The organism is Streptomyces sp. NPDC055632 (assembly GCF_053618675.1).
This window is the reverse complement of record NZ_JBSHHY010000018.1, coordinates 1-56,616: the sequence shown is the minus strand read 5'-3', so window position 1 is coordinate 56,616 and position 56,616 is coordinate 1. Positions and strand designations below refer to the sequence as shown.

The window sequence follows — 56,616 nt, the reverse complement described above, 5'->3', positions numbered from 1 at the left end:
CGGTGAACGTGAGCGGGTCCGGGTTCACCACACCCTTGTCGAGCGCCTCGACACCGGCCGCCGCTACGACGTGATCGTCTCCGGCCTGCCCTTTACCAACTTCACCCCCGCCCAGGTCGAGACGATCATGGACCGGTACCTGGAACTGCTGGAGCCCGGCGGCACGCTCACCTACTTCGCCTACCGCGGCACCCGCTACGCCCGCACCCTGACCGCCTTCCCTGCCGAAGCCCGCCGCCACCGTGCCGTCGAAGACGTCCTGGCAGGCTACCAGCGCCGGTATGCCACCGGCTGCTGGAGCGTGTGGGGCAACCTGCCCCCGGCCAAGGTCTGGCAGCTGCGCCGACCCGCCCACTCGGCCGCCTCCACGGTCCCAGCGGTTTCGTCGGCCACCACGGTCGGTGCGAGCCGATGAACGCGCTGACCACTCTGATCAGCCAGGTCCCCACGCCCACCGCCTACGCACTCCTGGCCGCTGCGGTGCTCGCCGAATCCGTACTACTGATCGGCGCATTCGTCCCCACCCTGACCCTGCTGCTGACCGCCGGCGCGCTGGCCCGCGCCGGCGAGCTGAACCTCATCCTGGTCATCGCCACCACCTCGTGCGCGGTCGTGACCGGTGACGCCCTCGGCCACCGCACCGGTCACCTGCTGGGCAACCGCCTGCGCACCGGCCGCTTGGGCCGCCGCATCCCCGCCGGCGCCTGGCAGCGCGCCGATGCCCTCATGGCACGACGCGGCGGCCAGGCCGTCTTCCTCACCCGGTTCGTACCCGTCGTACGCACCCTGGCCCCGCACCTGGCAGGCGCCACCCGGATGCCCTACCGCAGCATCGCCCCCTACAGCCTGCTCGCCGCACCCCTGTGGGCCGGCGCGGAAGCCGGCGCCGGATACGCCGCGGCCACATCCATCCAGCACGCCATCGCCCTCGGCGGCCCCGCACTCGCCATCACCGCCGGTTTGACTGCCACCGCAATCCTGACCGCAGCCAAGGTCCGCCGCCGCAGGCAAACCCGCACCGCCGACCCCGACATCGGGGCGACCGCAGCGCACGCCTGACGGCACTTCCGGGAAGCACCCTCTTTACTCGGGGCAAGATCAACGGGTATGTGGGGAGCCACAGACTTGCCGTCGCCGTCCCTGCCACGGACCGTTCCGATCGCCTTGGCCAGGTGCTCGGCGTGGGCTTCGAGCAGCGGCTTGAGGTTGCCGCAGTAGGGCTGGCGGTCCGCTCTGCGCAGCCGGTGGAAGACGTTGTGCCGCTCCCGGATCCAGAGGGCGCGCAGTGCTGGTTCGGGAGCGGGATGCGGTGGCCGTGGCGAGGCCTGTCGCGAGCGGGGCAGTCCGATGGCGCTTACGGGGAAGCCGGCCTTGCCGCCCCGGCCGGCGTGAACGGTGCGCCGACCGCGGCCAGTGCCCTCACCCGGCCGGTTCTCATCCCGCTCAGCTCCGGCACCGCCGCCGATCATGGCGACCTCGTCGGCTTCGATCCCGCCCACCCCAAGGAGCTGCCGGGCGGCATGCGCCGGCTTCGCCCGCGTGCCTGTGGTCGAACCGGACGCGCTGGTGTTGGGCGAGCCGTTCCCCGCCCTCGACGTCCTCACCGCCGAACCTGCGCGGCGAGCCGGTGGGGCTGCGGGAACGGCCGTGCGAGAGCAGATGCAGCCAGGAAGCCTCTGCTGCGATGCGGGCCCGCTTCCCGGTACGCGGCTCGCCCTTCCAGCCGGGCAGGACCGCCGATGGCGGTGGACCGCTCGCGGTCTTCTGCGACCCTCATTGTAATAAGTAATTCTTTGAATGTATTGCGCGCCCCATCTGTAATGAATGATACTTCCTGTCGGGTGGCGCGAGCCGCCCGTGCCGACAGCGAGGGGCGGGACATGCGACGCGAAGAACGTGATCTTCTTGGTGTGCGAGAGGTGCCGGAAGGCGTGTACTGGGGCATCCACACCCTGCGCGCGCTGGAGAACTTCCCCCTCACGGGCATCCCCGTCTCGTCGCATCCCGAACTCGTCGTCGCACTGGCCGCGGTCAAGGAGGCGGCCGCACTGGCCCACCTGGAGCTGGGAACTCTTTCCGAGGAACGCGCCAGGGCCGTCGTGGCGGCGTGCCGGGAGATCCGTGGGGGCCGTCTCCACGACCAGTTTGTCGTGGACGTCTTCCAGGGCGGTGCCGGCACCTCGGCGAACATGAACGCCAACGAGGTCATTGCCAACCGGGCGCTTGAGATCCTGGGGCACCCGCGGGGCGGCTACGAGCACCTGCACCCCAATGACGACGTGAACCGGTCCCAGAGCACCAACGACGTGTATCCCACGGCGGCCAAGCTGGCGGTGTACGCCGCTGCGGGGCGGCTGCTCGATGCGATGACCGTGCTGCGCGACGCCTTCGGCGAACGGGGCGGTCGCTTCGCGAAGACGGTGAAGCTCGGGCGCACCCAGCTGCAGGACGCCGTGCCGATGACGCTGGGCCGGGAGTTCGACGCATTCGCCCTCACCGTACGGGACGACGCCGACTTCATCAGCCTGGCAGCGGCTTCCCTTCTGGAAGTGAACCTCGGGGGCACGGCGATCGGTACCGGCCTCAACGCGGACGAGGGTTTCGCCCGTCTGGCGGTCACCCACCTCGAAGCCGTCGCGTCCGTGCCGGTCCGTCCCGCCCGCGACCTGGTGGAGAGCACACAGGGCATAGGCGGATTCGTCCGGCTCTCCGGCGCCCTCCGCCAGTTCGCCGTACGGTTGTCCAAGATCTGCAACGACCTCAGACTGCTGGCCTCAGGTCCCGGAGCGGGCCTCGGCGAGATTCGGCTGCCAGAGCTCCAGGCCGGGTCGAGCATCATGCCGGGCAAGATCAATCCGGTGGTGCCCGAAGCCGTGAACCAGGTCTGTTTCGACGTCATCGGCATGGACGCCGCCGTCTGTGCGGCGGCCCAGGCGGGTCAGCTCCAGCTGAACGCCTTCGAGCCCCTGATGGTCCATCACCTGCTCAATTCCGCGAACCGGCTGGCCGCCGCCTGCCGGCTCCTGGCCGAGCGCTGCGTCGCCGGTATCGAGGCGAACGAGGGGCACCTGCGCGCTCTGGTGGAGGGGAGTGCCGGCCTCGCCACCGCTCTGAACCCGGTCATCGGCTACCAGCGGTCCACGGCCCTGGCCCGGGAGTGCCGGGAGTCGGGGGTGTCCGTCCGTGAGCTGGCGGCCCGCGAGCAGCTGCTCACCGACGGCGAACTCGACGAGCTGCTCGATCCGTGGCGTCTCGCCCGGCCGAGCTGAACCCGGCCGGGACGTCACGTGCGGTACGGGATGCCCGCGGGGCCCGGCCGCCTGTGCGGGGTCCCGCGGGACTCGACTGACTCAGCTTCTGGTGAGGGTGCAGGCGTAGGCGGCCGGGCCGGAGCCGCTGTAGGCCTCCACGTCGAGGTAGTAGGTGCCCGACCCGGTCGCGGTCCTGGTAAACGACAGGGATTCGTCGGTGCCCGCCCCGTCGTTCACCGAGCGGGTCAGGGTGCTGCCGTTCGCGTCGAGCCAGTACACGTCGGCGTCGTAGGCGGAGGGCACGGCGCAGTTCACCGAGACGCTCTGTCCGGCTGTCACGGATACCTTGAAGTAGTCGCGGTCGCTGGTCGACTTCATGTTGCCCGTGAGGGTGCCGGGAGAGGTGAGTGTGGTGGCGTCGTCGGCTGCGTCGCGGGTGTCGTTGGGCTCGCTCTCCGTGATCGTGGACCCGCCGCCCTGGGTGCCGCAGTCGGTCACGGGCGTCCCGTTGTAGAGGTTGGCGTCGGCCACGCCGTTCGTGACGCTGCGCAGGTAGTAGCCGCAGGTGGGGCGGTTCTTGAAATCGAAGGTGGAGCCCGGCGTCAGACGCCAGATCTTGAAGCCGCTGTAGGTGAGCGGCTTGCGGTCGACGGCCTGCTCCGGCTGGTGGTCGGCGAGGACGACGTAGGCGTCCTTGCCGTACTGCGTCGCCATGCCGTTGCGGTCGAGGAACAGGGACCCGCCGCCCTCCTCCACCCCGACGCCCCAGGCGGAGCCGCCGGGGGCGAGGCCGTCCTTCACGGCGCGTGCGAGGAAGGACATGGTGCGGCCCATGCGGTCGCGGGTCACGAAGTGGGAGTCGTTGATGACGGCTCCGTAGTTCGCCCATTCGAACATGCCGGTGGTGAAGCTGGCGTACCGGTCGTAGGGGTTGGCGAGAGCCTCCGCGCTGGTGATGCTGCCGTTGCAGGCGTCGTAAACGAGGGGACTGTTGATGTGGTGGCCGGCGCTTCCGCCGCCGGAGCCGCCGCCCTTGGCGACGACGGATTCGACGGACGCTTCGAGCGCGGTGCCCTTCCACGCGGTGTAGCGGCACTGGTCGCCGCCGGCGAAGTAGACGAACTCGGCGTTGCGGACGTCGGTGTTCAGCTGGCTGTTGTTCCCGTCGGCGGCGGCGGTGAGCGTCCACGTCGTGCAGGAGTTGACCCCGGCCAACCCCGTGATCGTGTCGCACTCCGGAGTCTTGCTGCCTGAGGTCGGCGCCGACCCGGCCAGGACGACCACGTCGAGAGCCCCGGTGCCGCCGCGGATCTCGTCGATGGCCCGGGTCATCGAAGCCGTCACGATGCCGCCGGCGCCGTTCATCGTGAACGCCGGGCCGTTCCATGCGCTGCGGCTGACGTCGGACGCGCTGCCGAGCCGGATCCGGTCGGCCGCCGCCTGCGCGGGCTGATGCGCCATCAATACGGAGGCCATCGCGGTGAGGACGACGGCGGCTGCTGCGGGGGCCCTGAAGGGACGGTGTGTCATGTGCACTCCTGAGAAGGGGCGAACTCGATGCTGCGGCCACCAGACGTGGGCCGCAGGATTGGTAGCGGAACATACAAGTAATGCTCGTGATCGAGAAGATGTAAGTCCGGAACAGTGCGCCGTCCGATGGGATTGGGCCAAAAATACGTGCCAAAAGCACCCAAAGCCTTCTGCTGGCAAGGCTGAAAACCTCGTTACATGAACGTAATGAGACTTACATCTAGCCTTTCAATGGGTTCCTCTGTAACTTCGCAGCAGTGCCTGGCGATCAGACTCCGCCGGCAGAAAGCCACCGAGAGGTTCCAGGTGATGAACACTCTTATCGCACGCCCCGCGGCCGCCGCCGTCGTGGCGACCATGCTCGTGTCCCTGTCCGCCTGCGGAGACTCCGACCCCGCTCCCGTCGCGAACGGCCGGGTCTCGGTCGCCGGGGTCGAGGTCGTGAAGGACCAGGCCCTGCACGACATGCTGCCGGAGCAGATCAGGAAGGCCGGCAAGGTCCGGGTCGCCACCGACGTCCCCTACCCGCCTTTCGAGATGTACGTGAAGGAGGGCGAGACCGCCCTGACCGGTCTGGACTACGACCTCGGCCAGGCCCTGGGCGCCAAGCTGGGTGTGACCTTCGCCTTCTCCCCCCAGAAGTTCGACGGCATCGTCCCCGCCATCCAGGCCGGCAAGTTCGACGTGGCGATGTCCGCCATCACGGACAACAAGGAGCGCCAGCAGGTCGTCGACTTCGTCGACTACTCGCAGTCCGGCTCGGGCGTCCTCGTCGGCGACGGCAACCCGGCGAAGGTGACCACCCTCGACGACCTGTGCGGACGGAAGGTCGCCGTCCAGGCCGCGACCAACCAGCTCGACCTGCTCAAGTCCCACCAGGACGCCTGCGTGAAGGCGGGCAGGGGGAAGATCGACATCCAGACCTTCCCCAAGGACTCCGACGCCCAGCTCGCGCTGCGCTCCGGCAAGGTGATCGCCCAGGTGCTGACCAAGCCGGCCGCCGGCTGGGTCGCCAAGACGGCCGACAGCGGCAAGGCCTTCGACCTCGTCGAGGACCCCGCGGCCCCGGGCGGCTACAACGCCTCGCCCAACGGCATCGCGGTCAGCAAGCAGCTGCCCGAGCTGACGGACGCCATCCAGAAGGCGCTGCAGTCCCTCATCGACGACGGCACCCTGACCAAGATCTACAACAAGTACGGCGTCCCGTCCATCGCGGTGAAGGAAGCCACCAAGAACGCGGCGGTGGACTAAAGATGGCCGGCACGACCAAGGTCCCGCAGAGCACCACCGCCACGGACCGGCCCCCCACCGGGGAACTCGAGATCGTCCCCGTCCGCAACTACGCGCGCTGGATCGCGGCCGTCGCCTCGGTCCTCGCCCTCGTCGGACTGATCGGCTCCCTCGCCAAGAACGACAACCTGCACTGGGACGTCGTCGGCGACTACCTCTTCGCCGACCTCATCTTCGACGGCCTGGCGACGACCCTCTGGCTCACCGCCGCCGCTATGCTCCTCGGTCTGGCCCTCGGCACGCTGATCGCCGTCATGCGGCTCTCGTCCAGCCCCGTGCTCTACGGTCTCGCCAACGCGTTCGTCTGGGTCTTCCGCGGCACCCCGCTGCTCGTCCAGATCATCTTCTGGGGCTACGCCGCCGCCCTCTACAAATACGTCAAGATCGGCGTCCCCTTCACCGACATCACCTTCTTCCAGGCCGAGACCAACGCGCTGCTGACGCCGGCGATCGCCGCCCTCCTGGCCCTCGGCCTGAACGAGGCGGCCTACGCCTCGGAGATCGTCCGCGCCGGCATCCAGTCCGTCGACCCCGGCCAGACCGAGGCCGCCCACTCACTGGGCATGCGGCCCGCGCTCACCATGCGCCGGATCGTCCTGCCGCAGGCCATGCGCGTGATCATCCCGCCGATGGGCAACGAGACCATCAACATGCTCAAGATGACCGCACTCGTCTCGGTCATCTCCGCCCACGACCTGATGTCCAACATCCAGGACGTGTACGCCCAGAACTACCAGGTCATCCCCATGCTGGTCGTCGCCAGCATCTGGTACCTGGCCCTCGTCACCCTCCTCAGCGTGCCCCAGGCCTGGCTGGAGCGGCGTTACGGCCGCGGGACCACCCGCGCGGGACACGTCTCGCCCTTCCGTCGCCTCCTCGGCGGAACGGTGGAGCGGCTCGGCAAGAACAGCAAGGAGCAGAACCGATGAGCACCCCCATGGTGCGCGCCGAGGGCGTACACAAGCACTTCGGGAGCCTGGAGGTCCTCAAGGGCATCGACCTCACCGTGGAACGCGGCCAGGTCTGCTGCCTCCTCGGTCCCTCCGGATCCGGGAAGTCCACCTTCCTGCGCTGCATCAACCATCTGGAGCGGGTGGACGGCGGCAGGCTCACCGTCGACGGCGAGCTCGTCGGCTACCGCCAGCAGGGAGACAAGCTGTACGAGCTCCGCGAACGCGAGGTCGCCGACCGCCGCCGCGACATCGGCATGGTCTTCCAGCGCTTCAACCTCTTCCCGCACATGACGGCCCTCGACAACGTCATGGAGGCCCCCGTCAAGGTCGCCGGAGTGGCGCGGGCGGAGGCTCGTGAACAGGCCCACGCCCTGCTCGAACGGGTGGGTCTGGGCGACCGTGCCGGCCACTACCCCGCCCAGCTGTCCGGCGGACAGCAGCAGCGCGTGGCCATCGCCCGCGCGCTCGCCATGAAGCCCAAACTGATGCTCTTCGACGAGCCGACCTCCGCCCTGGACCCCGAACTCGTCGGCGACGTCCTCGACGTCATGCGACAGCTCGCCGCCGACGGCATGACCATGGTCGTCGTCACCCACGAGATCGGCTTCGCACGCGAGGTCGGCGACACCGCCGTCTTCATGGACGAGGGCGTCGTCGTCGAGGCCGGCGACCCCCGCCGGGTCCTCGTCGAACCGGAGCAGGACCGCACCCGCGCCTTCCTGTCCAAGGTCCTGTGAACGCGCCTGTCCGCCGGCAGGAGAGGCTCGACGACCTCCTCGACCTGGCCCGCGCCCGCCGCCGCAACTACCTGCGCGATCTGGAAGAGCTCGTCTCCATCGACTCCGGCTCCTACGACGCCGAAGGCGTCAACCGGGTTGCCGACTGGGTCGAGCGCAGGCTCGAACGGCTCGGGTTCGCAGTGGAACGGGTCCGCTTCCCGTCCACGCCCGACGGGCACCGGACCGGTGACGCCCTCGTCGGCCGCCTACGCGGCAATCTGCCCGAGTCGGCGGGCGGACGCAGGGTCCTCCTCGCCGGCCACATGGACACCGTCTTCGAGAACGGCACCGCGGCCACCCGCCCCTTCCGGATCGACGGCTCCACGGCATACGGCCCAGGCGTCAGCGACGACAAGGGAGGTCTCCTCGCCGGACTCACGGCTCTGGAGATCCTCGGCGAACTCGGCATCGACGCCTACGACGAGCTGGTCCTGCTCGCCACGCCCGACGAGGAGATCGGCTCACCCGCCAGCCGACCGCTGATCGAGGAAACGGCCGGCGGCGTGCACTTCGGCCTCGGCCTCGAATGCGCCCGCGAGAACGGCGACCTCGTCATCGCCCGCAAGGGCGTCGCCGACTTCCTCCTCACCGTCACCGGCCGCGCGGCCCACGCCGGCATCGAACCCGAACGCGGCGCCAACGCCGCCCTCGCCGCCGCGCACCTGACCGTCGCCCTCCAGGCCCTCAACGGCCACTGGGACGACGTCACCGTCAACGTCGGCATCGTCCGGGCCGGCACCCGCGCCAACATCGTCTGCCCCCAGGCGGAATTGCGCATCGAGGTACGCGCCGCCACGACGGCCGACATCCAGCGCGTCACCCGGGCCATCCGCGAAGCCGCCGACCAGCCCGGCGTCCCCGGCGTCACGGTCGAGATGGAGCAACTCGACCTGTGCCCGCCGATGGAGGACACCCCCGCCTCACGGCGGATGTTCTACCACGCGCGCAACGCGGCCCGAGCGGCCGGCATCGAGCTGGGCGCCGCCGCCACCGGTGGAGTGGGGGACGCCAACCTCATCGCCGGCGCGGGAATTCCCGTCCTCGACGGCCTGGGTCCGGTCGGCGGCGCCGACCACACGCCCCAGGAGTGGCTCGACGTCACCAGCGTCCCGCAGCGCATCGCCCTCCTCGCCGACCTGATCGCCTCCCTGGGTACGGCCGGCGCCACCTGAACCACACCGACGCCGCCCCGGCGCCGCCTACGCACAGCAACGGGAAACTCCGCTCCCCTCCGCTGCGGGTACGGCGCCGAAACTCCAGAAGGCGTCCGCCACGGGCCCGGCCACGCGTTCCGGCCCCATCCCGCCATCCACACACCCCTCGACGGAGTCACCATGCGCGTCCCTTCCGCACCCGCACGCCGTACCGTCCTCGCCTGCGCCCTTGCCGTATCCCTCCTCTCGGTCTGCTCCCCCGCCCTCGCCGACGCCCCGAAGGCCCGGCCCCAGGCGGGGTCCCTCATCCTGGTCGGCGGAGCCCTGAAGGAGAGCAACACCCAGGTCTACGGCGAGATCATCAAGCGGGCCGGCGGCCCCGGCGCCCGTATCGGGATCATCACCGCCGCCTCCGTGCCCGAGAGCCAGGACCCGCACGCGGACGACCCCGAGCAGTGCAGCAACTCCGCCTGCAACGGCGCTTACTACGCCGATGTATTCAAGCGGCACGGCGCCGCCGACGCCCAGTGGATCCCCCTTGACATCGACCACGTCGCCAACGCCGACTCGGACGCCGTCGTCGCGCAGATCAACTCCATGACCGGCTTCTTCTTCGGCGGCGGCGACCAGTACCGCTACGTCACCACTCTGCTGCGCGGTGACGCGCACCGGGACTCCAAGGTCCTGGCCGCCATCCGCGCCAAGCTCGCCCGAGGCGCCGTCGTCGCCGGGTCCTCCGCGGGCGCCCAGATCGCCTCAGGCCGCGACATGGTCACCGGCGGCGAGTCCTACGAGGGGCTCAGGGACGGCAGCGCCCCCGGCTACTTCGACGACCCGACGCGCCTCGGCTACCTCCCCGAGGGCGGCTTCGGCTTCCTCCGGTCGGGGCTCGTCGACACCCACACGGGCGCCTACGGACGCGAGGGCCGGGCGCTGCGTCTCGCCTCCGACACCGGCCACGACCGCGTCTACGCCCTGGAGGAGAACACCGCCCTCGTGGTCGACCGGCCGGGCAGCTCACGTGAGTACCTGAGCGTCCTCGGGCCGAACGGTGTCGCCGTTCTGGACCTGCGCGACGCCCGCGCGTACGACTCCGCGGACGGCTGGTCCCTCCGCCGGGCCCGGTACAGCTACCTCACGGACGGAGACCAGTACGACGCACGCACCTGGGCGCCGCGCGTCCACCCCGCCAAGCAGCCCCTGAAGCCCCTCGGCACGGCGCCCGTGCCCGTCAACACCGACGTCTTCCACTCGGCGGCCAACCACGACGGCACCCCGTACGCCTTCCGGACCACCGCGCGGGCGCTCGCCTCGACACGCGCGCAGAACAGCGCGACCGCGACCACGTTCGAGAGCGGGCCGCAGTTCACGGTGACGTTCACCAAGGGACGGGGATTCGCCGCCTTCACCGGCGACGGCACGGACGCCCGCACGCTCATCTCCCTGCGCATCGACATCGCGCCGCGCTGATCGGCCGAACGACACGGTGCCGACCCCCGGAAGGGGGGCCGGCACCTTTCACGTCGCCGACCGGACCGTGACACGCGATCCGCTCACAGCAGGCCGGTGCGCCGGGCGACCCTCTCCGCTTCCTTCATGCGCTCGTGGCCGCTGCCGCCGACCCGGTCGAGGACGGCGGCGACGAGTGCCTCGACGACCGCCAGGGCCGGGACGAGGCTGTCGTAGGGGGAATCCGAGGAGACCTGGGTGATGAGGACGACATCCGCATGGGCGGCGGCGGGGGAGAGCCACGGGTCGGTGAACACGATGACCTTGCCACCCCGCTCCCGGGCCAGTTCGGCAATCAGCGTCTTGTCGGCCTCGTAACGTCGAAAGTCGAACAGCACGGTGACGTCGCGCCGGGTGAGCTGCGTGAGGAAGGAGGCCCGCTCCACGTCCTTGTGTGGCAGGAAGCTCACCTGGTCGCGGAACTGCATCAGGTGCAGGCCCAGGTACTCAGCCATCAGATGGGTGAACCGTCCGCCCCCCACGTGCACGCGACGCCGGGGGTCGGCGAGGAGGCCGACAGCGTCCTCGAACTCGTGTGCCGACACCTCGTCGAAGGTCTGGGCGACGGCCTGTCGCACGAGCGACGAGCGTGCACCGAGCCGGGTGGTGTCGGTGTCCTGCGAAGCCTCCGTCCGCTCGTGCTTCGACGTCTCTGCGGCCGTGTAGAGGGTGATCGGTGAGGCGTTGCGCGCGTCGAGCTCGGAGCGGAGAGCGGCCTGGAGATCGGGAAAGCCCCGGTAGCCCAGCCGGGAGGCGCACCTCAGTACCGTGGGTGCCGACACGCTGGCCCGCTCCGCGATCGTGGCGACCGTCTCGAAGACAGCGGCCGGATACCCCGCCAGCAGTACCCGCGCGACCTTACGCTCCGCGGGACTCAGCTCTCCAAGCCGACTGCGGATCTCGTCGGCCAGCGTGGGGCTCATGGCTTTCCCTTCTGCGTCGTGGGATCACCGAGGCGAACGGCAGCCGTCGAGGCCGAGTCCTCCGGCGCGCCACGTTTCAGATCAGCGAGTTTCAGAGATCGAATGTACCGCCTATTACGGAATCTGCCCAGGCCCCCTGAGAGGGCGCAGTAGAGGGCCTACGCAGATAGAGCCGAATGTGTTCTTGGTGCAGCTCCCGGTCTGCTTCGGCGGAGGTGACCACGGCGTCGAGTACCGTCGCACCGGTCAGCGCCGCCGGCAGTGCGGTTACGACGCGGATTGTGCCGGGCACCTCCGCAAGGACCATGCGTTCCGACAGCCGGCGGTGACGTTCTCCGTTGCGTCGAGCGGTTTCTCAGGGCGTTCCGGTCACGTTCAGGCGAGGCAGGCGTCCTGGAGTCTTTCCGGCGAGAACTCGTCGACGAGGCCCTGTGGTGTTCCTGCTCTCTCAGGACGTGATCTACGTGGGTGAGGGCAGCACCGCGGACATGCCGGTCGTCCGGCGGGTGCACGGCGTGGACCGGCTGCTTCGTGAAGCCTTCGACCGCGGTGTCCTGCCGTGCGGCATCAGCGCGGTGCCAACTGCTGGGCCGAGGGTTCTCGCGCCGATTCCTTCGGCCCGCTGACCCACCTCGCCGACGGATCGGGTCTGCTGCCCGGCTCGGTGTGCCCGCACTACGACAGCGAGCCGTGCCGCCGAACGTCCTGTCCGAAGGCCGTGGCCACCTGCGCGCTTCCTGCCGGCTGGGCGGTGGAGGACAGAGTCGGCGCCCAGTTCGCCGACGGCCACCTGAGCGACTGCGTGACACACACCCCGGGCTCGGCTCTACCTCGCAGACCCGACGCCAGAGGGCGAAGCCACCGACCGTACGCCCGGAAGGTGCGCGCCGGTGTCCCGCACCGAACCACTGTGCGGGACACCGGCACCCTCATGGGGACGTGGCTTCAGGCGAGCGTCGCTCCCCACGTGGCGGGCCCGACGACGCCGTCCACCGTCAGGCCCCTGCGCGACTGGAAGCTGCGGCATGCCGCGTCGGATCCGGGGCCGTACTGTCCGTCCACGGTGAGGGCGTAACCGTGCGCGTTGTTCATGCGGTACTGCCAGGTCGCCACGCTCGCGTGCACGGTGACCGGCGACTGCCGGAAGGTGATGCCCGGATAGGGCAGCGGGCCCCCGCCGAAGTTGACCTCGCCGCTGAGCACGCGGGAGTACAGGTTCCCCGGGCAGCCGGTCGCGTGGTGGTCGCGGTGGCCGGTGATCGCCTGTGCGGCTCCGCCGGACACCCGCAGGCGGTTGATCCCGTAGCGGATGGCGTCGATCAGGCCGGCGGTGACGGGGTCGTAGTCGCTGCCGGTGCCGCCGGTCAGGGCGCAAATCGCGTACCAGTCGTCATTGCCCTGAGCGGTGCCCTGGGCGGCAGTGCGGACGTTCTCGCCGCGCCCTTCGAAGAGGTAGCCGTGCACACAGGCGAGGTGACTGTAGGCGATGTCCGACCAGCCGTTGCCGTCCATGTGGTAGTTCTGGATGCCCCGTACCTGGGCAGCGCAGTCGGCGTGATCGGCCTCGGCCACCTTGACCGCGTCGACGTGATGGACGGCCACACCTCCCTGCGCGGGAGTGATGGCGTTGCTGACGCTCTTCGGGGCTCGGGCGCCCCACTGGGCGCGAGTGACGAACGTGGCCATCAGCTCTTGCCTCCGTGTTCCGCAGCGCAGCCGACGGCGGCGTTCAGCGGCTCCGCGTGCGCGGTCCGGACGGCGGCGGAGTCGTAGAGCGCACCGGACTCGCGGGGGGTCGTCACGAACGGCCTTGCGCGGGGCGTCGCCGGAAGGGGCACCGCCTGTGCGGCTCCGGAGTGCAGGGCGGACATCGCGAGTGCGCCGCCGACTGCTGTCAGCAGCGCGGTGCGGCGGGAGATTTCGGGGGGCAACGTTCCTCCATGTGTGGTCAATGGCTCACGGTTGCGGGCGCAGTGGCTTCGCGAGCCGGTGGGCCCGGACGGGCCCACCGGGCGGAGGGGCATGGGTCAGCAGCCGCCGCAGTTGTAGAAGGTCACGTCCCAGTGGTTGCCCTCGTCGGCGTAGACGTTGCCGGCGCCGGACTTCCACTGCGGAGAGCCGTCGCCGCGCACGCCGATGTAGGTGAAGGTGTTCTTGATGTAGTTGCCCAGGCAGGTGTACTTGCTGAAGTCGAGCTTGTAGCCGTTCCAGTGGGAGTAGGTGCCGCTCGCGTGCCCGGTCTCGGTGCCGCCGGTGATGTTCAGGGCGCAGCCGCTGGCGTTCTTGAGGGTCTGGGCGCCCTGGGCGGTGGCGAGGTTGAGCTGGTCGAAGGAGGTGCAGGTGGGGTTGTTGCGGTCGGAACAGTTTCCGGAGGACGACCAGGTGATTCCGGAAGTGCTGAACATCGACGTGGCAGTGGTGTGACTGATCTTGGTGACGGCGTAGGCGTCGCCCGTGGCGGTGAGAACGCCGACACCGGGAGCGAACAGTGCGCCGGTGACGAGTGCCAGTGCGGTCAAGACGGACCGGATTTTCATGCTGCGTCTCCTGGGTGAGAGGTGGATGGAGCGCCCCTTCGGCGTGAATGCCGCGCACGAAGGGAAGATCTGGGGTCTGGCGGGCTTGGCCGTGTGACGGCACCGCCTGCCGTCCGCCGGTGCCGTACGCGAAGAGGCACGAATGAGGGTGGTGCGGAGGGTGGGAAGATGCCTTGCCCGCGGGTCAGGGTCGGTCGTTCGCGTACACGCGCGGAACGCGCGTCCCGATCCGAGTGACGATTTCGTACACGATGGTGTCGGCCGCCTCCGCCCAGTCCTGGGCCGTCGGCTCGCCCCGGTTCTCCCGCCCGAACAGGACGGCTTGCGCGCCCGGCTCCAGTTCGTCGCCGCCGAGGTCGACCATGAACTGGTCCATGGCGATCTGCCCGGCCACCTGGCGTATGTGGTCTCCGATGAGGACGGGGCCACGGCCCGAGGCGTGCCGGGGGATTCCGTCCGCGTACCCGAGGGGGACCAGTCCGATGACCGTTTCGTTCTCGGTGATGTGGCGCTGCCCGTAGGAGACGCCGTGACCACCGGGCAAGTGCTTCACCAGGGCCATGCTCGCTCTCAGCGACATCGCCGGCCGCAGGCCGAGCTGGGTGGAGGTGCCGATCCCGGGGCTCGGCGAGAGTCCGTACATGGCGATGCCCGTCCGGACCAGGTCGAAATGGGCCTCGGGGAGGGTGAGGGTCGCCGACGAGTTGGCGATGTGCCGGACCTCGGGTTCGACCCCTGCCTCCTCCGCCTGCTCGATCATCGAGCGGAAGACATCTACTTGCGTGGTGTTCAAGGGATGGCCGGGTGCATCCGCACAGGCCAGATGCGACCAAAGGCCGGTGATCCTGACCAAGCCGCCCCTCTGCGCCTTTAGGGCCTCGCCGACGAGCCGGGGCCAACGGGCGGGCTGACAGCCGTTGCGGCCCAGCCCCGTGTCCGCCTTGAGCTGGATGCGGGCGGTCTTCCCGGTGGACCGGGCGGCCGCGCACACCTCGTCAAGGGCCCACATGTCGCTCACCGACATGTCGAGTCCGGCCTCGATACCTCGGTCCCACGGATCGCCGGGGGACCACAGCCAGCACAGGACCGGTACATCGCTGATGCCGGCGGCCCGCAGCGCGAGTGCCTCGTGAGGCGTGGCCGTGCCCAGCCAGGACGCGCCCGCGACGAGCGCCGCTCGTGCACAGCGGACGGCGCCATGACCATAGCCGTCGGCTTTGACCACCGCCATCAGCTGGACGTGGGGGGCGATGCGTGCGCGCAGTGTCCGGACATTGTGCCGCAGCGCGCCGAGGTCGATCTCCGCGCCGGCTCGTCGTGGAAACGAGGGGTCCGTCGTCACTGGCTCTCCCTTCGAAGGGCGTTCTGTACGGACGCGCCGAGCATCTGTCGGCAGGGGAGCGGCCGATATGCGCCCGGCATGAGGGGGTGGGCAATCCCCACCCAGCGGTCGCCCTGTGGTCAGGAGGTGCAGCCGGAAGCCGGGAGAGTCCACGGGGACGGCGGAGTGAGGCCGTCGTACAGGGCGATCAGCAGTTGCTGAGGACAGACGGACACGCCCTGCCGGAAAATGCCGAAGTGGAGGTGAGGGCCGGTGGAGTTACCGGTGTTACCGGTATGTGCCACCAGTTGGCCGGCGGTCACGCGGGTTCCGTCACTCACGCTGCGGCTGTCAAGGTGGCAGTACTGGTAGATGATGCCGTCATCGCCGTCGATCGCCACGCCCAGACCGCAGGATTCGTCGAGTCCGCCGTTGAGGCGTGCGGTGCCGGAGGTGATGGCGTACGCGGGTGTTCCCGTCTCGACCGCGATGTCACTGGCCGGGTAGTCGTGATGGGGCCACAGCAGGCTTTCGCGACCGTCGTGGACGGCGGTGCGGGGGATGATGAAGGCGTAGGTGCCCACAGCACCGGATCCAGGCGGTGAACCGAGCAGATGCTGCCAGGTCGTGGGGCCTACGGTCGTTCCGCCGGTGAGTCGGTGTTGCGTCTTGTAGTCCTGGACGGCGGCGCTGGTCCCCTCCCCGAAGACACCGTCGGCGGCGATGGCGTACCCGTGCTTGCGGAGTTGGAACTGCAGGGCGCGAACGGCGTTTGCCTGGGTGGAGCCGGGGGCGACGGAAACCACCAGTCTGCTCCAGGTTGCCGGTCCCACGATGCCGTCGGCCGCGAGGCCCTGGCTCTGCTGGTAGGAGATCACGGCGCTTTTGGTCTGTGCGTCGAAGTCGGCGTTGGCCGTGACGCTTCCCCCCTGCTGGCGCAGGAGGAACTGCAGGCTGGCTACGTCGTTCCCGGTCGCTCCCTTCCGCAGCAGAGGCCAGTCCGGAACGGCCGCATGGGCCGGGACGGCGGACAGCAACCCCAGGAGAAGAACAGTGATGATCGTGGTGAACGCTGCGCGCGTGCCTCTGTGACGGGAACTGCGCCTGGCGAAGGTGGCGGATGCTGAGACCATGAACGGCCCTCTCTGCTCGTACGATTACCGACCCCGGCGACCTCACGGGAGGCGGGTTTCCCAGGAGGGCGGAGCATTGTGGCCGCTCGCGGAGAGCGTGGCCGCAGACGTACGGTAAGAACCAGCCCGACCGTCTTGAAATGGACGGGATGTCGATCCGTCCGCAGGTTGCTTGGACTGTTTAACCCTGTGTGGGAATGGCGTTCCTCTATCTCTGCTGATGGGGCAGGGGTGTTCCCACCGCGCGGGCCGTCAGCGCCAGCCAGAAGTCGACCCGGTCTTCGGCTCGGTCCTGCTGTCGTCCCGTCAGTCTGGCCACCTTCTCGATGCGGTTCTGGACGGTGTGCCGGTGCAGACCGAGCAGAGAAGAGGTCTCGGCCCAGGATCCGTTGGTCTCCAGCCAGACCCGAAGGGTTTCGATGAGCTCCCCCGCGGGGTCGGCCGTATCGATCGGCGCCAGAACCGTGTCGGCGAACGCCGCCAGCGTTGCGGGACTTCCAAGGCTGAGCAGGAGCCTGACGGAACCGGCCTCGGATGCGCTGACAGGACGCCCCAGCTCGGCGCTGGAGGACAGGAGAGCGATTGCCTGGCGCACCGAAAGGGCCGCGTGCTGGGGGGCGACCGCCGGTCCGATACTGGCCGGGCGGCCCGGTGCGAAGCGGCGGAGCACCGCCGATATGTCCAGGTTTTCCGAGACGACCATCTCCACCCTGCCGCCGGTCACGCGTGCCAGCCCTCCCGGCACCGCCAGGGCGAGGTCTGCCGCGAGTTCGACCGGATCGCCGGCGGCGAGCACCGCCACGGCCCGGATGGTGGAGGAGGGGACGCCGACGCTCTGCAGCAAGGCCCGGGCCTGCTCGGCCGTGATGTCGGTCTGGAACAGCCGGGCGAGAAGGGCCGCCCGGTGGCGGCGTTGCGGCTCGTCCGCCAAATGGCGGCGTTCCAGCTCGACCGAGAGCAAGGACACCAGGACGCTGATGAGCAACCGCACTTCCGGTGAGTCCGCGTTCAGCAGGATGAGGAAGCCGCGCAGCCTGGTGGTGCCGAGCGGCTGCACCACCAGTCTGCCGCACGGCAGGTCGGCGCCACCGCTTCCCCGCAACCCGTGCAGGGCTACGGTCTCGATCACCGTGGCAGCGTTCGTCAGGAGCTCTTGCCCGTCGGTCCCGGCCGAGCCGAGCAAGCGTCCTGAGGCATCACAGACGGCAACGCCCGAGCGCACGGCCTGGAACCAGGACGAGAGCAGTCCCGTCAGTCCGTCACTGGAAGCCGCTGCGGAAGACAGACGGCGCTGAGTGCGAAGGGTTTTCTCCAGCAGGCGTCGTTCCTCGGACGCGCGCGCCGCGAACACGGCTTTGGTGATGGCCGCGAACGCGACGCTCGACGGCGCCGCGAGCACGGGCATACCGGCCTGTTCCGCATGGTGGCTCAAGACGGGCGGCACTGTCTGCAGGGGGAGACCCGGGCCCACTCCTACGATGAGGGCGGCTGCCTTGCCGGCGCTGAGTTCTTCGACGTACGCCGCGTAGTCGCTCTCGTCAGCCGACAGCAGAAGACCGCTGGTCATCACCACTTCGGCGCCCTCGAGCCAGGACGCGGGACGGGTGTTCTCGGTGGCGTGCGCTGCCTCAACGACTCGGCCGAGCCCCGTACTTCCGGCTACCAGGCGGAGTCGAAGGGAGGGAATGGCCAGCAGATCACGAACGGTGAGAGGCATGGGACGCATGGTCCACGAAGCACTTCCGCCTGTCGACCTTGTGTCCAGGGCCGATGCGAAGATCGTCCGGGACGACGCACCGGCATGCTCACCTCACAGGGGTCGTGGTGGTGAGAAGAACACTCTGCGTCGGGCGTGACGTGGCCGGCAGTGTGGCAGGGCGGGACAGGGCTCCGAGAAGCACGGTGGGAGCCGCGCGGCACCGACCGTCCCCGGACGGCATCAGGAACGGTCGTGCCGATCGGCGATGTCAGCGCGAAGGACGCGACAGCCTGCTTTGACGCTGGATTCGATCCACGGCCGCCACGGCGTACCAACATCCGGCCGGGGCTCCGCCATCGTGGTAGGTGGTTCGTGCCCCGCCGGGGACCACCGCGACAAGGGTGGCGTGTCCGGCATGAGGACGGGGGCCGGGATCGGTCACGAAGCGATATATCGCGTAACGGAAAGGACTGTGCTTGCTGCCCGGCGCACCTGCGGAGATGCGGAGAACGGCGGCACCGGTGGAGGGTTCCCGCTGAACCCTCACGACGGGGCGGAGCAGGTGGGGCCGCTTGCCCAAGCGTGCCGGCAACGGGCCCAGAACGGGTTCTCGCCAGTGAGCCAGCCGCATGGCGGCGAAGTCTCCCACGCGGTCCGCCCGGACATCCTTGGCGCTGAAGAACAGGTCACCGCCGATTTCGGGAAGTGTGGCGTTGAGCGTCAGGTGGCGCGTGAGTTCCTTGCCGTCCTGCCAGGGCGCCGGCTGGCCGGCTGCCCCGGACTTGTAGACCGCCTGCCCGATCCACAGCTCGGTGTCCGTGTCCCGGACCACCTCGGCCCACCAGGGCGTGAGGACGGCGTAGTCGGCCACCGGCAGTCCGATGTGCCAATACACCTGAGGGGCGATGTAGTCGAGCCAACCCCGCTCGACCCAGCCGCGGGTGTCCGCGTGCAGGCCGTCGTAGGACTGGAAGGCGGCGGTTCGTGATCCGCGGGGATCCGTGGTGGCATTGCGCCAGACGCCGAAAGGGCTGATACCGAACAGTGCGTTCGGCCTGATGGCGCGTACGGCGTCCCGCATCTCGCGGACCATGAGGTCCACGTTGGCGCGGCGCCAGGCGGCCTTGTCCGCGTAGCCCGCCCCATGGATGCGGAAAGTCTCCTCGTCGGGGAAGTCCGAACCTGCTGTCGGATACGGGTAGAAGTAGTCGTCGAAGTGGACGCCGTCGATGTCGTAGCGCCGGACGGCGTCGAGCATGGCCTCCTGGCAGAAGCGCCGGGCGGCCGGCACGCCGGGGTCGTAGTAGAGCTTGCCGCCGTATGAACGGGTCCACTCCGGGTTCGTGCGGGCCGGATGCCGAGGATCCAGCCGGGACGGGTCGGCCTGCATCGAGACCCGGTAGGGGTTGAACCAGGCGTGAAACGCAAGGCCCCGCTGGTGCGCCGTCTCGATCATGAAGGCCAGCGGGTCGTATCCCGGATCCTGCCCCTGCGTACCGGTGAGCCACTCCGACCAGGGTTCGAGGGGCGAGGGCCAGAAGGCGTCGGCTGTCGGTCGGATCTGCACGAACAGGGCGTTGAATCCCAGGGCGAGAGCGTTGTCCGCCAGCCTCACGAACTCCGCGCGTTGTGCGGCGGGGTCGAGGCCCGTGCGTGAAGGCCAGTCGATGTTGACCACGGACGCGATCCATACCCCTCGCATCTGCCGCTTGGCGGAAGGGCCGGAGGGCTCGGCGGCATGAGCTGCTACAGGGGCGAGTGCTGCGGTGCAACCGGCCGCTGCGAGAGCGGTGAGGACCGTTCGGCGGTCGAGGGCGGGACGGGGCGGTGAACCGGTTGCGTCTTTCGATGACATGGCTGCCTCCGCGGGAGAAGTGGTGTCGGCCTGTGGGACGGCCGGTGCTGCTTTGGACGTCGTGGGGCGCTCAGCAGGTGAAGCGAGGGGGAGCGGCTATCCACACGCAAGTAACAGCCATGAGCCTGGTGGCCGGAACGCTCCATATGTATCGTCTGTTTCGGCTTCTGGGCTCCGGTGTGATCGTCACCCCCTTGTCGAGCACGCGAACCAGGTCGTTGCCTCAGCGGGCAGGCGCAGGATTCGCGTGCCGACCGCCGCGCGCAGTCATGCTCCGCCCTGAAGGCCGCGAGCCGGTAACGACCTGATGTCCACCATGCCGAAGGGAGCTTGGACAATCCGTCGATCGTCTGCCCGGCGGCCGAATACCTACGGTGTCGCCCCGGCCCCACTCCACGAATCGTCCGTCAGTCGTCCCGTTCAGGGCTGCGAACCGCCTTCCCGAAATGAGCACAGTGCACATGAACACCGCCCGCCCCACCGCTCTGGCGGCACCGGTCGCCCTCACCCTCGCTCTGGTCGCCACAGCCTGCGGCCCGGCAGAGCCGACGAAGCCGAACAACGCGTCCAGCAAGCCCGGCGGCGCCTACTCGGTCGCGCTGACCGAGCCGGACCACCTTCTGCCAGGTCGCACCACCAGCAGCTACTCCCTGCAGGTCCTGCAGGGACTCTTCGACCCGCCCGCCTCCCTCGACCCGAAGGACGGCACCGTCAAGCCGCTGGCCGCCCTCTCCTGGACCACCGAGGACAACGTCGTCTGGACCGTCAAATTCAGATCCGGCACCACCTTCCACAACGGCGAGAAGGTCACCGCCACCAGTTTCGCGGACGCGTGGAACGCCGCCGCCTACGGCCCGAACGGCTGGGACAGCAACTACTACTTCGCCCAGATCAAGGGATACGACGCGCTCAACCCGGCGAAAGAGGGCGCCAATCCGACCGCCCGGACCCTGTCAGGGCTCGAAGTCGTCGATGAGACGACCCTGCGAGTCACCCTGAAGGCCCCCTTCGGCCAGTTCCCCATGCTGCTGTCCTTCCCCGCCTTCGCCCCCCTCCCCAAGACGGCCGTCGCCAAGCCGGACGTCTTCGACATCGCGCCGATCGGCAACGGCCCCTACCAGCTCGACGGACAGTGGGAGCGCAACCAGAAGATCAAGCTGAAGAAGTTCGCCGCCTACGGCGGACCCCGCAAAGCCATGGCCGACCGCATCGACTTCAAGATCTACACGAGCCGGGAGACCGCCTTCACCGAGCTCCAGGCCGGCAACGTCGACGTCCTGACGACCGTCCCGGCCGCCAACTCGATGCAGGCCAAGCGCCTCTTCGGCGAGCGCTTCTCCATACGTCCCAGCGGAACCATGGACTACCTCGGCCTGCCCGTGAAGGACCCCCGCTTCGCGGATCCCCGGATCCGCAAGGCCATCTCCATGGCCATCGACCGCAAGGGCATCACCCAGGCCATCTACAACGGCGTCTACAAGCCCGCCACCTCGGTCGTGGGCGACATGATCCCCGGACACCGTCCCGGCGCATGCGGCAAGACCTGCGCCTACGACCCGGCGGCCGCCAAGAAGCTGTTCGACGAGGCCGGTGGCTTCGACGGCCCGCTGGAGCTCTACTTCTCCAACTCCGACGCCACCTACGAGCAGTGGATGACCTCCATCGCCAACCAGCTCAAGGACAACCTCGGCATCCAGGACGTCAAGTTCCGCAAGATGGCACCCGCCGACCTGTCCCCGCTCCTCAACGAAGGACGGAACAAGGGCCCCTTCCGGCAGAACTGGGTCATCGACTACCCCAGCATCCAGAACTACCTCGACGGCCTCTACTACCCCGGCAACCGCTCGGGCTGGAGCAACAAGGAGTTCGACAGCCTCGTGGCGAAGGGCAACGCCGCCAAGGGAGGCGAAGCCATCGCGGCGTACCAGGAGGCGGAGGACATCGCGCTGCGTGACCTGCCGTACATCCCGCTGTGGAACTGGCAGGACCAGTCGGCGTGGAGCGACAGGATCGGCAACGTCGTCATCGACTCCTATGCCGCCGGCCTCCACCTGGACCGCGTCACCGTCAACCACTGAGGCCGTCACCGACCCTCTGCCGGCCCTCCTTCGGGAGCGTCACGCAGACCGATTCCCTGGGGGCCGCCCGTCATGTGGAGATTCGTCGCCCGTCGCCTGCTGCATGCCCTGCCCGTACTCCTCGGCACCACCTTCCTCATCTACACCCTCGTCTTCGTCCTGCCGGGCGACCCGATCCAGGGCCTCGCCGGCGACAAACCCGTCCCGCCTGCCGTCCTCGCCGAGCTGCGCGCCCGCTACCACCTCGACGACCCGCTGTGGATGCAATACACGCATTACCTCACCGGCCTCCTCACCGGGGACCTCGGTACCACCTTCACCGGCCGCGACGTGTCGGACCTGCTCGCCGACCGGTGGGCCGTCACCCTGCAGCTCGGCCTGACCGCCTGGGTCCTGGAACTCGTCCTCGGCATGGCCCTGGGCGTATGGGCAGGCCTGCGAAAAGGAAAGTGGGACGACAGCGCGGTACTCTTCGGCACCACTCTGGTCATCTCCGTCCCCGTCTTCGTGGTCGGGTACCTGGCCCAGCTCGTCTTCGGCGTACAGCTCGGCTGGCTCCCGGTGGCGGGCACCGAAGGCGGCTGGCCCCTGGCCTTCCTCCTGCCCGGTCTCGTCCTGGCCTCCTTCGGGCTCGCCTACGTCGCCCGGCTCACGCGCAGTTCTCTCATCGAGAACCTCCGGGCCGACTACGTGCGCACCGCCCATGCGAAGGGGCTCAGCCGACGGCGCGTCGTGGTCAAGCACACCCTGCGCAACTCCCTCATCCCCGTGGTCACCTTCCTCGGACTGGAACTGGGCGGTCTCATGGCCGGCGCCATCGTCACCGAGTACATCTTCAACCTGCCGGGCGTCGGCCAGCAGCTCTTCCAGTCCATCCAACTGCGTGAAGGACCCGTCGTCGTCGGCACCACCACCGCCCTCGTGCTCATCTTCCTGCTCGCCAACCTGCTCGTGGACCTGCTCTACGGGCTGCTCGACCCGAGGATCCGTCATGACTGACACCACCAGGACCCTGGAGGCCACGAGCGACACAGCCGAGGACACGGCCTCCCCCAAGACGCCCCCGCCGTCACGGCAGCGGGCCTCCCTCAGCAAGGACGCGTGGCTCGAACTCCGACAGCGCCCCACGGTATGGGCCGCCCTGATCACCCTGCTCCTCATGACGACCATGGCCCTGGCACCCGGCGTGTTCACCTCACTGCTCACCGAAGCCGGAGGCCGCTGCGACCTGGCCAACTCAAAGCTGGGCCCCTCCGCCGGCCACCCCTTCGGATTCGACCTGCAAGGGTGCGACTACCTCGCCCAGGTCATCCGGGGCACCCGGCCCTCGCTACTGGCCGGCCTCGCCGTCACCGCCGCCTCCCTGCTCATCGCCGTCGTCCTGGGTCTCCTGTGCGGCTTCTACGGGGGCTGGCTCGACGCCCTCGTCTCCCGCATCACCGACATCTTCTTCGGCCTGCCCTTCGTGCTCGGGGCCACCGTCATCCTGGTCGCCTTTCCCGACCACGGTCTCGGCGCCATGATCCTGGTCCTGACCGTGCTGGGCTGGACGACCATGACACGCATCATGCGCTCCCAGGTCATCGCGCTGGCCGACGCCGACTACGTGAAGGCCGCCCGCATGCTCGGGGCACGGCCCGCGCGCCTCATGCTGCGTCACATCCTCCCCAACGCCATCACCCCGGTCGTCGTCGTCGCCATGCTCAACGTCGGAGCGGTCATCTCCGGCGAAGCGACACTCGACTTCCTCGGCGTGGGCCTGCAATACCCCCAGGTCTCCTGGGGCCTGCAGCTGAATGCGGCCCAGGCCTTCGTCCTCGACTATCCCCACCTGCTCCTCTTCCCCGCTCTCTTCCTGTCCGCGACCGTCCTGAGCTTCATCCTCCTCGGGGACGCCCTGCGCGACGCCTTCGACCCCCGGCTGAAATGAGCGCCCATGTCCGCCGACACCTCTCCACTCCTGGAGGTCGACGACCTCTGCGTCGAATTCCGCACCCGACGCGGCACCATTCGCGCGGTCAACGGTCTGTCCTACACGCTCCGCGAAGGCGAGACCCTGGCACTGCTGGGCGAATCCGGATCCGGTAAGTCCGTAGCGGCCCAGGCCGTCATGGGGCTGCTCGACACCCCGCCGGCGCACATCACCCAAGGCGCCGTCCGGCTCCGCGGCGAGGACCTGCTCTCCATGCCGCCGGAGCACCACCGGACAGTGCGGGGCACACGCATCTCCATGATCTTCCAGGACGCGCTCACCGCGCTCAACCCCGTCCTGACGGTGGGCGACCAACTCTCCGAGATGTTCAGGGTGCACCGGGGGACGGGGCGCAAAGCAGCGCTAGCCCGGGCCGTCGCCCTCATGGACCGTGTCCGCATCCCGGCCGCCGCCCGCAGGATCCACGACTACCCCCACCAGTTCTCCGGCGGCATGCGCCAGCGCGTCATGATCGCGATGGCGCTCGCCCTGGACCCGGAAGTCGTCATCGCCGACGAACCCACCACCGCCCTCGACGTCACCGTCCAGGCCCAGATCATGCGGCTGCTCAAACAGCTCCAGGACGAAACCCGCATGGGCCTGCTGCTGATCACCCACGACCTCGGCGTCGTCGCCGAGGCGGCCGACCGCATCACCGTCATGTACGCCGGCCGCACAGTGGAGTCCGCCGAGGCGGAGGACCTCTACACCCGCCCCGGCCACCCCTACACCCGGGGCCTCCTCGATTCGGTCCCCCGGCTGGACCGCATGGGCAAGCCGCTCGTCCCCATCAGTGGTGCCCCACCACTGCCCTCCTCCGTTCCCACCGGGTGCGCCTTCCACCCCCGCTGCCCCCGCGCCGAACCGCGCTGCGCCAGTGAAGCACCCCCCTACCAGACCCTTTCGCCCGCAGGACACCGCAGTGCCTGCCACTTCGCCGAAGAGGTTCACCGTGTCCCCGTTGGCTGAGGCCGCTCCGTCCCTCCTCCAGGCAACAGCGCTCACCCGTCACTTCCCGATCACGGAAGGCGTCCTGCTGAAACGCCGCACGGGAGCGGTCAGAGCGGTCGACGGCGTCGACCTGACCGTTCGTCCGGCGGAGACGCTCGGCATCGTCGGCGAGTCCGGCTGCGGCAAGTCGACCCTGGCCTCACTCCTGATGGCCCTCGACCGTCCCACCTCGGGCAGCGTCGTGATCGACGGGCAGGATCCGTTCTCCCTGTCCTCCCGGGAACTCCGCACCGTCCGCCGTAGTGTCCAGATGGTGTTGCAGGACCCGTACACCGCCCTCAACCCGCGCATGACCGCCGGGCAGATCGTCGGAGAACCGTTCGCCATCCACCCCGAAGCCGTCCCCAGGGCCGACCGCGGGCGCCGCGTGGACGAACTCCTCGAAACCGTCGGCCTGGACCCCACCCACCGAGACCGTTACCCGCACCAGTTCTCCGGCGGACAGCGCCAGCGTCTCGGAATCGCACGCGCACTGGCGCTCGGCCCACGACTACTGCTGTGCGACGAGCCGGTGTCCGCCCTCGACGTCTCCGTCCAGGCGCAGGTCCTCAACCTGCTGCAGGAACTCCGCCGCGACCTCCGTCTCGCCTGCGTGTTCATCTCGCACGACCTCGCGGTCGTGCAGCACCTGTGCGACCGGATCGCCGTGATGTACCTGGGGAAGATCGTGGAGACCGGAACCCGGGAGCAGATCTACACGACCCCCCGCCACCCCTACACCCGCGCCCTACTTGCCGCGGCACCCGTTCCGGACCCGAGACGCCGTGCGGCCGACGACGAGCACCTCCTGGAAGGGGACCTTCCTTCCCCCGCCTCGCCGCCGTCCGGCTGCCGCTTCCGCACCCGCTGCCCCTACGCGCGCGAACAGTGCCTGGTCGAACCGGAACTGCGCACGCGCGACGGAGCCGAGCACCCCACAGCCTGCCATTTCCCCCTCACGAGGAGAAGCACATGAGAAGACCCGTCCCGCGCCGGCGAGCAGCCGGCGCAGCAGCCATCGTGACGGTCCTGATGACCGGAGCACTCGCCGCACCCCCTGCTCAGGCCCGCTCGTCCGTGGCCACCGAGCACGACACCAGCGCCGGGAAACCGTCCCGCGCGGAACTCTTCCACGAGGCAGGCGAGCGCCACCACGTGCCCGAGACGGTCCTGCTCGCGGTCTCCTACCTCCAGAGCCGCTGGGACGACCACCACGGCGCGCCCAGCGTCGACGCGGGCTTCGGCCCCATGCACCTCACCGACGCCCGGGCGGCGCTCGCCGAGACGCACCACCATTCGAGCGGCCACGAGGACCCAAGAGGCGATGCGTCCCGGCCGCCCCTCGTACGACGTGAAACACCCGTAGATCAGGAACGGCTCCCCGCCTCACTGGAGACCCTGAGCCGAGCCGCAGCACTCACGGGACTGCCCACGAGCCGCCTCAGGACCGACCCCGCAGCCAACATCGAAGGTGGCGCCGCGCTCCTCGCGGCCCACCAGCGAGCAGCGGGACTGCCTCTGAGCACCGACCCGGCCCAGTGGTACGCGGCGGTCGCGGCCTACTCGGGCGCCGGCGAAACGGGCGCGGCCCGCCGGTTCGCCGACGACGTCTTCTCACTGATCAACGCGGGAGAGTCGCGCCGCACCGACGACGGGACCGTCGTCACCCTTCCCCCCGCGCCCGTCCGGCCGGAGACCCATCAGCTGGAGAGGCTCGGGCTGAAGGCCACCGTGCCAGGCGCCGAGTGCCCCCGCGACCTGGGCTGCGACTGGACGCCGGCCCCCTACCAGATGCTCTCGGAAGAGCCGGGCGACTTCGGAAACCACGACCTCTCGAACCGCCCGTACAACCAGGCGATCGACTACATCGTCATCCACGACACCGAAGCCACCTGGGACACGACCCTCAAGCTGGTCCAGGACCCGACCTACGTGTCCTGGCACTACAGTCTCCGTTCCGCGGACGGCCACATCGCCAACCACCTGCGGGCGAAGGACGTCGGCTGGCACGCCAGCAACTGGTACGTCAACTCCAAGTCCGTCGGTCTCGAACACGAGGGCTTCCTGGCCGAGGGCGGCCAGTGGTACACCGAAGCCATGTACCGGACGTCCGCCCGCCTCGTCCGCCATCTCGCCAAGAAGTACGACGTCCCCCTGGACCGGGCCCACGTCATCGGCCACGACAACGTGCCGGGCACCGTGCCCGCCACCGTCGCCGGCATGCACCAGGACCCCGGCCCCTACTGGGACTGGGACCACTACTTCGACCTCCTGGGCAAGCCGTTCAAGGCCCAGGGCAAGGCCACCTCGTCGCTGGTGACCATCCGACCCGACTACGACTCGAACACGGAACCGTACTACTGCGGAGCGACCCCCGCCGACCTCTGCCCCGTGCACGGGTCCGCCTCCATCACGCTGCGCAGCGAACCCCGGGACGACGCCCCGCTGGTCACCGACGCCGGCATCCGGCCGTCCCCCGGCACCTGGTCCGTCTACAACCACGCCGCGCGTGTGAGCACCGGGCAGAAGTACGTGGTGGCCGAGCGCCGCGGCGACTGGACGGCCCTGTGGTACCTGGGACAGAAGGGCTGGTTCAAGAACGACCCCCGCCACGCGATGACGCTGCCCGCCAAGGGAATGGTGGCGCAGTTGCGCCCCGGACTCGACAGCGCGCCGCTCTACGGCCGCGCCTACCCGGAGCCCGCCGCGTATCCCGCCGACATTCCGGTCCAGCCCCTGGCGCCGCTGCAGTACACACTCCAACCAGGACAGTTCTACAGCGTCGGCCAGACGGTCAACGGTGAGTACTACCACTCCAAGACCTTCGAGCTCGCCGGCCACACCGTGGTCCGCGGCGCACTCAGGTACCACCAGGTGCAGTTCGGCCACCGCATCATGTTCGTCAAGGCCGACGACGTCGTCCTGACGTCCGCCGCCGGACTGCCTCGCGTACCGAACTAGGATCCGATCCGAACGACAGGCCCCCGACCGCAGGCGGCACCCGGAGCGGCCTGGAACTCCTTGTCGGGAAGTCCGGGCCGCTACCATGTGGGGCCCCGCCCGCCGCCAGCGACAGGCAGGGCCGTACCGGAGCTACGAGAGAGCGGCAGGAAAACCGTGACAGGCGAGAACCGTGGGCGCATGAACGACCCGTTCGAGCCCCAGGCGGTGCTGCACCGCTGGTCAGAGGCCTGTCACTTCTCCGACGCCACCTTCGGAGGAACGGCCTGGTCGGACGGGGCCCTGCGACTGGAGAACCCCGAAGGGCAAGAGACCTTCGTGGATCAGCACGGCCACGCCACGCTCGACTGGGACTACGCGACCTGCTCCACCGGCTGGCGTGAGCTGCCCTTCCCCGCCCAGGAGCTCATCCCCTCGTGGACGGCGCTCACCCCGGCAGGAACCCGGCTGATGGTCGGACTCCGCGTACGCGACGCGCAGGGGGACACCTCTCCCTGGTACGTCATGGCGCACTGGACATCGGACGACGACATGGTGCACCGCACCACCGTGCCCGGCCAGGCAGACCCCTTCGGAACGGCGGACGTGGACGTCTTCGTAGCGTCTCCCGGCCGGCCCGCGCTCGCCTACGAACTCGAGGTCCGGCTGGCGCGCGCCCAAGGCGCTCCCGAAGGACCCGTGGTGCGGGCCCTCTGCCTCGCCGCGTCGTCGACCCCTGCCGACCACCGCCAAGCGGTAAGCGGACCGGCCGGGGCATGGGGCAAGGTCCTCGACGTACCGCCCCGCTCCCAGGAGGTGCACACCGGCCACAGCCCGCAGTGGGACGGAGGCGGAGAAGCATGGTCGGCACCCACCTGCACCGCGATGCTGGTCGAGTACTTCGGCCACGGCCCGACCGATGACGAGACGGCGTGGATCGACCCCGCCGACACCGCCCCCCAGGTCGACTTCACGGCCCGCGCCGTGTACGACTACGCCTACAAGGGGTGCGGAAACTGGGCCTTCAACGCCGCCTATCCCGCCCGCTACGGACTCAGGGGCCTGGTCACGCGTCTGCGCTCACTCAGCGAGCTCGAACGCTTCATCTGCGCGGGCATTCCGATCGCCACGGCCCAGAGCTTCCGCATAGGCGAACTGGCGGGCGCGGGGTACTCACCGGCCGGCAGCATCAAGATCGTCTGTGGGTTCACGGACGACGGAGACGTCGTCGTCAACGATCCGCTCTCCGCCACCGACGAAGACGTGCGAAGGACCTACCCGCGCGGGGAGTTCGAACGCGTGTGGCTGTCGGCGTCCGGCGGCGGGGGAGTGGTTTACTTCCTGTACCCGCCCGACCTGCCCCTCCCCGCACACGTGCCCGGTCTCGACCCCAACTGGTGACCCGTACGGCACTTCCGGACCCGCCGCCTGGGGGACGTCTCTCCGACCGTGCCGGGCTCGCGCCGTCCGGTCCCACTCCGACTCGCCCGGCATGACGATCCCGATGACCGACGAAACGTCGTGTCCCTCGTTCCGAGCCGGGACTTTTTGTTGATCGCCCCGGTCCGGGCCACCTCTCTAACGTGTGGGTCATGAAAACGGCTCCGCCGCACAGCCGCGGTTCACGTGACGGCACGGTGCACATCTGCCCGCCGCCGTAAGGCATCCGGCCCCTGCGCCTGCCCCACGCACCCCGGCTACGGGCGGATCCCTGCTCGCCCGAACGACACCTGCGGCCACCTGAACGTACCTCGCACGTGTGCTCCCTCGCGCCCCGAGACCCGACCGGCGAAACACCCGGCTCCGCAGCTCCCTCGGCGGAAGAAGAAACACGCACTTCCCCTCACCCGGTTCGTATCCGATCCCGGGCACGCACCCTCTTCGATCAACCTTCGCGACGCCCATTCGCATGGGCACAAGGCGGTAACCCCGATGAATCACCCTTCCGCCGCCCGGACCGCGCCGAGCGCCTTCCGGGCCTGGAACTCCCAGATCACCGCTGCGGCCGTCGCCCGCCAGGACGGCACGCCCGGCTGGGTCTCCCTGGTGGACGACGAAGTCTGGTGGGACGAACCACGACCCCACGAGGCCGGGCGCCGCTGCGTCGTGCGCGCCAGGCCGGACGGCGAGGTCGAGGACGTGCTCCCGGCCGGCTTCGACGCCCGAAACGCCCTCCACGAGTACGGTGGGCGGAGCTGGCGTCCGACCGGTGACGGTATCGTCTTCACCCACTGGCACGACCAGCGTCTCTACCTTCACTGCCCGGACGGTCACGACGCGCCCCGGCCCTTGACGCCGACGCGCAAGAACGTCACCTACGGCGATCTCTACCTTCCTCCGGGGCGTGACGAGGTCTGGGCGATCCGCGAGACCCGTCTCGGCGGAGTGCGCGACGTCGAACGTGCTCTGGTGGCCGTCTCCTTGAGCACGGGCGCCGAACGGACGATCGCCGCGACCCACCGATTCATGACGTGCCCCCGCACGTCCCCGGACGGCCGCCACCTGTCCTGGATCGGATGGAACCATCCGAACATGCCGTGGGACGGCACGGAGCTGTGCGTCGCACCCTTGCACAACGACGGGACGGCCGGCGTCCACGGCGTCAGAGCGGGTGGTCCCGGGGAGTCCGTGGTCCAGGCCGAGTGGAGGGACGCCGACACCCTCTGGGCGGTGACCGACCCCGACGGCTGGTGGAACCTGCACCTCGTGCCCGCCGAGGGAGGCCCCGCACAGGCTGTCGCCGCCGCCGAGGAGGAGTTCGGCGGTGCCCTGTGGAAACCGGGCGCCTCATGGTTCGCCCCTCTTCCCGACGGACGCGCGGTGGCCGTCAACGGAACCGGCGCGGGACGGCGCATCTCCCTGGTGGATCCGGACGCCGGACTCGGGCTGCCCGCACTGACCCATCTCGACCTGCCCTACACCGACTTCGTCCAGAGCATCGACGCCAACGCCGGCCGCCTGGTCGCGGTCGGAGCCGGCACGACCCTTCCCTACGCCGTCTTCACCGCCGCGGTCCCCGCCCTCGGCGCCGCACCCGACCACGAGGCGCGGATCGTCTCCTCCCCGTCCACCCCCTGCGTCGACCCGGCCTGGCTGCCCCGCCCCACGGCCCGCACCTTCCGGACCGACACGACCGGGTCCGCTCACGGTCGGACCGGGACCGACGCCTTCCCGGTGCACGCCCACACCTATCCGCCCACCCACCCCCACCACACCACCTCCGACGGAGAGCGCCCGCCCTGGGTGATCTTCGTGCACGGCGGTCCCACAGGCGACTACCCGATGGTGTACGACCTCGAGATCGCCTACTTCACCAGCCGTGGCATCGGCGTCGCGACCGTCGACTACGGCGGTTCGGTCGGATACGGCCGCGCCTACCGAGAGCGCCTGAACGGTGCCTGGGGAATCGTCGACGTCCAGGACTGCGTGACCGTCGCACAAGCCCTGGTCACCGAAGGCCTCGCACATCCCGACCGATTGGCTATCCGCGGCGGGAGCGCGGGCGGCTGGACCGCGCTCGCCGCCCTGACACACACGGACACCTTCGTCGGCGCGGTCTCCTTCTACGGCATCACCGACCCCGTCGGCTGGGCGGACACCACCCACGACTTCGAGTCCCGCTACCTGGACAGTCTCATCGGCCCCCTGCCGCAGAGCACCGCACTCTACGAACAGCGTTCCCCCGTCCTCGCGGCAGCCCACGCCAGCGGGCCCGCCCTCCTGCTCCACGGCCTGGAGGACGCCATCGTGGACCCCGCCCAGTCCTCCGCCATGGCCCGTGCACTGAAAACCGCCGGCATCCCTCACGAGCACGCGGAATTCCCGGGCGAACGGCACGGCTGGCGGCGCGCCGAGACCATCCGGGCAGCTCTCGAGGCCGAGATCCGCTTCTACGAGCGGATCTTCGCCTCCCCCGAAGATCCCGGTGCGGGCCCGGGCCGGCCCGCGGGCCCCTCCCGCACGGCGGACCGGCCATGAGGGCCGTCACCGCGGGCGGCGCCCCCGCGGAAGACGCTGCGAGAGGATCCCGCCTGCTCCCTCCGCCGTTGAGGTCCGGTGACACCGTGGCCCTCGTCGCACCGGCCGGACCGGTGGATGTGACCGGGACATCCGCTGCCCGGAACCTGTTGGAAAGCTGGGGCCTTGCGGTGCGCTCCACCCCACGACTCCTCGCCGACAGGCTCGGCTACCTGGCAGGCCCGGACGAGGAACGCCTCGAAGACCTCACCGAGGCATGGCTCGACCCCCAGGTACGGGCAGTCATCTGCGCACGGGGCGGTTACGGAACCCAGCGCATCGCGGACCGCCTCGACTACCCGCGCCTCGCCACCGCAGGCCCCAAGATGCTCGTCGGCTCCAGCGACATCACGTGCCTTCACCAGGCCTGGGGCGACCGCCTCGGCCTGGTCACGCTCCACGGCCCCATGCCCGCCTGCCGGCCGCTCCACGACGACCAGGAAACCGCCCGCCACCTCCACGCGGCCCTGTTCGGGTCGTCCGCCCACTCGCTCCCCCTCACCGGGCCCGTCCTCGCGCCAGGACAGGCCGAGGGACCCCTCACTGGAGGCAACCTCACCATGCTCGCCTCCTCTGTCGGAACCTCCACCGCACCCGACACCAAAGGCCGCATCCTCCTGCTCGAAGACGTCGGTGAGGACCCCTACCGACTGGACCGGTCGCTGACCCAACTCAGACGTGCCGGCGTCCTGCACCGTACGGCAGGCGTCGTCCTCGGGGACTTCACCGACTGCGGCCCCCGCGACCAGGTGGAGGCCGTGCTGCGGGACCGACTGTCGGACCTCGGCGTCCCGGTTGCGGCGGGCCTGCCCGCCGGCCACGGGCCGCGGCAACTGACCGTCCCCCTCGGCGCGGACGCCCTACTCGAGACCGCCCGGCACCGCATCGCCCTTCTCCCGCAGAAAAGGACATCCCGATGACACGCGTTCTCATCTCCGCGGACATGGAAGGCGTCACCGGCGTCACGTGCCCCGACGACGTCGAACCCGGCACCGCCTCCTGGGAACGGATGCGGCCGCTGTTCACCGGCGACGTCAACGCCGTCGTCGACGGCCTCCTCGCCGGCGGCGCCACCGAGGTCCTGGTCAACGACGCCCACTACACCCAGCGCAACCTGCTCATAGAGGCCCTCGACCCCCGTGCGCGCCTGCTCACCGGCCGCCACAAGCCGCTGGGCATGATGGAGGGGATCGACCGCGCCGACGCGGTCGTCTTCCTCGGCTATCACACCGGCGCCGGACAGCAGGGAGTCCTGTCGCACACCTATCTCGGAACCGCCCTGACCGCCTTCCGGATCGACGGCGAGCCCGCCGACGAGGGACGCATGAACGCCCTGATCGCCGAGGAGCACGGGGTGCCCGTCATCCTGGTCACCGGCGACGACCGCACCTGCGAGGCCGCCCGGGCCTGGGCCCCGGACGTGCGCGTCGTCGCGGTCAAGGAATGCGTCAGCCGATACGCCGCACTGTGCCTCCCTCCCGCCCGGAGCGCCGAGCTGCTGCGCGCGCAGGCCACGGAGGCCGTCCGCGCCCAGAGCCTCCACACCGAGCACTCGGACGGACGGACACGGCCCGTGCCCAGCAGTCCCGCACGACCCCACCGCTTCGAGCTCGAATTCCACGCGCCCCATCTGGCCGCGGCGGTGCTCGCCGTCCCGACCGTCGAGCACAACGGTCCGCGCGGCATCGCCTTCACGTCACCCGACGCCACCACGGCGGCCAGAACCTTCAAGGTGTGCACCTCCGTCGCGGGCGCCGCGATGGAGGACCACTTCGACTGACCGCCCCCGACTTCCCCGTCCCGACTCTCCGCGGAGACCCCCGTGACTCTCGCACCACCGCACGGCCTGCACGACGGCTTCGCCAACGACGTCGCCCGGCTCTGCTCCGACCTCCTGCGCATCGACTCGACCAACGCCGGGGACGGAACAGGACCCGGCGAGCGGCAGGCCGCCGAGTACGTCGCGGAAGCCCTCGACCAGGCCGACGTCGCCACCATCCTCACCGAACCCAGGCCCCGCCGTACGAGCGTCCTCGCCCGGGTCACGGGCCAGAACCCGCACCTGCCCCCACTCCTTGTGCACGGACACCTCGACACCGTGCCCGCCGAACCCCGTGACTGGACCAGGCACCCCCTCTCCGGCGACCTCCACCACGGTCATCTGTGGGGACGCGGAGCGGTGGACATGAAAGGGACCGTCGCCATGGTCCTCTCCCTCGTCCGCGCCTGGGCACGCACCGGGCACCGCCCCCGCCGCGACCTGGTCCTCGCGTTCCTGGCGGACGAGGAGGCGACAGGAGAGTACGGCTCACGCCACGTCGTCACGACGCACAGAGAGCACTTCGACGGGGTGGAGGAGGCGATCAGCGAATCGGGCGGCTTCTCGATCACCACACGGCCGAGACGCGCCGAGACAGACGCACGCGTGTATCCCATCGCCGTCGGAGAGCGCGGCACCGCGTGGATGCGCCTCACCGCCCGGGGCACGGCCGGCCACGGATCGGGCCCCGCCCAGGACAACGCCGTCGCAGAACTCGTTCACGCCCTCTCACGCCTCACCACCCACCGATGGCCCACCGCCGTATCGCCGGCGGTGAGCACCCTGCTGGACGCCCTCGACCGCATCCTGGGGATCCGCATCGACCGCACCCGACTGGAGGACGAGGCCGCCCGCCTCGGCCAGCTGGGTGAACTGTTCGACTGCACCATCCGCAGCACCACCAACCCCACCGTGCTCCAGGCCGGCCACAAGGTGAACGTCATCCCCTCCCACGCCCGGGCCGAAGTGGACGGCAGGTTCCTCCCCGGCGCACAAACCACCTTCCTGGAGACCGTCGACCGGCTCCTCGGACCCAAGGTGACCAGAGAGTTCATCAACTGCGAAGAGGCCGTCGCAGCCGACCACGAAGGACCGGCCTTCGCCGCCATGGCCGACGCCCTCCGCGGCCAGGACCCGCACGCGTACCCGGTGCCCTTCATCCAGTCCGGCGGCACCGACGCCAAAGCCTTCGCGAAGATCGGAATCAGCACCTACGGGTTCACACCCCTCCTGCTCGATCCTCACCTGCACTACTTCGGCATGTTCCACGGAGTGGACGAACGCGTGCCCGTGACCGGCCTCGACTTCGGAGTCCGCGTCCTCCACCGGTTTCTGACCGCCTACTGAGCACCCTTTCGAAGGGAAACCACCGTGCACCCTCCTCAGCACCTGTGGCCCGTCACCACCACCAACGGCGCCGAAGGCATGAAGATCGGCGGCATACTCCTGAGCGATCTCGCCCAAGAGTTCGGCACTCCGGCCTTCGTCCTGGACGAAGAAGACTTCCGCGGACGCTGCCGATCCTGGCGCGACGCCTTCAGCGGCCACGACGTCTACTACGCCGGCAAGGCGTTTCTCTGCCACCAAGTCGCCACGTGGCTCAAGGAGGAGGGCCTGGGAATCGACGTGTGCTCCGCCGGCGAGCTGCGCACGGCCCAGCGCGCGGGAGTACCGGGCGCCTCGTTGATCTTCCACGGCAACAACAAGTCGGCGGCCGAACTCGCGGAGGCCGTCGCCTACGGGGTCTCGCTCGTCGTCGTCGACTCCGAGGACGAGATAACGAGGCTGTCGGCCATCGCAGGGTCCCGCGGCGTGCGCCAGCAGGTCCTCATCCGAGTTACTCCGGGCGTGGAGGCGCACACCCACGCCCACATCACCACCGGCACCGACGACCAGAAGTTCGGCTTCTCGCTGTCCACCGGAAGCGCCCACCGCGCGATCTCCCAGGTCCTGGCCGCGCCCGGGCTCGAACTCGTGGGCCTGCACAGCCATCTCGGCTCGCAGATCCTGCGCCCGGACGTCTTCGAACTCGCCTCCGACCGGCTCGTCGGCCTCATGGCCGACACCGCGCGCACGCACGGAGTCCTGCTGCGCCGACTCGACCTGGGAGGGGGCCTGGGCATCGCCTACCTCCCCGACGAGAAGCCCCTGGACGTGCGGGACCTCGCCCCGGTCATCATCGACCGGGTCCAGAAGGCGTGCGCCGAAGCGGGCCTCCCCATGCCGCGGCTCGCCGTCGAGCCGGGGCGGGCAATCGCAGGACCCACCACGGTGACCCTCTACACCGTGGGCACGATCAAGCGCCAGCCCGGACTGCGCACGTGGGTGTCCGTGGACGGTGGCCTGAGCGACAACATGCGTCCCGCCCTGTACGACGCCTCCTACACGGCTGTCCTCGCAGGCCGCACCACAGGCAGGGCCGCCGAGGAGACGGTCACCGTCTGCGGTCGGCACTGCGAGTCCGGAGACGTCGTCGTGGACTCCACCACACTCCCGGCCGACCTCGCCATCGGCGATCTCCTGGCCGTGCCCGCCTCCGGCGCCTACCACCGCTCCATGGCGAACAACTACAACTGCCAGCCACGCCCACCCGTCATCGCCGTCCGCAACAGCACGGCACGCGTCATCGTCCGGAGAGAGACCATCGACGACGTGCTGCGGCTCGACGTCGAGTGAGCGAACTCCGGCAGACCGGGCGCGACACCGTCGCCACCGCTCGACGAGGCATTCGACGCCCGCCACCGGACACGCCCTCACCCTCCATGTCCGCTCACCCGAGGTGACCGGGCGCCGCACCCGCTGTAGACGAAGGGAAAGACGCGTCATGCCGCACCAGGAAAAGGTTCAGGCCGCCCTGCGAAAAGCGACGCTGGAGGGCGTCGTGGGAGAGGGGCACCCCGTCGCCGGCTTCATCGACATCCAGGGCGTACGCGACAGCGTCACCGCGCTCCATGACGCTTTCGCCCACGTGCCGGACGTCCTGCATGCCTTCGCCGTCAAGGCATGCCCGCTCGTTCCCGTCCTGCGGCTGCTGACAGACGCCGGAATGGGCTGCGAAGTTGCCAGCCCCGGCGAGACCCGCCTGGCGCTTGCGGCAGGCTGCGCACCCGAACGCATCGTCCTCGACTCGCCGGCCAAGACCCGGGCGGAGATCCAAGAGGCGCTCACGCTGGGAATCGCGCTGAACGCGGACAACCTCACGGAGCTCGATCGCATCGACACCCTGCGCCCCCGCGATTCCCGGTCCGTCATCGGCCTGCGCGTCAACCCGCAGGTCGGGGCCGGCACCATCGCGGCCATGAGCACGGCGACGCCCCATTCCAAGTTCGGGGTCGCCCTGGACGACCCCGGAGCCCGTAAGCGCGTACTCGAAGCCTTCCTGCAGCGTCCCTGGCTCACCCGCCTCCACGCCCACGTCGGCTCGCAGGGCTGCCCCCTCCCGCTGATCGCGCAAGGACTTGCCGCGCTGCACCGACTCGCGGAGGACATCAACGAGTACGTCGGCAGACGCCAGGTCACCAGCCTCGACCTGGGCGGAGGACTGCCGGTCAACTTCTCCGACGACACGACCAGACCGACGTTCGAGGACTACGTCCACGCCCTCACCGACGCCGAACCGGCCCTGCTCGACGGCCGCTACCAGCTGGTCACCGAATTCGGCCGGTCGCTGCTCGCCAAGAACGGCTTCACCGCGGCGGTGGTCGAGTACGCCAAGGCCTCGGGCGGTCGGCGGATCGCGCTCACCCACGCCGGAGCTCAGGTCGCGACCCGTACGGTATTCATGCCCGACGCCTGGCCCGTGCGGATCACCGGCCACGCTCCGGACGGCACGCTCAAAACGACTCCCATGGTGCCCCAGGACATCGCCGGGCCCCTGTGCTTCGCGGGGGACGTGGTGGCACACGAGCGCTTGCTGCCCGAACTGTCGGAAGGCGACCTAGTCGTGCTGCACGACACCGGGGCCTACTACTTCTCCGCGCCGTGGGCGTACAACAGCCTGCCGCGACCGGGAGTGTACGGGGTTTCCCATCAAGCCGGCGAGACTGTGCTCGTTCCGGTGCGCACACCTCAGCCGGTGGACGAACTGGTGGAGGAGAGCGGTGGGTGCCATGCTGAGGCATTGCTACTGAGGTTGAACTCGTAGAGTCGTAGGGGCTGACGCCTTGTCGTCCGTGCGGTACCACCGGAGGTACGCGATATCCACAAGGGGGCGGTCTGACCGCCGAACGTCAGCAGTTCCGCGAGGGGTTACGGCTGAAGGCGGCCGAGAGGTTCGCCCTTGGTGAGGCGAGTTCGGTGATCGCCGAGGATCTGCGGGTCAGTGTCCGCTCGGTGCAGCGGTGGCGGCAGATGGGGGACGAGGGCGGTCCGCGGGTTCTGCGGTCGCAGGGGCCGGCGTCGCTGCCGAGGTTGAGCCAGGAACAGTTCGCGCAGCTTGAGGCGGAGCTGGCCGAGGGCCCTGCCACGCACGGCCGGGAGGACCAGCGGTGGACTTTGAGCCGGGTGAAGACGGTGATCGGCCGGGTGAAGGAGGTGTAGCCCTGCGCGGAAGGCTCGCGGCGGTGAGTGGAGCCCGGCTCGTCTTCGAGGACGAGGGCGGTTTCTCCATGACGCCGCCGTAGGCAAGAACCTGGTCCCAGTGCGGTCGCACTCCAGTGGTGCGGTTCCGCGACCGATCCCGCAGGCGCATCTCCGTCGCCGCGCTGACCTGCGAGAATGGGCGGAAGTCCGGGACTGGCTGTCCATTTACCACCTGCCGCCCCACGCGTCCGACCTCAATCCCGTCGAAGGGATCTGGTCACTGCTGCGACGCGGCTGGCTCTCCAACGTCGCCTTCCATGCGCCCGAACACCTCGTCCGACGTATCCGCCGAGGCCTACGACACATCCAGTACCGCAGTCACCTCATCGACGGCTGCCTCGCCGAAACCGGCCTGACCATCCGATCCGCCTGACCAACCGCCGACACCACGAGTTCAATCTCAGTGACGGAATCTCGTGGTCCCGGATGCGCTGAGAAGAGCGCACCCCACGCTGGCGATTCGTTCGGGGGCGGAGGCGGGGTGGGGAGACGGTGACAACATGTGGCTGATTGTCAGCCGCACCACTACATCGGCGGCCTCGGCCCGCCTTCGTGAGGGCACGTCGGCCGTCACGGTGCCCAGCCAGACGTCGACCAGCTCCCGTGCGGCGCTGAGCACCGGTTCGGGCCGACTGGTCAGGAACGGCAGCAGCGCGTCCGTACCGCCTCGGGCAGCTCGGACCACCGCTGTGACGAACGGGTTGCGTTCCGCCTCGGCAAGTGCGTGAGCCACCCCGGCCGTCAGCGCGGCACCTACGTCGTCGCGCCGACTTTCCAGGACCGCGCCGACGGAAAACAGGAACCGATCGGTCTCCCGCTCCACCAGAGCTCGTCCTACTCCCGCGCGGTCACCGAACTCCGCATAGACGGAAGGGCGCGACACTTCGGCGCGCAGGGCGAGGTCCGCCATCCGCACCCGGTCCCAACCCGCCTCTGCTGTGAGCAGCCACGCTTCTTCCAGTACTCGCTCCCGCATCTGCTTGCGCCAGGCGACCCGTGGCGGATCGGGCGGACCGGAAGCAGAGGCCGGTGAACCCACTGTGCACTCCACTCTTCAGAGAATGACTGAGCGTCAGAATATTGACACGGTGCACTGTTTGTCAGCGAAGTGCGGCAGATGACACGCTCGGCACCCCCTACCTAGGAGTCCCCGTGGCCGGCCGTGATCCCCGTGACGCCCTGACGTGGCGTGATCCTAAGCGTCACCTCTGGCTGCTCGCCCTGGCGGTCCCGACGCTCCCCTTCCAAGCGGGCGGCCTGGCCGCGCTGACAGGAACCGGCCTGTTCTGGTGGTGGGGCCCCTTCTTCGCTTTCGTTCTGGTGCCGCTGCTCGACCAGGTGTTGGGCGCGGACGACGCCAACCCACCGGAGACGGTGATGAAACTGCTGGAAGCGGACCACTACTACCGCTGGTGCACCTACCTCTACCTGCCGTTGCAGTTCGGCGCGCTGGTGTGGGCCTGTGGCGAGTGGACCGGCGGCGGGCTCTCCACGGCGGAGGGCCTGGGGCTCGCGGCGACCACGGGCGTCGTGGCCGGGGTGGCCATCAATACGGCCCACGAGCTCGGTCACAAGCGCGAGGAACTGGAGCGGCGGCTGAGCCGCATGGCGCTGGCGCAGACCGGGTACGGCCACTTCGGCGTGGAGCACAACCACGGCCACCACGTACGTGTCGCCACCCCCGAGGATCCCGCCAGCTCCCGCATGGGCGAGAGCTTCTGGCGGTTCCTCCCGCGCACGGTGTGGGGTGGCGTGCGCTCGGCGTGGCACCTGGAGCGACGCAGGCTGGAACGGCGTAACCGACCGGTGTGGAGCCGGCACAACGACGTCCTCACGGCCTGGTCCATGACGGTCGTGCTGTTCGGCGCGCTGACGATCGTCTTCGGCCCGGTCGTCCTGCCCTTCCTGCTCCTGCAGGCCGTGCTGGGCTTCTGTCTGCTGGAAACGGTGAACTACCTGGAACACTACGGGCTGCTTCGGCAACGACGACCGGACGGCCGGTACGAGCGCGTGGCACCGTCCCACAGCTGGAACAGCGACCACACCCTCAGCAACCTGTTCCTCTTCCAGCTCCAGCGGCACTCGGACCACCACGCCAACCCACTGCGCCGCTACCAGACCCTGCGCCACTTCGACGAGGCACCCCAGCTCCCTTCCGGCTACGCCACCATGATCGTCCTGGCTTGGTTCCCGCCCCTGTGGCGCCGGGTCATGGACCGACGGCTCCTCACCCACTACAACGGCGACATAGGTCTGACGAATCACTGACCGGACCCAAGGCGGCACCTGTTCGCAGCACTGATCCGCCCAATCCACGGCCGCGCCCACCTTCTGCGCTGGTCCCACTGGCGACGCCGGCATCAAGCCCGTGCACGCCAGTGCCACTACCGCAGGCAGACCGCCGCCCGGCCGTGAAGATCAAGATCTACGGATGGAGTACCAAACAGCTCGAACGGGCCTTCTTCCTCTCTGCGTTCGCAGCCTTCGGCAACCCGGCATCGCGCGCCTGCTACGACAAGGAAATCGCCCACGTCAAGCATCACACCCAGGCTCCGCTCTGCCTCACCGGACGCGGAGCCGACGTCCTCTTCACGATGCTCCGGGACGGAACCCTTCTACGAACCTCAGCCCGTCAGGGCGACTTGAGACCTGCTTGCCCACCGCCCGCAGGCTTCCGAGGTCGCCCTGGTCGAACATCAGGACCCTGGAACCCTGCCGCCAAACACATATACCTGGCAGTTCGAGCTCCCGACACCTCTGCGGGCTGGATCTACGAACACGCAGGCATCGACGCAGCGGCCGACGCACGCTCCGCCGCCACCGGACACCCCAACGGCTTGACCAGAGAGACAGACCTCTCGGTTCTCTTGTCAAGCCGAGGTGATCACGGGTGCGACCTCGCGGCTTCCACCTTGGTCGTGAACACCGGTTGTCATGCAGTGATGGCCGGCGTAGTTGATCTCTGTTCGAAGGCGACCGGCGCGAGGAGGCGTCGGCGCATGTCTTCGCCCCGTATCGAGCCCCGTGATCGCTGTGGAAGATGACGCCGTCCACCCTGCCGCCACGAGTGCGGACAGCCGCGTTGGGCGCGTCGGTGACAAGCTCGGCCCGCATGTGATCGGCCATCGGCCAGTTCGGCAGGCTACGGGAGAACACGTCGATGACGGTGGCCAGGTACAGAAACCTCCCGCCGGCGATCGGCAGACAGGTGATGTCGCCGGCCCGGGTCCGGCCGGGGGCGGATGCGGTGAAGTCGCGCCGCAACAGATCTGGCACTGCCCGGGCTGCGGGGTGCGGTGCCGCCGCTTCAACCTCTCTCCTTGAAAACCGTGTTGGCGCATGAGCCGCTCCACATGCTTGCGGTTCACCATCGCACCGCCCTCGCGGAGCCCGGCGGTGATCCGCTTGGCGCCGTACGTCTTCCCGGACTCTGTGCGGATCTCGCGTATCCGTCGGGTGAGCGCCGCATCGGCGGCCTTCTTCGCAGCCCGTACCGGGGCGATCTGCAGCCATTGGTGGAACCCGGAACGGGACGGATTCGGCACGGTGCGGAGCCGCTTCACGCCGAAGGCGTCACGATGGTCGGCAATGGACTCGAAGCGGCTCACCAGTTCGTCTCGCCCGCGAAATACCCGGCTGCCCGGCACAGGAGGGACTACACCTCGCCCCCGTTCCACCGCGACCTCCGCAGGCACCGCCGGCCGCCCGGCGGATCGATCCCGACCTGACCGAGATGCTCAGTGATCCTGCCCTGACCGGCATGCCACGGGCCGACTTCGGACGCCTGGTGGCAGTCTCCGAGCCGTACGGGGATGTCCTGGCCGAGGCCGCCTTCCAGCGGCGCTTCCACCGTCCACGCAGCTACCCCCACCCGCAGATCAGCAGCCCCGGCCACTACCACCGCCTCCTGGCAGCGCTCATGCGCCGACGCAGGGCGATCACCAGCACACTCCTGGCCCAGCTGTTGGGCGCCACCCGCACCAGCCTCTCCAACCAGTTCCAGGACGGTCACCGCCTCCTGGACCTGCACCGCATCGTCGTCACACCACTGCCCGGGTCGCCCGCCCGGACCCTCGAACAGCTCCGAGTCCGCCTTCCTGGCGCGAACTACCAGAAAGATCAACCCTGACAGTCATTCAGAAACAAGTCCCCGGCCGCACCGAGAACTGCCGGATCGGCGTCTTCGCCGCCTACGCTACCAGCCGCGGCCACGCCCCGGTCGACCGCGAGCTCTACCTGCCCAAGTCGTGGACCGATGACCGGGAACGATGCCGGACGGCCCGTATCCCCGGCGAGCGCGCCTTCGCGACGAAGGGCGAGCTGGCCCGCTCCGTGATCACGCGTGCGCCGGCCTCACCCCTGCCCATCGCCTGGGTCACGGCCGACTTCGCCCACGGCCAGGACTCCCACCTCCGCCGCTTCCTCGAGGACGCTGGGCTCTCCTACGTCGTCGCGGTTCCAAAATCCCAGCAGGTCCACGGCCCGCGCATCGACCACCTCATCAAGCAGGCCCCGCCCGAAGCCTGGCAACGGCGGTCTGCCGGAGACGGTGCGAAGGGCGAGCGCCTCTACGACTGGGCCGCCGCCCGTCTGCCCGCCATCTGGGAGTCCGACACCGGCACATCACCCTCACCATGCTCGCCCACACGTTTCTGGCCGTTCTGGCCGCCCAGGAACGAGAAAAGGGGATGGTCGCGGTGGAGGCGCCGTCACCAAGCACACGCCCGGCGTTGTCACTACATGCGGCGCGGCCACTCGCGGGTGGGACACCAACCTCAAAACCGCCCCGCCCACGTCGCAGCCTCGCTAAACCCACCGCCCCCAGCCCGCTGACCAGGGCGCAGGGAGAACCCTCACTGGAGTACTAGGCGGCCGGGCACTTCTCATGTCACCTTGATGACGACCTTGCCCGCGGTGTGACCGTTCTCGACGGCGGCGAGGGCGGCCGGGGCTTCGGAGAGCGGATGGACCGCGGTGATGACGGGTGCGAGGACTCCGTCGAGGGCCAGCCGGGCCGACCGCTCCAGGTTCTCGCGGTCGACGCGACGCTCGACGAAACGCCCACCGAGGTCGGGCACAGACGTATCACCCACGGCAATGACGTTGCGGGGATCCCGGGCCAGCGGAGCGACCGTCCGCAGCGAGGTGCCTCCGACCAGGTCGACGATCCCGTCGAAGCCGTCCGGAACCAGCTCGCGTGCCGCGGCGGCGACGTCCTCGGCGGTGTAGTCGACGAACCGCACCCCGATGCCCTCGGCGTGCTCGCGTTTGGCAGTACTCCCGGTGCCGATCACGAGCAGCCCGCGCCCGACGGCCAGCCGGGCGACGGCGAGGCCGACCCCGCCCCCGACCCCGTTGACCAGGACCGTGGCACCGGCCGGGAGTCCGAGCTGGTCGAGCACGTCCACCGCGGTCGTCCCGGCCACCGGCAGCGTTGCCGCCACGGTTGCGGACAGACCCGGCGGGATGCGCGCGGTGTTCGGCGCGGACAGCACCGTGGTCTCGGCGTAGGTTCCGCCGCCGGTCAGTGCGAAGCCGAAGACCGCGTCGCCCACCTCGAGCCCGGTGGCGTCCTCGCCCCGGGCAAGAACGGTTCCGGCCGCCTCCATGCCCAGCACGCGGGGAAACGGACGTCCGCCGTCGAGACCGTCGACCAGACCTGAGCGCAGAAGGTGGTCGAGGGGATTCACGCCGGCGACGTCGACCCGGATCAGTACCTCACCACGACCGGGTACGGGATCGGGACGATCGAAGAACTCCTGTACCTCGGGCCCGCCGTACCTGTCGAAACCCCATGCCCGCCCCATCTTCCGCCGCCTCTCGTATGACCGACCCGGTGATCCCGGGCCCTGTCGCCATCCTCACCTCTGACATTGATGTCAGGGGCAACCGGCTGAGACGCAGATCACAGCATCAGGTCGACCGCGCCACCGGTTCCGCGGCCGTGGACAGCTCCGCCCGGTGCCGGCTGTTGGCCCTGATCAGCACGTCGAGTGCATCCCGGGTCTCGATCAGGTGGGCGATGTCGGCGTCGATCCGGTCGCGCTCGCGCATCATCGCCGTGAACGTCTCCTCGGCGACGCCCAGGTCACCGGGGACGTCCACACACGGCAGCACGGTCGCGATCACCCGGCTGGACATCCCCGCGTCGAACAGCTGCCGGATGAGCGACACACGCTGGACCGCGGCATCGGAATAGTGGCGCTGCCCCGCGCCGGAGCGTGAGCTGGTCAGCAGTCCCTGGTCTTCGTAGTACCGCAGTGAGCGCGGACTCACGCCCGTGCGCCTGGCCAACTCGCCTATCCGCATCCTTGAGACCCTACGCCCATGAGCAGAAGGGCCGCTGGTTCTCCCGCCGTGCTTGACCCGGGCAAGCCCGAGGTGACGCTGGGCCGGCCCATGCTGTCGGCGACGACGCGAGGGGTACAAGTACCAGTACCGGTAGGGCGCGAGAACGGGTCCGGTGGCCCGCCGTGGTGGACCGGGCGCGAGAGACCGTTGAGGGCTACGCCCCTGCTCGAGGACGTCAACACCCTGCTCCTCTGGGACATCCTGAGTGAGGGGAAGTGGCGGAAACGGCTCACCGATGCCGACCGGCGGCCCTGTCCCCGCTGTCCGGGACCCACGTGAACCCCTGCGGCCGGTTCGAGCTGGACATGAACTCTCCCTTTGCCCTCGCTGTCGCGGTGGCCACACTGCCGGGCCCCGCACTCCGCCAGAGGCGGAAACCGCGCAGGGTCGGCGGCGGCCGGTGCGGCCGGGCCGGCGATCTGAAGACCTCAGGCCCGGCGCCGCCGGCGGGCGGCTGGATCGGCGACTCGTACTACGGGGCTGTGAGGGTGTCGAGCCGGGCGGTGAGGTCGGGGTGGGCGGCGGCCAGGTGGGGGCGGGTGGCGGTCAGGGGGGCGATGAGGTCGGCGGGATCGTCATGGGCGAGGGCCGCGTGGAGCTCGCTGACCGGGTGGTGGGCGGCAGCGGGTAGGTCGGTGAGTGCGGTGATCTGGCCGGCGAGACGGCGCAGGTCGGCCGCGTTCGCGCGGGCCCAGGCGGTGGTGGTGCGGTCGGCGGCGCGGGCCCGGCGGGTGGCCGTCACGCGCTGTTCGCCGGTGGTTCCGGCCGGGCCGGGGCGGCCGCGCAGGTAGCGGCGCTCGGCGGCCTGGCGGCTGGCGACACCCAGGGGCGGGGCGAGGTCGGCCCAGCTGGCGCCCGCGTCGCGGGCGGTTTCGATCAGGCCGGTCTCCCATCCGGCGAGCTGCTCGCGGACCTGCCGCAGCAGCATCAGTGAGGCCAGGGCCTGCTCCGAGCCCGGTCCGGGAGTGGAGGGGCCGGAGGTCTCGTGCCGGGCGGTGCGCAGGGCCTCGTCGATGGCGTGCAGGGCCGCCGCGGCGGCGAGGAACGAAGCCGGACGGCGGGCGTCGGCGGCATGCACGGGCGGCTGGTCGGCCGGAGTCATGAGCACCTCCCTGTCGTCGTCTCATCGACGACATCGTGTTTGTCATCCATTGGATGACATGGTACAACGGTGTCAGTGAGGCGCATTGGCAGCAACTGCCCGAACCTCTGGAGGTGTTCTACATGTTGATGCGCACTGACCCCTTCCGCGAGCTCGACCGGCTGACACAGCAGCTGATGGGGCCGGGCACCTGGTCGAGGCCGTCGGTGATGCCGATGGACGCCTACCGCGAAGGCGACGAGTACGTGGTGGCCTTCGACCTGCCCGGCGTGAGTGCGGAGGCGATCGACATCGACGTCGAGCGCAACATGCTCACCGTCAAGGCCGAGCGCCGGCCGGTGGCGAAGGCCGATGACGTGCAGATGGAACTGTCCGAGCGGCCGCTGGGTGCCTTCTCCCGCCAGATCGTGCTCGCCGACACCCTGGACACCGAGCACATCAAGGCCGACTACGACGCGGGCGTGCTCACCCTGCGCATCCCGATCGCCGAACGTGCCAAGCCCCGCAAGATCTCCGTCGGCATCGGGACCGGCCGCAAGGAGATCTCCGGCTGACACCGGCCCGGCAGGCGCGGAGGACGGAATCTCCTGATCTCCCCCTGATCCGCCCTCCGCACCCCTGCGGGCAGTTTCCAAGAAAAGAAAGGGGTGGCGGCCGAGATGGTTCTGCGACGCGAGGCGTTCCTCGACCACGTCAAGGAACGCGGCAAATACGACAGCACCGGCGAGGCCGAGCGCGCGGCCCGCGTGGTGCTCGCCCTGCTCGGCGCGCACCTGGTCGGCGAGGTCCGCGCCCGGCTCGCGGCACGCCTGCCGGAAGAATTCGCCCTGATCCTGCTCAACCCGCTACAGAGCGCCGAGCCCCTGTCCTCGGAGCGGTTCGTCCGGGCGACCGCGGCCTGGATCGAGGGCGCCACCGAGCAGACCGCGACCTGGGACGTCAGCGCCGTGCTGTCCACCGCCGCCGACGCCGCGGGCGACGACCTGCTGGGACAGATCCTGCTCCAGCTCCCCGCCGGCTACGACCTGCTCTTCGGCCGCCCCCAACCCAGCTGACCCAACGCTTACCCCCGGCGCCACGACACCGTTTCCATGAAAGGCATGCAGCAAAAGTGTTCACCGACGTGCGCGTACCGCTTGAGCGGCAGGAGTCGTACTCGACGGCGTACGAGCAGATGCTGGAGAGGGTTCGCTATGAAGGCGCCTACCCCACCCGCGAGAGGGTCGAGGAAGCCGTTCGCCTGGTCCTTGCCGGGCTGGGGCGCCAGCTGACCGGCGACGAACGCGTCGACCTGGCCGCCTGCCTCCCCCTGGAGGCCGCACGCATCCTGACCACGCAGGTTCCCGACACCCGGCCACTGAGCGGCTGGGCCTTCGTCAAGGACCTCGCCGCCCGTACCGGCGCCTCCCCGGCCACCACCCGCTGGGACACCGGCTCCGTCTTCGCGGCCGTCACCGCCCACGCCGGCCCCGGCCTCATCACCCGCATCCTGAACCAGCTCCCCGCCGGCTGGGCCCTGCTGTTCGGCCAGGCCGAACTCGCCCCGGCCGCATAAACGGAGCGCGGTACCCGGGGCCGATAGGGGTCCGCGCCTGTCTCCTGCACCCGGACCCGGTCGGCGAAGTCTCCGATCCGCGCGATCGGAGACTTCTGCCGTTGCGGTCCGGGGAGAGAGCCGCAACGACCTTCCGGTACCTCCAGCACGCGCCGACAGGAAAGGCATGAGCCGGTTGAGGTACGCCACGGGGGGCGTGCTGGAGATCAGGCCCGATCAGCCGGGGCGCCGGCGCGGGGATACGGACACGTAGATCCTGCTGTACCCGGCCGGGCCCGACCAGCTCAAACCCGGCGCCGGAAACCGGATGCCGAGCGACGGCTTCGGCACGCACCTGCGGGCCCGGGGCCCAGACCCCGGGCCCGTCGGCCGTGCGACTGCCGGTCGCCCTCCGCGAGAACGCCGGACGGCCCGATGCCGACGGGGAGCGGGCGTGGGGAGGAGAACGACACCTTCCTATCAAGATCAACTCAGGGAAGGTGGTCGATGTGACCGGCCCCGACGTACCCGACTTCTCCGGCCTGGACGGCGGCGAGGAGCAGGACGCGGCCGACCGCGTCCAGGATGTGGTGACCTGGCACAGCACCCGGCTCGCTGCCGAACGCATGACCCCAGTACCCGATGAGGGGCGGATCGAGGAGCTTGCCGCCGGGTGCCGGGCTGCGGTCGCCGACCAGCAGCAGCCGGCGACCGCCGACCCGTAGGAGCGGGCCCGGATCGCCGAGGCCTACGCGGCTTTGTTGAAGGACCCCGAGGAGCCGTAGACGGGCCGTTCCTCCATCCGGACGGGCAGCAGCCGCGGGGAGGGGTGCGGCCGGGTGAGCGACGCCGGCCGCATCTCGGGCGGCAGCAGCGGGTGGGCGAGCGCGAGTGTGCCCTCCAGCTCGCCTCGGTGCCGGTGCCGGTGCCGGTGCCGGTGCCGATGCCGGTGCCGATGCCGGTGCAGCGCGCGGCGCAGGCCCTGGTAGAGGCGGAAGAAGGCGGTGGCCTCCTCCTCGGTGTGGGGACGCAGGCGTTCGACGGTCAGCGCCCACGACGCCCAGCTCGCCGAGACCGTCCTGACCCCGGCCAAGCGCGCCGAACGCGCCGAACAGGCCCGGGCCGCCCTGAGCACCTGGAACGGCTACGCCCCCACCGCCGGCGAACAGGCCGCCCTGGACGACGAACTCGACCGCCGCCTCACCCAGGCCCGGCGCCCGTGAACGACACCACCCGCATCGTCCTGGACGAGACCGCGATGACCGCCGCCGGCACCGGCAACATCCTCGTCTCCCGACTCGTCCACCGCGCCCACGCCGAACCCGGCTGGCACCTCTACGCCCCTGCCTGCGCACTCGTCGAAGCCGACCGCACCCGGCCCGGCACCGCCGAACACCTCGCCGTCCTGCCCGGCATCACCGTCCTCGACCTCGATCTCCCTGCCGCCCTCGCCATCACCCAGCAGGCCACCTTGGCCCAGGCCCACACCTGGCACACGGCCCAGCCCACCCCCGACCGACCCGACGGCGCCCTTATCGCCACCACCACACCCGGGCGGTGGAAGGACGAACCCGTCCGCGTCCTGGACCTCACCCCCTGAACCGGGCGCGACCGCGGTGCCCGAAACGTGCACGGCAGGTCGGCCGGCGGGGACTCGTCACGAGTTCGCCGGCATGCCTGGCCGTGTCCGCACGAGGAGCGTGCCCGGTGGTGGGCACGGCGCAGGCGTCCCGGCGGAAGAGCCCTGTCGAGGCCGGAAACCACCGGGTGGAAAAGAACGGGATGCCGCAACGTCATCACCGTGGGTGGAGTCGGGAAGTGCTCCGTTATGAGCGACGGATCAGGGCGCGGGTCGGGTCCGGACGCGGGCCGCGAGGATGGCGACGTCGTCCTCGGCACGGTGGGCGTCGAGCCGGCCGAGCACCTCGTCGACGACCTGTTCAGGTCCGGGCTCCGGTGACAGCCGCAGTCCGGCCAGCCGGGCCAGCGAGACGTCGATGTCCTCGCCCCTCCGCTCGACCAGCCCGTCGGTGAAGAGCAGCAGCGTGTCGCCCTGTCCGAGCTCGCGGGTGGTGGGGTCGTAACCGCCGACGCCGGTGCCGAGCGGCGGGCCGACAGACAGGTCCACGAGTTCGGCCGAGCCGTCCGGGCCGAAGACCGCGGGCGGGAGGTGGCCGGCGCTGGCGAAGGTGGCGGTGCCGCGCCACGGGTCCACCCGGACCAGGAGGCAGGTCGCGGGGCGGCGGGCGCTGTCCTGCGCGACGAGCGCGTCCAGGTGGCGCAGCACCCGGTGGGGAGGAAGGTCGGTGGAGGCGACCTCGCGCAGCGCGGAGCGGTAGGCGTTCATGTCGACAGCGGCATCGAGGCCGTGCCCCATGACGTCGCCGACGACGAGCAGGCTGCGGCCGAAGTGGAGCCGTACGGTCTCGAACCAGTCACCGCCGACCAGGGTGCGCGATCCGGCCGGCAGGTAGCGGCCGGCGATCTCCAGGTTGGGGTGGGGCCGCCCGGGTTCTGCGACGAGGGCGCGCTGGAGGTGGAGGGCGACGTCCTCGGTCGCGGCGAGCTGCCGTGCGTGTTGGATGTGGCGGGCGGCGAGACGGGCCGTCTGCCGCACCACGGTGAGGTCGGTGTCGGTGTACGGGGGAGCGGTACGGGCGACCGTGACCGTGCCCAGGGGGCGCTCGCGGTCCACGGCGAGAGGGGCGGTGAGCGTGTGGCCGGGCTCCGGGACGGCCGGGGCAGGCGGGACGGCCGGGGCGGTGTCCGATCCGGGGTTCCCGCCCCTGTCGGGGGTCAGCTCGACGGTGGCGGTGCCGCCGAGGTGGCAGGCGAGGAAGGCGGTGAGTTCGCGGCACGTGACGGCCTCGTCGAGCGTGGTACCGATCAGGCCGATCGCCCTCTCCAGAGCGGACGACAGGCGTTGCGCGGCTTCGTCTCTCTCCGCCACGACACCTCCACCGCCGTGCGGCCACCGGGCTGACGGCGTACGCCCGCTCATCCCCATTGCACCAGCGGGCGGCGTTCCGCGCGCGGCACACGACGACATGGGAACATTTGTACGACGATCCAGGATCTGATCAAGGACACCCGGAAGCCACCAGTTAGTAGGCACCTCATTCCCCGGGGCCCATGACGAGCGGGTTCTCCGGCTTCGGCTACGAGGTCGTCGAGCCGCTGAAGCCGTCCCCGCGGATCACGGCCCGGTACCTGTTCCACGACGAGACGGAGAACCGGGAGTCGCCCGACTCTCCCGGCGGCACGCCCTCACCGCCGCCGCTGCTCGGCGACCGCTGCCGGGCGCTGGCCGGCGTGTACCTCGACCCGGTTCTGGTCCGGTGGTCCGTCTCCGGAGCGGTCGCCCGCCTTCCCCGGGAATGCGCCACCCTCGCAGCCGCTGCCGTGCCGACGCATCCTTCGCGGAAGCGCCTCGTCGGCCTGAAGGAGGAAGGCGGAATGGTCCGGGAGGTGAAGGTGCTGTCGGCGATGATCCGGCGCCGGTATCGCGAGTGCGCCGGCATCGCCGTGGTGGCGAGAGACCTGGGGGTGTCGAAGTTCCACCGTGCAGCGTCACCGCAACCGGGCGGAGAAGCCGTACGAGAAGGCCCTACGCGCGCAGGTCGTGCGCCTTTATGATTCGGGGATGCTGCAGCAGCGGGTGGCGGCCATGCTCGGGATCTCGGTCGAGGCGGTGGTGGCACGCCTCGACCCGTTCCGGAGGCGTTCCCGGCAGGAAGCGGCCCGGCTCGCCGGCGAGCAGCAGGGCGAGCTTCTTCCGTTGCACGAGGTCATCGACTAGACCATGGTGATGATGGCGTGTTGCGAGGGCGGCAGCTTGCACCGGCGGTCACCCTCGTGGGTGACGATGAGCATGGATACCCACTCGACCAGGGCGTGAGGCAGGTCGAGTGCGATGCCCTGTGGATTGCAAGTAGTGCTCGGCATGAGCAGATTGGCCCGGAGGATCTTGTAGGCGGTCCGGGCGAGGTAGCGCTTCAGGCAACGGATGATCTCTCGCTTGGACAGGCCTTCCGCGGTGCGGCGCCGCGTGTACTCCTGGGTGACTGGATTCCAGCGCAAGCGGGACGGCACGGCTCGGAAGAGGGCTGCGTTGGCCTGCCGGTTACCGCCGCGGCTGAGCCTGCGCCGACTGGTCTTTCCCGAGGATGCCTCGACCGGACCGGTGCCGCAGAGCGCGGCAAAGGACGTCTCACCCCTCAGACGGTCGGGGTTGTCGCCCGCCGCGATGAGCAGAGCGGCAGCCGAGTCCGGCCCGATTCCTTACCCGGATCGCCTCAACGGGACCGTCTCCGTTCTTCGGCACGACTGCTGCCTCACCGCTGAACACGGACCGAGCGGCGGCTTCCGCGTCCACCACATCGCTCTTGCCGCGCCTGCGACGCATCGCCGGGTTGGGCGGGTTGACTTCGACGACCTCCATATCGGCAGCCCGAAGAGCCCGGGTCGGACCCGCTCCGTAGGAACCGGTGCCCTCCACCCCGGCCCGCTTCACCAGGCCCAGGGTCTGGACCCAGTCCAGCAGTTCCCGGTCGTCGGCAGCGGTCGCGGCAAACGATCCGGTCCGGAGAACCAGGCCAAGCATGCTGATGGTCACAGCAACGTGGCAGTCCTTGTGCGTATCGACACCGATGACGATCTCAGTCTGCTCGACTTCCGCAGGAATGGTCACGAACACACCTTCCCTGCACTGGCCGGAATATGACGCCACCGGGCGGGAAGAGCGGTCAGACCTGTGACGATGCCGGAGCAAAGCCCCTATTGGGACACGAGCGTCCCGCTTCGGAGGCGAACCCGCACCGCCCCGGGCACAGCTGGCGGATCGTACTCGGGGCATCCGTGAATGAGCCAGGCAGGATATGGGCCAGGCCGCACCGGAACGGCACCTCCGGTTCTTACAAGCAGGACAGGGAACCAACGAGGCCTCCGGTCACAGTGGTTGAGACGTCAGACATCTCGAACCACTGCCCGAAGGCCTCGCCTGCTATCCGCAGACGGCCATCACCCGATCGGTGGCCACTCTGAAGATCCTTATTGAGCACTTCCGACGGTTCCTTCGCAAGGGAACGAGCGCGCATCGGATTCCCGAATGTGCGCGGCCCCTTGGAAGTCATCTCATTTGGTGAGTCTGCGGTAGCAGATGAGGGCTGAGGCGATGCCTGCGAAAGCGAGGAAGTGGCAGGCCTTGCGTTCGTAACGGCGATGGAGGCGTCGGTAGCCGGCGAGCCAGGACACGGTGCGCTCGATGACCCAGCGGTGGCGGCCAAGACGGTTCGACGGTTCGATGCCCCGGCGGGCGATGCGGTGTTTGATGCCGCGCTCACGCAGTCATTTTCGCAGGCTGGGGTAGTCGTAGCCCTTGTCTACGTGCAGCTTGGCAGGCTTGCGCCGGCGGCGGCCACGGCGTGAGCGGATGGGTGGTATTCCGCGGACCAGGGGTTCCAGGGCCTGGCTGTCATGCAGGTTCGCTCCCGAGATCCCTATGGAAAGAGGCAGACCGGAGCGTTCGGTGATCAAGTGGACCTTCGGCCCGTACTTGCCCCGGTCCACAGGATTCGGACCCGTCAGATCCCCCTTTTCATCGCCCGCATGTCCACCGAGTCGATCGCACAGCGAGTCCAGTCCAGTTCGCCGCGGGCACCGAGCTCGTCGAGCACGACCCGGTGGAGCTTCGCCCATACCCGGGCCCTGCTCCACTCGGCAAAACGCCGATGAGCCGTTGCTCCCGACGGGCCGAACGAAGCAGCGGGCAACTGCTGCCACGTGCAGCCCGACGTGGCCACGAACACGATCGCGGCCAGTACCTCACGGTCACCGTGCCGACGCCGGCCACCACCCTGAGGCCGCGAAGGAGCCTCCGGCACCACCCGCTGGAACAACTCCCACAGCTCATCCGGCACCAGCCGCTCAACGATCCCTACCATGCCGCACAGGCTACCGAACCAATTGAGATGAGTTCTTAAGCCGGCGTAGCCTCCTCGACCACCCAGGACAGGTACGCCTCCGACCCGCCGCTCACGAGGAGGGTGATCCACTCCGGGACCTCGTACGAGTGCTTCTCGGCCACCCACGCGGCCAGTTCGGGGAGCCGGCTCGTCGTCGTCTTGTACGAGATGCGCCACTCCTGAGCGGTCTCGATGCTGCCCTTCCAGCGGTAGACCGCGGTGAAGGCCGGGTCGATGTGCGCACAGGCGGCCACGCGGGCCTCAACGGCCCCCAGCGCCAGGGCCTTCGCCTTCTCCTCGTCGTCGATGGTCGTCTGCGCGATCACCATCTCGGTCGCCATGCGGCTGCTCCTCCTTGGACGGTATGTCTCGACCCTACCCATGCGGTCAGAGACATGATCGGCCTCGGCCAAGGCTTCAAAAGACTTCACCTTGGCCGAGGCCGACCTCGTTGCTGAGCTAAGACAGGAGGAACACGAGAGCTGGTAGGAAAACCGCCATACCCGAAGGCATCCTTCATTGCCTCACACCAGAACAGGCAACGATTCCAGACCGCGGACCAGTCGGGTCCGTCGCCAGTCCAGCTGATCCACCGGTACGGCAAGACGGATTCCGGGGAATCGAGTCAGCACCGCTCGCAGGGCGATCTCCACCTCGGCCTTGGCCAGGGGAGCACCCACACAACGGTGGATGCCATGACCGAAAACGAGGTGAGCAACCGCGTCCCGGTCCAGGTCGAGCTGGTCCGGTTCCGGGAACCGCTTCGGGTCTCGATTGGCCGCCCCAAGGACGACTTGGACCGGGACGCCGGCCGGGATGTCGGTGCCGCCGAGCGTGAGGGCTTCCGTGGTGAACCGGAAGGTGGCCGTACTCACTGCGGAGTCGAAGCGGAGAAGTTCGTCCAGCGCGGCAGGGATCTCATCCGGATTCGCCCGAAGGCGATCCAGCTCGCCTGGGTGCTGGAACAGCGCCAGGAAGACGTTGCCCAAGGCGTTGGTGGTGGTCTCGTGTCCGGCTACGAGCAGCAGCACGGCCAGGGAGACGAGTTCCTCCTCGCTCAGGTGGTCGTCTCCGTCACGAGCAGAGATGAGCCGGTCGAGAAGGGAGTTGCCCGGGTTCCGGCGCTTGGCGGCGATGAGCCCCGTCATGTAGTCGGCCACGAAGTGGGAGGCCGCGTCGATGATCTCGGGCTCTCCCGCCGCGAAGAGCTGCGCGGACCAGCGCTGGACATCGGACCGGTCGGCCTGCGGAACTCCGAGCAGCTCGCAGATCACGATGACCGGTAGCGGCGCCGCCAGGCCGGTCACGAAGTCGAACGGTTCTCCGGCCGGCCACTGGTCCAGCAGCTCGTCGGTGAGCCGGGAGATGAACGGGCGCAGCTCCCCGACGGCCCTGGTGGTGAATGCCTTGGTCACCAGCTTGCGCAGCCGGGTGTGCTGGGGCGGGTCGCTGGCCAGCATGGTGTGAGCAACCGAGGGATGCAGACGGCGTCGTGACCCCTTGCCCGCGAAGAACGCAGCCGTGTCCTTCGAGAGCCGAGCGTCGCCGAGAGCTTCTCGGGCTTCCGCATAGCCGGTGACCAGGTAGCTGGAACGCCCGCCGGAGCCGGCGGGTACGGGCTGTACCGGACTGGTGGACCGCATGGCCGTATGGGCCGGATAGGGATCCCGGAGGAAGTCGGCGTCCTGAGTCGGGTCGGTCATGACCTCAGGCTCCAACGGGTTCCGGTCGGCCGTCTACGACGACACGCCCGACACGGTCGGCGTAGGCGTCCGCCACGAGGAGGAGCCATTCTGTGTCCGCACGCAGGTCCTTACGGGAGGCGGCCTCCGCCGGCGGCGGGGCGACATCGTCGGCGAGCCGTCCGGCCTTCAGACCGACGAGCGCCGCCTCCACAACGGCCGCCTCGACCGCTGCGGCGCCTCGCTCCGTTCCGGCGTCGACGATGCTCTGTGCAGTTTCCTGCACCCTGAGGGACCGGTATGGCCGCAGAGCGAGGATGCCGTCGCTGATCTCGATGACCCGTCGTTGGAGCAGGAAGTCGGAGTCGGCCGACACGTTCTCGGTGGCTACGGGCGAGAGGACGATGTGCGGCATTGCGGTCGACAGGTCCTGCCACAGGGGACCGAGCGTCTCGAAGGACCGTACCTCCCAACGTCTGCGGCGGGCCTGGCTGATCGGGTAGGCCACGGCGGGCAAGGTCAGACCGAGGCAGATCAACAGAACGGCGAGCACCGGCGCAGTCACGCTGAAGGCACACCTGCCGACGAGCGATGAGCACTCCGAGCGACTGTCGATGAGGCCCAGCCCCAGACCCAGGTCGACGAGTCGCGTCGCCTTGTAGGCGACGTAGACCAGAGCGAAGACACAACCTGCCGCTGCCGTCCGAAGACCTATCCGGACACTGCCTCGACGTGTCGAGTTCGACTGCCTTACGGCCTGCACCAGGAAGTCGACGACCGCGAAGCCGAGGCAGGAGACGTAGAGGAACAGGTAGAGCGCGTACACCTGCGGAGAATGGTGGGTCATCTGCTCATAGGCGAACAGGAAGGTCATGCCGAAGATCGCCACGATGAGGGAAGCACAGCGCACTCGGATGCGTCGCCGAGCTTCCGGAGGGTCCAGGTTGAGCTGGAACGACACAGCCAGGACCGCCGTGGCAGCCGCCAACGAAGCGCAGTTGCTCAGCAGCCGGGCGACGTGCGGCACGAACGCCTCGACAGTGTCCTCGACGAGCGGCGCGTAGGAGGCGAAGGCCAGGGCGAACGAGATGAGAAGCGCGCCCATGCTCCACGCGCCCGTCGGGCGCGGCGTTCCTCGGCCGAGTACCCAGTAACCGGCAGCCGCAGCGAGCAGGAAAGCCATGCCAAGGAAAACAGCGTTCATCGGCCGAACCGACCTCTCTTGAAGGGTTGGGCGAAGAGGGCGTCCCAGCTGTCCGGTCCCTTTTCAGGCCGGAGCGAAGGAGATTCGCGGCCGAGGTAGATACGGCGGCGGATGACCGACGCCATCGTCTCTGCCTGACGTTCGTCGGGGGTCGAGTAACTCGTACGTCCAGACATGCGCAGCACCAGGGTGGGGTTCACTCCGAGGGCCCGAGCCGTACCTGTGTCGACCTCCAGGCTTCCTGGGTGATCGCAGTACACGTGGCACAGCTCGTGCGTGAGGATGTGCCGCTGATGGTGGACGGACGTGCCCTCTTCATAGAAGAGGAGGTCGGCCGACGGGGTTTCGAGCCTTAGAGGTTGTCTCACGTGGTGAGTTTCGCGAGTTTCTTGTAGCAGGTGAGAGCTGCGGCGAGGCCCAGGAAGGCAAGGAAGTGGCTGCCCTTGCGT

49 protein-coding genes and 9 pseudogenes (1 of these 58 only partly in view) are annotated in these 56,616 nt (G+C 69.4%); 36 read left to right on the top strand and 22 right to left on the bottom strand.

Features of this window, described 5'->3' with window-relative positions; all coding sequences use genetic code 11:
- From ACWGSR_RS22840 to ACWGSR_RS22830, 3 genes are all read left to right on the top strand, one after another.
- Positions 1-415 carry the 3' portion of a class I SAM-dependent methyltransferase gene (locus tag ACWGSR_RS22840; protein ID WP_453568520.1) on the top strand. The gene continues 326 nt to the left of window position 1, outside the view, so only the last 415 of its 741 coding nucleotides appear in the window; its start codon lies off the left edge, out of view; its stop codon occupies positions 413-415.
- Positions 412-1,059 carry a DedA family protein gene (locus tag ACWGSR_RS22835; RefSeq protein ID WP_376235486.1) on the top strand — a complete coding sequence of 216 codons (648 nt, stop codon included), beginning with the start codon at positions 412-414 and terminating at the stop codon, positions 1,057-1,059. Before ACWGSR_RS22840 ends, ACWGSR_RS22835 begins: the two co-directional genes overlap by 4 nt.
- Before the next feature lie 821 nt (positions 1,060-1,880).
- Positions 1,881-3,269, top strand: coding sequence for an aspartate ammonia-lyase (locus tag ACWGSR_RS22830; protein ID WP_453568604.1), 1,389 nt, complete (start codon positions 1,881-1,883; stop codon positions 3,267-3,269).
- 81 nt (positions 3,270-3,350) lie between these two features.
- On the opposite strand, the gene ACWGSR_RS22825 is transcribed toward ACWGSR_RS22830, so the two are convergent.
- Entirely contained in the window at positions 3,351-4,781 is a 1,431-nt protein-coding gene (locus ACWGSR_RS22825) for a pre-peptidase C-terminal domain-containing protein (protein WP_376235491.1), read from the bottom strand.
- Positions 4,782-5,090: 309 nt separating this feature from the next.
- On the opposite strand from ACWGSR_RS22825, the gene ACWGSR_RS22820 reads away from it, so the two are divergent.
- The 5 genes from ACWGSR_RS22820 to ACWGSR_RS22800 all read left to right on the top strand — a co-directional run bounded on the left by ACWGSR_RS22820 (position 5,091) and on the right by ACWGSR_RS22800 (position 10,427).
- The gene (locus ACWGSR_RS22820) at positions 5,091-6,032 is read left to right on the top strand and encodes an ABC transporter substrate-binding protein (protein ID WP_376235494.1); all 942 of its coding nucleotides are present in this window, start codon (positions 5,091-5,093) and stop codon (positions 6,030-6,032) included.
- A 2-nt stretch (positions 6,033-6,034) separates the two neighbouring features.
- Entirely contained in the window at positions 6,035-7,000 is a 966-nt protein-coding gene (locus tag ACWGSR_RS22815) for an amino acid ABC transporter permease (RefSeq protein WP_376235497.1), read from the top strand.
- Complete coding sequence (locus ACWGSR_RS22810; protein ID WP_453568517.1) at positions 6,997-7,761, top strand: amino acid ABC transporter ATP-binding protein; 765 nt, start codon at positions 6,997-6,999, stop codon at positions 7,759-7,761. Before ACWGSR_RS22815 ends, ACWGSR_RS22810 begins: the two co-directional genes overlap by 4 nt.
- Positions 7,758-8,975: a M20 family metallopeptidase gene (locus ACWGSR_RS22805; RefSeq protein WP_453568515.1), complete on the top strand. Its 1,218-nt coding sequence runs from the start codon at positions 7,758-7,760 to the stop codon at positions 8,973-8,975. The genes ACWGSR_RS22810 and ACWGSR_RS22805 overlap by 4 nt, the downstream gene beginning before the upstream one ends.
- A gap of 162 nt (positions 8,976-9,137) precedes the next feature.
- Complete coding sequence (locus ACWGSR_RS22800; protein ID WP_453568513.1) at positions 9,138-10,427, top strand: cyanophycinase; 1,290 nt, start codon at positions 9,138-9,140, stop codon at positions 10,425-10,427.
- Between the two features lie 83 nt (positions 10,428-10,510).
- On the opposite strand, the gene ACWGSR_RS22795 is transcribed toward ACWGSR_RS22800, so the two are convergent.
- On the bottom strand, positions 10,511-11,389 hold the full coding sequence (locus tag ACWGSR_RS22795; RefSeq protein ID WP_376235506.1) for a MurR/RpiR family transcriptional regulator: 879 nt from the start codon (positions 11,387-11,389) through the stop codon (positions 10,511-10,513).
- Between the two features lie 431 nt (positions 11,390-11,820).
- On the opposite strand from ACWGSR_RS22795, the gene ACWGSR_RS22790 reads away from it, so the two are divergent.
- Positions 11,821-12,015, top strand: coding sequence for a Type 1 glutamine amidotransferase-like domain-containing protein (locus ACWGSR_RS22790; protein ID WP_376235508.1), 195 nt, complete (start codon positions 11,821-11,823; stop codon positions 12,013-12,015).
- 319 nt (positions 12,016-12,334) lie between these two features.
- Here the strand turns inward: ACWGSR_RS22790 and ACWGSR_RS22785 are convergent, their stop codons facing one another.
- The 7 genes and pseudogenes from ACWGSR_RS22785 to ACWGSR_RS22755 form a co-directional block, all read right to left on the bottom strand.
- A complete protein-coding gene (locus tag ACWGSR_RS22785) occupies positions 12,335-13,075 on the bottom strand; it encodes a peptidoglycan-binding protein (RefSeq protein ID WP_453568510.1) in 741 nt (246 codons plus the stop codon).
- Positions 13,075-13,320 (bottom strand): hypothetical protein, encoded by a 246-nt coding sequence (locus tag ACWGSR_RS22780; protein ID WP_376235513.1) that lies wholly within the window; start codon positions 13,318-13,320, stop codon positions 13,075-13,077. The genes ACWGSR_RS22785 and ACWGSR_RS22780 overlap by 1 nt, the downstream gene beginning before the upstream one ends.
- A gap of 96 nt (positions 13,321-13,416) precedes the next feature.
- The gene (locus tag ACWGSR_RS22775) at positions 13,417-13,926 is read right to left on the bottom strand and encodes a hypothetical protein (protein WP_376235516.1); all 510 of its coding nucleotides are present in this window, start codon (positions 13,924-13,926) and stop codon (positions 13,417-13,419) included.
- Positions 13,927-14,110: 184 nt separating this feature from the next.
- The gene (alr, locus tag ACWGSR_RS22770) at positions 14,111-15,268 is read right to left on the bottom strand and encodes an alanine racemase (RefSeq protein WP_376235519.1); all 1,158 of its coding nucleotides are present in this window, start codon (positions 15,266-15,268) and stop codon (positions 14,111-14,113) included.
- A gap of 119 nt (positions 15,269-15,387) precedes the next feature.
- Complete coding sequence (locus ACWGSR_RS22765) at positions 15,388-16,380, bottom strand: peptidoglycan-binding protein (protein WP_453568507.1); 993 nt, start codon at positions 16,378-16,380, stop codon at positions 15,388-15,390.
- Between the two features lie 208 nt (positions 16,381-16,588).
- Positions 16,589-18,097, bottom strand: coding sequence for a PucR family transcriptional regulator (locus ACWGSR_RS22760; RefSeq protein ID WP_376235524.1), 1,509 nt, complete (start codon positions 18,095-18,097; stop codon positions 16,589-16,591).
- Positions 18,098-18,692: 595 nt separating this feature from the next.
- Positions 18,693-19,934 (bottom strand): annotated as a pseudogene (locus ACWGSR_RS22755) (glycoside hydrolase family 10 protein); the annotation flags it as partial.
- A 446-nt stretch (positions 19,935-20,380) separates the two neighbouring features.
- Here ACWGSR_RS22755 and ACWGSR_RS22750 point away from each other — a divergent pair.
- From ACWGSR_RS22750 to ACWGSR_RS22685, 14 genes and pseudogenes are all read left to right on the top strand, one after another.
- A complete protein-coding gene (locus tag ACWGSR_RS22750) occupies positions 20,381-22,012 on the top strand; it encodes a peptide ABC transporter substrate-binding protein (RefSeq protein WP_453568505.1) in 1,632 nt (543 codons plus the stop codon).
- Between the two features lie 72 nt (positions 22,013-22,084).
- Positions 22,085-23,011 (top strand): ABC transporter permease, encoded by a 927-nt coding sequence (locus ACWGSR_RS22745; protein ID WP_376235531.1) that lies wholly within the window; start codon positions 22,085-22,087, stop codon positions 23,009-23,011.
- Complete coding sequence (locus ACWGSR_RS22740; protein ID WP_376235534.1) at positions 23,004-23,942, top strand: ABC transporter permease; 939 nt, start codon at positions 23,004-23,006, stop codon at positions 23,940-23,942. Before ACWGSR_RS22745 ends, ACWGSR_RS22740 begins: the two co-directional genes overlap by 8 nt.
- A gap of 6 nt (positions 23,943-23,948) precedes the next feature.
- Complete coding sequence (locus ACWGSR_RS22735) at positions 23,949-24,953, top strand: ABC transporter ATP-binding protein (RefSeq protein ID WP_453568502.1); 1,005 nt, start codon at positions 23,949-23,951, stop codon at positions 24,951-24,953.
- Positions 24,937-25,950: an ABC transporter ATP-binding protein gene (locus ACWGSR_RS22730; protein WP_453568500.1), complete on the top strand. Its 1,014-nt coding sequence runs from the start codon at positions 24,937-24,939 to the stop codon at positions 25,948-25,950. The genes ACWGSR_RS22735 and ACWGSR_RS22730 overlap by 17 nt, the downstream gene beginning before the upstream one ends.
- The gene (locus tag ACWGSR_RS22725; protein WP_453568498.1) at positions 25,947-27,935 is read left to right on the top strand and encodes an N-acetylmuramoyl-L-alanine amidase; all 1,989 of its coding nucleotides are present in this window, start codon (positions 25,947-25,949) and stop codon (positions 27,933-27,935) included. Before ACWGSR_RS22730 ends, ACWGSR_RS22725 begins: the two co-directional genes overlap by 4 nt.
- Before the next feature lie 180 nt (positions 27,936-28,115).
- Positions 28,116-29,315 (top strand): C39 family peptidase, encoded by a 1,200-nt coding sequence (locus ACWGSR_RS22720; RefSeq protein ID WP_376235547.1) that lies wholly within the window; start codon positions 28,116-28,118, stop codon positions 29,313-29,315.
- 531 nt (positions 29,316-29,846) lie between these two features.
- A complete protein-coding gene (locus tag ACWGSR_RS22715; RefSeq protein WP_376235550.1) occupies positions 29,847-31,892 on the top strand; it encodes an alpha/beta hydrolase family protein in 2,046 nt (681 codons plus the stop codon).
- Complete coding sequence (locus ACWGSR_RS22710) at positions 31,889-32,851, top strand: S66 peptidase family protein (RefSeq protein WP_376235553.1); 963 nt, start codon at positions 31,889-31,891, stop codon at positions 32,849-32,851. The genes ACWGSR_RS22715 and ACWGSR_RS22710 overlap by 4 nt, the downstream gene beginning before the upstream one ends.
- On the top strand, positions 32,848-33,711 hold the full coding sequence (locus tag ACWGSR_RS22705; protein WP_376235556.1) for a M55 family metallopeptidase: 864 nt from the start codon (positions 32,848-32,850) through the stop codon (positions 33,709-33,711). The genes ACWGSR_RS22710 and ACWGSR_RS22705 overlap by 4 nt, the downstream gene beginning before the upstream one ends.
- Positions 33,712-33,753: 42 nt before the next feature.
- On the top strand, positions 33,754-35,097 hold the full coding sequence (locus ACWGSR_RS22700; protein WP_376235559.1) for a M20/M25/M40 family metallo-hydrolase: 1,344 nt from the start codon (positions 33,754-33,756) through the stop codon (positions 35,095-35,097).
- A gap of 24 nt (positions 35,098-35,121) precedes the next feature.
- Positions 35,122-36,426: a diaminopimelate decarboxylase gene (gene lysA, locus ACWGSR_RS22695; protein ID WP_376235561.1), complete on the top strand. Its 1,305-nt coding sequence runs from the start codon at positions 35,122-35,124 to the stop codon at positions 36,424-36,426.
- A 148-nt stretch (positions 36,427-36,574) separates the two neighbouring features.
- The gene (locus tag ACWGSR_RS22690) at positions 36,575-37,894 is read left to right on the top strand and encodes a type III PLP-dependent enzyme domain-containing protein (RefSeq protein WP_376235563.1); all 1,320 of its coding nucleotides are present in this window, start codon (positions 36,575-36,577) and stop codon (positions 37,892-37,894) included.
- A gap of 11 nt (positions 37,895-37,905) precedes the next feature.
- Positions 37,906-38,704 (top strand): annotated as a pseudogene (locus tag ACWGSR_RS22685) (IS630 family transposase).
- 27 nt (positions 38,705-38,731) lie between these two features.
- Here the strand turns inward: ACWGSR_RS22685 and ACWGSR_RS22680 are convergent.
- A complete protein-coding gene (locus tag ACWGSR_RS22680) occupies positions 38,732-39,370 on the bottom strand; it encodes a TetR family transcriptional regulator (protein WP_453568494.1) in 639 nt (212 codons plus the stop codon).
- A 113-nt stretch (positions 39,371-39,483) separates the two neighbouring features.
- Here ACWGSR_RS22680 and ACWGSR_RS22675 point away from each other — a divergent pair, with 113 nt between their 5' ends.
- The 3 genes and pseudogenes from ACWGSR_RS22675 to ACWGSR_RS22665 form a co-directional block, all read left to right on the top strand.
- Positions 39,484-40,599 (top strand): alkane 1-monooxygenase, encoded by a 1,116-nt coding sequence (locus ACWGSR_RS22675; protein WP_453568492.1) that lies wholly within the window; start codon positions 39,484-39,486, stop codon positions 40,597-40,599.
- A gap of 12 nt (positions 40,600-40,611) precedes the next feature.
- Positions 40,612-40,746 (top strand): annotated as a pseudogene (locus ACWGSR_RS22670) (IS701 family transposase); the annotation flags it as partial.
- A gap of 26 nt (positions 40,747-40,772) precedes the next feature.
- Positions 40,773-40,977, top strand: a pseudogene (locus ACWGSR_RS22665) (IS110 family transposase); the annotation flags it as partial.
- A 357-nt stretch (positions 40,978-41,334) separates the two neighbouring features.
- Here ACWGSR_RS22665 and ACWGSR_RS22660 read toward each other — a convergent pair.
- Positions 41,335-41,607, bottom strand: a pseudogene (locus ACWGSR_RS22660) (DDE-type integrase/transposase/recombinase); the annotation flags it as partial.
- 83 nt (positions 41,608-41,690) lie between these two features.
- Positions 41,691-41,876: pseudogene (locus ACWGSR_RS22655) on the bottom strand (IS3 family transposase); the annotation flags it as partial.
- A 215-nt stretch (positions 41,877-42,091) separates the two neighbouring features.
- Here ACWGSR_RS22655 and ACWGSR_RS22650 point away from each other — a divergent pair.
- Positions 42,092-42,460, top strand: coding sequence for a hypothetical protein (locus ACWGSR_RS22650; RefSeq protein WP_453568490.1), 369 nt, complete (start codon positions 42,092-42,094; stop codon positions 42,458-42,460).
- 20 nt (positions 42,461-42,480) lie between these two features.
- Positions 42,481-42,948 (top strand): annotated as a pseudogene (locus tag ACWGSR_RS22645) (IS701 family transposase); the annotation flags it as partial.
- A 266-nt stretch (positions 42,949-43,214) separates the two neighbouring features.
- Here ACWGSR_RS22645 and ACWGSR_RS22640 read toward each other — a convergent pair.
- From ACWGSR_RS22640 to ACWGSR_RS22630, 3 genes are all read right to left on the bottom strand, one after another.
- Complete coding sequence (locus tag ACWGSR_RS22640) at positions 43,215-44,138, bottom strand: NADP-dependent oxidoreductase (RefSeq protein WP_453568488.1); 924 nt, start codon at positions 44,136-44,138, stop codon at positions 43,215-43,217.
- A 106-nt stretch (positions 44,139-44,244) separates the two neighbouring features.
- Complete coding sequence (locus tag ACWGSR_RS22635) at positions 44,245-44,640, bottom strand: MerR family transcriptional regulator (protein ID WP_453564475.1); 396 nt, start codon at positions 44,638-44,640, stop codon at positions 44,245-44,247.
- A gap of 514 nt (positions 44,641-45,154) precedes the next feature.
- Positions 45,155-45,784: a type III effector protein gene (locus ACWGSR_RS22630; protein ID WP_453568486.1), complete on the bottom strand. Its 630-nt coding sequence runs from the start codon at positions 45,782-45,784 to the stop codon at positions 45,155-45,157.
- Between the two features lie 122 nt (positions 45,785-45,906).
- On the opposite strand from ACWGSR_RS22630, the gene ACWGSR_RS22625 reads away from it, so the two are divergent.
- From ACWGSR_RS22625 to ACWGSR_RS22600, 6 genes are all read left to right on the top strand, one after another.
- Positions 45,907-46,338, top strand: a complete 432-nt coding sequence (locus tag ACWGSR_RS22625) for an Hsp20/alpha crystallin family protein (RefSeq protein WP_376246594.1) — start codon at positions 45,907-45,909, stop codon at positions 46,336-46,338.
- Positions 46,339-46,443: 105 nt separating this feature from the next.
- Complete coding sequence (locus ACWGSR_RS22620; protein WP_376246597.1) at positions 46,444-46,839, top strand: DUF2267 domain-containing protein; 396 nt, start codon at positions 46,444-46,446, stop codon at positions 46,837-46,839.
- 56 nt (positions 46,840-46,895) lie between these two features.
- Positions 46,896-47,339: a DUF2267 domain-containing protein gene (locus ACWGSR_RS22615; RefSeq protein ID WP_453568483.1), complete on the top strand. Its 444-nt coding sequence runs from the start codon at positions 46,896-46,898 to the stop codon at positions 47,337-47,339.
- Positions 47,340-47,827: 488 nt separating this feature from the next.
- A complete protein-coding gene (locus tag ACWGSR_RS22610; protein ID WP_376246601.1) occupies positions 47,828-48,043 on the top strand; it encodes a hypothetical protein in 216 nt (71 codons plus the stop codon).
- A gap of 279 nt (positions 48,044-48,322) precedes the next feature.
- Complete coding sequence (locus tag ACWGSR_RS22605) at positions 48,323-48,541, top strand: hypothetical protein (protein ID WP_376246604.1); 219 nt, start codon at positions 48,323-48,325, stop codon at positions 48,539-48,541.
- A 35-nt stretch (positions 48,542-48,576) separates the two neighbouring features.
- The gene (locus tag ACWGSR_RS22600) at positions 48,577-48,918 is read left to right on the top strand and encodes a hypothetical protein (protein WP_453568602.1); all 342 of its coding nucleotides are present in this window, start codon (positions 48,577-48,579) and stop codon (positions 48,916-48,918) included.
- A 240-nt stretch (positions 48,919-49,158) separates the two neighbouring features.
- Here ACWGSR_RS22600 and ACWGSR_RS22595 read toward each other — a convergent pair whose 3' ends face one another.
- Complete coding sequence (locus ACWGSR_RS22595; protein ID WP_376246607.1) at positions 49,159-50,268, bottom strand: PP2C family protein-serine/threonine phosphatase; 1,110 nt, start codon at positions 50,266-50,268, stop codon at positions 49,159-49,161.
- 182 nt (positions 50,269-50,450) lie between these two features.
- On the opposite strand from ACWGSR_RS22595, the gene ACWGSR_RS22590 reads away from it, so the two are divergent.
- Together ACWGSR_RS22590 and ACWGSR_RS22585 are read left to right on the top strand one after the other, a co-directional pair.
- Positions 50,451-50,954, top strand: a complete 504-nt coding sequence (locus ACWGSR_RS22590; protein WP_453568481.1) for a hypothetical protein — start codon at positions 50,451-50,453, stop codon at positions 50,952-50,954.
- Between the two features lie 7 nt (positions 50,955-50,961).
- On the top strand, positions 50,962-51,117 hold the full coding sequence (locus ACWGSR_RS22585) for a hypothetical protein (RefSeq protein WP_376246610.1): 156 nt from the start codon (positions 50,962-50,964) through the stop codon (positions 51,115-51,117).
- Here the strand turns inward: ACWGSR_RS22585 and ACWGSR_RS22580 are convergent.
- From ACWGSR_RS22580 to ACWGSR_RS22555, 6 genes and pseudogenes are all read right to left on the bottom strand, one after another.
- Entirely contained in the window at positions 51,114-51,263 is a 150-nt protein-coding gene (locus tag ACWGSR_RS22580) for a hypothetical protein (protein ID WP_376246624.1), read from the bottom strand. The genes ACWGSR_RS22585 and ACWGSR_RS22580 overlap by 4 nt on opposite strands.
- A pseudogene (locus tag ACWGSR_RS22575) lies at positions 51,252-52,014 on the bottom strand (transposase); the annotation flags it as partial. The pseudogene ACWGSR_RS22575 and the gene ACWGSR_RS22580, both read right to left, overlap by 12 nt.
- 437 nt (positions 52,015-52,451) lie before the next feature.
- Positions 52,452-53,260 (bottom strand): annotated as a pseudogene (locus ACWGSR_RS22570) (IS5 family transposase).
- A 35-nt stretch (positions 53,261-53,295) separates the two neighbouring features.
- On the bottom strand, positions 53,296-53,622 hold the full coding sequence (gene cutA, locus ACWGSR_RS22565; protein ID WP_453568478.1) for a divalent-cation tolerance protein CutA: 327 nt from the start codon (positions 53,620-53,622) through the stop codon (positions 53,296-53,298).
- A gap of 183 nt (positions 53,623-53,805) precedes the next feature.
- On the bottom strand, positions 53,806-54,984 hold the full coding sequence (locus ACWGSR_RS22560; protein ID WP_453568476.1) for a cytochrome P450 family protein: 1,179 nt from the start codon (positions 54,982-54,984) through the stop codon (positions 53,806-53,808).
- Between the two features lie 4 nt (positions 54,985-54,988).
- The gene (locus tag ACWGSR_RS22555) at positions 54,989-56,167 is read right to left on the bottom strand and encodes an MAB_1171c family putative transporter (protein WP_453568474.1); all 1,179 of its coding nucleotides are present in this window, start codon (positions 56,165-56,167) and stop codon (positions 54,989-54,991) included.
- Between the last annotated feature and the right edge of the window lie 449 nt (positions 56,168-56,616).

What these genes read in the sequence shown, in the direction of transcription:
- cutA (WP_453568478.1), bottom strand. Translation starts at nt 53,622, where the DNA reads ATGGCGACCGAGATGGTGATCGCGCAGACGACCATCGACGACGAGGAG.
- ACWGSR_RS22745 (WP_376235531.1), top strand. Translation starts at nt 22,085, where the DNA reads ATGTGGAGATTCGTCGCCCGTCGCCTGCTGCATGCCCTGCCCGTACTC.
- ACWGSR_RS22690 (WP_376235563.1), top strand. Translation starts at nt 36,575, where the DNA reads ATGCCGCACCAGGAAAAGGTTCAGGCCGCCCTGCGAAAAGCGACGCTG.
- ACWGSR_RS22710 (WP_376235553.1), top strand. Translation starts at nt 31,889, where the DNA reads ATGAGGGCCGTCACCGCGGGCGGCGCCCCCGCGGAAGACGCTGCGAGA.
- ACWGSR_RS22765 (WP_453568507.1), bottom strand. Translation starts at nt 16,380, where the DNA reads ATGGTCTCAGCATCCGCCACCTTCGCCAGGCGCAGTTCCCGTCACAGA.
- ACWGSR_RS22620 (WP_376246597.1), top strand. Translation starts at nt 46,444, where the DNA reads ATGGTTCTGCGACGCGAGGCGTTCCTCGACCACGTCAAGGAACGCGGC.
- ACWGSR_RS22560 (WP_453568476.1), bottom strand. Translation starts at nt 54,984, where the DNA reads ATGACCGACCCGACTCAGGACGCCGACTTCCTCCGGGATCCCTATCCG.
- ACWGSR_RS22785 (WP_453568510.1), bottom strand. Translation starts at nt 13,075, where the DNA reads ATGGCCACGTTCGTCACTCGCGCCCAGTGGGGCGCCCGAGCCCCGAAG.
- ACWGSR_RS22800 (WP_453568513.1), top strand. Translation starts at nt 9,138, where the DNA reads ATGCGCGTCCCTTCCGCACCCGCACGCCGTACCGTCCTCGCCTGCGCC.
- ACWGSR_RS22795 (WP_376235506.1), bottom strand. Translation starts at nt 11,389, where the DNA reads ATGAGCCCCACGCTGGCCGACGAGATCCGCAGTCGGCTTGGAGAGCTG.
- ACWGSR_RS22715 (WP_376235550.1), top strand. Translation starts at nt 29,847, where the DNA reads ATGAATCACCCTTCCGCCGCCCGGACCGCGCCGAGCGCCTTCCGGGCC.
- ACWGSR_RS22640 (WP_453568488.1), bottom strand. Translation starts at nt 44,138, where the DNA reads ATGGGGCGGGCATGGGGTTTCGACAGGTACGGCGGGCCCGAGGTACAG.
- ACWGSR_RS22555 (WP_453568474.1), bottom strand. Translation starts at nt 56,167, where the DNA reads ATGAACGCTGTTTTCCTTGGCATGGCTTTCCTGCTCGCTGCGGCTGCC.
- ACWGSR_RS22830 (WP_453568604.1), top strand. Translation starts at nt 1,881, where the DNA reads ATGCGACGCGAAGAACGTGATCTTCTTGGTGTGCGAGAGGTGCCGGAA.
- ACWGSR_RS22705 (WP_376235556.1), top strand. Translation starts at nt 32,848, where the DNA reads ATGACACGCGTTCTCATCTCCGCGGACATGGAAGGCGTCACCGGCGTC.
- ACWGSR_RS22635 (WP_453564475.1), bottom strand. Translation starts at nt 44,640, where the DNA reads ATGCGGATAGGCGAGTTGGCCAGGCGCACGGGCGTGAGTCCGCGCTCA.
- ACWGSR_RS22580 (WP_376246624.1), bottom strand. Translation starts at nt 51,263, where the DNA reads ATGCCGAGCACTACTTGCAATCCACAGGGCATCGCACTCGACCTGCCT.
- ACWGSR_RS22720 (WP_376235547.1), top strand. Translation starts at nt 28,116, where the DNA reads ATGAACGACCCGTTCGAGCCCCAGGCGGTGCTGCACCGCTGGTCAGAG.
- ACWGSR_RS22775 (WP_376235516.1), bottom strand. Translation starts at nt 13,926, where the DNA reads ATGAAAATCCGGTCCGTCTTGACCGCACTGGCACTCGTCACCGGCGCA.
- ACWGSR_RS22760 (WP_376235524.1), bottom strand. Translation starts at nt 18,097, where the DNA reads ATGCCTCTCACCGTTCGTGATCTGCTGGCCATTCCCTCCCTTCGACTC.
- ACWGSR_RS22600 (WP_453568602.1), top strand. Translation starts at nt 48,577, where the DNA reads ATGACCGCCGCCGGCACCGGCAACATCCTCGTCTCCCGACTCGTCCAC.
- ACWGSR_RS22590 (WP_453568481.1), top strand. Translation starts at nt 50,451, where the DNA reads ATGACGAGCGGGTTCTCCGGCTTCGGCTACGAGGTCGTCGAGCCGCTG.
- ACWGSR_RS22815 (WP_376235497.1), top strand. Translation starts at nt 6,035, where the DNA reads ATGGCCGGCACGACCAAGGTCCCGCAGAGCACCACCGCCACGGACCGG.
- ACWGSR_RS22810 (WP_453568517.1), top strand. Translation starts at nt 6,997, where the DNA reads ATGAGCACCCCCATGGTGCGCGCCGAGGGCGTACACAAGCACTTCGGG.
- ACWGSR_RS22650 (WP_453568490.1), top strand. Translation starts at nt 42,092, where the DNA reads ATGCCACGGGCCGACTTCGGACGCCTGGTGGCAGTCTCCGAGCCGTAC.
- ACWGSR_RS22825 (WP_376235491.1), bottom strand. Translation starts at nt 4,781, where the DNA reads ATGACACACCGTCCCTTCAGGGCCCCCGCAGCAGCCGCCGTCGTCCTC.
- ACWGSR_RS22625 (WP_376246594.1), top strand. Translation starts at nt 45,907, where the DNA reads ATGTTGATGCGCACTGACCCCTTCCGCGAGCTCGACCGGCTGACACAG.
- ACWGSR_RS22750 (WP_453568505.1), top strand. Translation starts at nt 20,381, where the DNA reads ATGAGCACAGTGCACATGAACACCGCCCGCCCCACCGCTCTGGCGGCA.
- ACWGSR_RS22835 (WP_376235486.1), top strand. Translation starts at nt 412, where the DNA reads ATGAACGCGCTGACCACTCTGATCAGCCAGGTCCCCACGCCCACCGCC.
- ACWGSR_RS22630 (WP_453568486.1), bottom strand. Translation starts at nt 45,784, where the DNA reads ATGACTCCGGCCGACCAGCCGCCCGTGCATGCCGCCGACGCCCGCCGT.
- ACWGSR_RS22735 (WP_453568502.1), top strand. Translation starts at nt 23,949, where the DNA reads ATGTCCGCCGACACCTCTCCACTCCTGGAGGTCGACGACCTCTGCGTC.
- ACWGSR_RS22585 (WP_376246610.1), top strand. Translation starts at nt 50,962, where the DNA reads ATGCTGCAGCAGCGGGTGGCGGCCATGCTCGGGATCTCGGTCGAGGCG.
- ACWGSR_RS22725 (WP_453568498.1), top strand. Translation starts at nt 25,947, where the DNA reads ATGAGAAGACCCGTCCCGCGCCGGCGAGCAGCCGGCGCAGCAGCCATC.
- ACWGSR_RS22740 (WP_376235534.1), top strand. Translation starts at nt 23,004, where the DNA reads ATGACTGACACCACCAGGACCCTGGAGGCCACGAGCGACACAGCCGAG.
- ACWGSR_RS22820 (WP_376235494.1), top strand. Translation starts at nt 5,091, where the DNA reads ATGAACACTCTTATCGCACGCCCCGCGGCCGCCGCCGTCGTGGCGACC.